This is a genomic window from Pseudomonas sp. NPDC087358, from assembly GCF_044900785.1.
In the GTDB taxonomy this organism is placed as follows: Bacteria; Pseudomonadota; Gammaproteobacteria; order Pseudomonadales; family Pseudomonadaceae; genus Aquipseudomonas.
Genome location: NZ_JBJDOA010000007.1, coordinates 1945 through 59615, shown reverse-complemented (window position 1 = coordinate 59615; position 57671 = coordinate 1945). Strand labels below are relative to the sequence as shown.

Genomic DNA, 57671 nt, shown 5'->3' with positions numbered 1-57671 from the left:
TGATGTCTTCCTGCTTGACCGAAAGCGGCAGGCCCGAAGCGATGCGAATCTGCTCGCGGACGATGTCGATACCGGTGATTTCTTCGGTGATGGTGTGCTCGACCTGAACCCGGGTGTTCATTTCCATGAAGTACACCTCGCCCTCGGCGAGCAGGAACTCCACGGTACCGGCGTTCTCGTAACCCACCGCCTTGGCCGCACGCACCGACAGGTCGCCGATGTAGGCGCGCTGTTCCGGGGTCAGCTGAGGGCTTGGCGCGATTTCGATGAGCTTCTGGTTGCGGCGCTGGATCGAACAGTCACGCTCGAACAGATGCACGACGTTGCCGAAGCTGTCACCGAGGATCTGCGCCTCGATGTGCTTGGGATTGACGATGCATTTTTCCAGGAACACTTCAGCCTTGCCGAACGCCTTGGTGGCCTCGGAAATGACCCGGGGAAACGCCTGCTCAAGCTCCTCGCGACTGTTGCAGCGACGGATGCCGCGCCCGCCACCGCCGGAAGTAGCCTTGAGCATCACCGGGTAACCGATACGCTCGCCTTCAACCAGGGCTTCAGCGATATCGGCCACGTTGCCTTCAGTGCCTGGCGTAACAGGCACGCCAGCCTTGATCATGCTGCGGCGCGCCTCGGTCTTGTCGCCCATGCGGCGGATCACTTCAGCGGACGGACCGATGAACTTGATCCCACGTTCGGCGCAGATGTCGGCCAGTTCGGCGTTTTCCGACAGAAAGCCATAGCCGGGGTGCAACGCATCGCAACCGGTCTCTACGGCCAGATTCACCAGTTTGCGTGGGTTCAGGTAACCCTCCAGCGGTTCGGAACCAATGCCATACGCTTCGTCCGCACGCTTTACATGGAGCGCATGGCGGTCCGCGTCGGAATAGATCGCCACCGAGCGGATGCCCATCTCGGCGCAAGCGCGCACGATACGGACAGCGATTTCTCCACGGTTGGCGATCAGGATTTTTTTTATCACTGGCATTTCCTCGACCGATGAGCAGACCGACCGGAGACCCGGCCGGAACGTCGCGACATTGCGTTACTGCATGTTGCTTCGCAGCGATGGGTCACCCTATGACGAATGATCAATTAACAAAAATGAGTAAAAATTGGGTTAAACATAAGTAAAACCTTATAGTCATGCCTTGGGCGATATTCGGAGCGCTAAAAAATTGCGTAAGTCATTGATGCGTATGACATTGCGTCAGTTGCGAATTTTCAATGAGGTCTGTGATCTACGGTCCTACAGCCGCGCGGCCGAGGAAATGTCCCTCACTCAACCGGCGGTCAGCTTGCAGATTCGTCAGTTGGAAGAGCTGATCGGGCAGCCGCTTTTCGAATATGTCGGCAAAAAGCTCTACCTGACCGAGGCAGCCGAAGCCTTGCAGCTGGCCAGCCGCGACATCTTCGGCCGGCTGGAAAACCTCGATATGCAGCTCTCCGACATGCAAGGCTCGCTGCAAGGGCAGCTGAAACTCGCCATCGAATCCAGCGCGAAGTACTTCGTTCCTCATCTGTTCGCCGCGTTTAAACGCCAATACCCCGAGGTCATGTTGAATCTGACGGTGGTCAATCGCGCCCAGGTGATTCGGCGACTGTCGGATAACCGCGACGATCTGGTGGTGATGTCGATGGTGCCGCAGGACATGGGGCTTGAGTTCCTGCCGTTCCTGAACAACCCGATTGTGGCGGTGGCGCGGCCAGACCATCCGTTGTGTCTGCTGCCTAACCCGACGCTCAAAGACCTGGAAGGCTCGACCCTGGTGGTTCGTGAGCCGGGATCGGGGACGCGCAAGGCTTGCGAGGAGTATTTCAAGGAGAAGCGCATCCACTTCGAGCACTCGCTGGAAGTGTCATCGGCCGAAGCGCAACGCGAATGCGTGGTCGCCGGTCTCGGCGTGGCGTTATTGACCCGGCACGCGCTGAGTCTGGAACTGGCCACCGGCATGCTCAAGGAGCTGCCCGTGGCCGAGTTGCCACTGTATCGCAGCTGGTGCGTGGTGCAGGCTCGGGATAAGCGCCTGTCGCCGGTGGCTCATGCCTTCCTGGCGTTCATCCGCACCGAGCGGGCCCAGATCAGCGAGTTGGTCGCGCGCTTTGACGGCCGCCTTGCGCAGCGCTAGCGCTCTGCCAGAAATTGGCTGACGCTGCGTCCAGATAGTCTGAGAGTTCCTGATTCAGGCGGCGTTCTTCGGAATAGCTTTCGATTGCCCGCCGAAACGTCATGCGACGCTGGTCTTCCTGCTGACGGCGGGTCTTGGCGCTGGAGGCGCTGTGCTGCTGCGAGTCATCGTAGTGCCGAGGCATGTCCTGTCTCCCATGGCGTGTGCGGGAGGTACAGAGTGGCCGTCAGGCGTGACGATCAAGCGGCGGTAGCGTTACAGGTTGGTGAAGGTTGCACAGACAGATCAACTGTAGGGGTAAGCTTGCTCGCGATTGCGGGGTGTCAATCAACGCATGCGGTGCAGAAAAATCGCCATCGCGAGCAAGCTCACTCCTACAGGGGTGAGATCAATCCTCAGCCGATTTGATCGACTTGGGCGACAGACGCAGACTGCGCAGGCTGCGTTTCACGCTCTTGAGGTGGTTGACCAGGCTCGGTCCGCGGGCCATCGCCACGCCCATCGCCAGCACGTCAATCACCACCAGATGCGCAATGCGCGAGGTCAGCGGAGTGTAGATCTCGGTGTCTTCATGGACGTCGATCGCCAGATTGACCGTGGACAGCTCGGCCAAAGGTGTCTGGCTTGGGCACAGCGTAATCAGGTTGGCGCCGCTTTCACGCACCAGGTTCGCAGTGATCAGCAGATCCTTGGAGCGCCCCGATTGCGAGATGCACACCGCCACATCGGTTGGTTTGAGGGTCACCGCCGACATCGCCTGCATGTGCGGATCGGAATACGACGCGGCAGTCAGCAACAGGCGGAAAAACTTGTGCTGCGCATCTGCGGCCACTGCGCCCGAAGCGCCAAAGCCGTAGAACTCCACCCGATGCGCCGCGGCCATGACCGTCACGGCAGCTTGCAAGGCATGAGGGTCGAGCTTTTCGCGCACTTCCATCAGCGTATGCAGCGTGGTGTCGAAAATCTTCAGGCTGTAGTCGGCGACCGAGTCGTCCTCGTGAATCGCGAACTGCCCGAAACTGGCACCAGCGGCCAGGCTCTGCGCCAGTTTGAGCTTGAGATCCTGAAACCCGGTGCAGCCGATGGCACGGCAGAAACGCACGATGGTGGGCTCGCTGATGCCAACGCTGTGGGCCAGATCGGCCATGGAGCTGTGCATCACGGCCGCCGGATCAAGCAGCACATGGTCGGCTACCTTGAGCTCTGACTTACGCAAGAGATGGCGGGACTGGGCGATGTGCTGCAACAGATTCAAAGGACAGGACTCAAGTGAAGGATGGGTCGGGCTGTAGCTTTCTTGTAGTTATACTACATGACCTGCAAGCCGCACAGCTAAACGAGCTTGCAGTTGGCAACCGACGACGCCTGAACGTCCGGTCGTGATGCAGTGTAGGACTTTTCACACATGACTCCAGGCAACGCCTTCACAATCGCGCAGGACATCGCCCATCGCACTTGCCTCCACCGGTCGACTGATCAAGTAGCCTTGTACCTCATCGCAGGCATGCGCTCTCAGGAACTCCAGTTGCTGGCAATTTTCGACCCCCTCGGCGACCACCTTCAATTCCAGGCTGTGCGCCATGGCGATGATCGCTCGGGTAATCGCCGCATCTTCGGTGCCTTCGTTCAAACCGCGAATGAAGGCCTGATCGATCTTCACGTAATCCACCGGAAACCGCTTGAGGTAACTCAATGAGGAATAACCGGTACCAAAATCGTCGATGGCCAGCTTTACGCCCAGCTCGCGCAATTGCTTGAAGGTGCTGATGATGTGCTCGACGCTGTCGAGCAACTGGCTTTCGGTCAGTTCAAGCTCCAGGTATTCCGGCATCAGGCCGGTCTCATCCAGGACCTGACGCACCAGACTGACCAGTTTGCCTTGGCGCAACTGGTGCACAGACAGGTTGACCGACACCCGAATCGGCAAGAGCCCGGCGCGTTGCCACTCCCGAGCCTGCTTGCAGGCGCGGCGCAGGACGAACTCGCCGATATCGGCAATCAGCCCGGTTTCTTCTGCCAGGCCGATGAACTCACCGGGCGGCACCATGCCGCGCACCGGATGCCGCCAACGCACAAGGGCTTCGGCCGAATTCAGTCGGCCGCTGGCCAGGTGCAGTTTCGGTTGATAGAACACCTCCAGCTGCCCTTCCTCAATCGCCCGGCGCAGTTGAATTTCCAGCTGCAAACGTTCCAGCGTCCGGGCTTGCAGGCTATCGGTGTAGAACTGGAAATTGTTACCCCCCAGATGCTTGGCATGCTGCATGGCCATATTCGCCTGGCTCACCAGCGCGGCGATATCCCTGGCCGAGTCCGGCAGCAAGGCGATGCCGATCGAAGCACTGACCACCAGATCGTGGCCTGAAACGCAAATGGGCGAACGCAGCTTGGCAAGCAATCGGGTAGTCACTCGCGCCAGCGTGGTCAGATTGCCGTAGCTGTCGAACAGCACCGCAAACTCATCGGCCGACAGCCGTGCGACCGTATCAGCCTCCGCCAGCTCGGTGCTCACACGACGCCCGACCTGACGCAGCAGCAGGTCGGCCACTTCATGCCCCAGGCTGTCGTTGAGCAGCTTGAAGCGATCCAGGTTGATGTGCAGCAATGCCAGGTTGCGACCACCCTGGCGCACTCGCTGATTGGCTTCGCGCAGCCGCTCGCTGAACAGCGACCGATTGGCCAGCCCGGTCAATTCATCATAGTGCGACAGGTAGCGGGTGCGCTCTTCGTACTGGCGCGCCAGTTCACGATTGAGCTGGTCGCTGGTGGCCTGTGCCTGCTGCAGATGCTCGATCAGCGCCTGATTCTGGAAACGTCGGGTCAGGCCCCGCTCGATGAGCCGGTTGACCTGCGCCGCCACCACGATCAATGCCAGCAGCAAGATCAGCCCGAGCCAGCCCCACCCGCGCAACGGCACATCGCCGCCCCAGAACAGATAAACGATCGGCGGCAGCAGGCAGGGCACGGTGAAGGTGAGGAAGGCTGGAATACTCGCTGCATACGCCACACTGGCGGACAACGTGGCAGCACCGATCAGGCCGAAGACCCAAGCCTGCTGGACAAAGCTTTGCACCGGCACTAGCACCAGAGCGGCGCTTGACAGGGTAAAGCCGCTGACGCAGGCGCCCGCCAGAAACATACGCTTCCACACCGGTTGCGCCTGTCGCTCAGGCGTCGCTGCACGAAATGCAGCCACCTGCAGTACCCGCAGACACACCAGCGCCGTCAGCCAGCCGACCCAGATGCCAACCATCACGTAACGCTCCGGGCTCCAGAGCAGCCAGGCGCAAAGCAAACCATTGAGCAACATGAACAGGGTCGGCAGCAGCGACCCCTGATAAAGAAGGCGTGTGCGCTCGACTGCAAGCTGGGTGGCGAACTGCTTGCGGATGACACGGCGTGTCGCCACAGAGTCTGCCGGGGCTTCGGAGCTGGAGGTCATGGCGGTTCTTATAATTAGTGAGCCTTGAACGTCAGCGGAGCATACACAAGCCGCCAGAGAGACCAAACAGTCAGAAATTAAATTTGCACGGACGGTCGTGGCCTTTGATTCTGCCCGAGGGCGACAGATGCCGATCACTTCTGCCCGCAGGGCGAAAGATGTTGATCGCTTCTGCCCCCAGGACGAAAGGTGTCGATCGCTTCTGCCCGCAGGGCGTGGGAGGCCGGCTTGCCGGCGATCTGGCGCGAAGCGTCAGCAAAACCTGTGAGCGCTGTGCACCTGACTCACCGCGCCGTCTGATTCTACTGCCGGTGCCCGGCAGATCGCTGGCAAGGTGGAGCGCCACCCCGGCGGCTCCCACGGCCTTCGGCCAGAATCAAAAGCATGCGTTGCAACAGATGTTGATCGCGTCTGCCCGCAGGGCGTGGGAGGCCGGCTTGCCGACGATCTGGCGCGAAGCGTCAGCTCATATTCACGACCGACCAGCGTTAGAGTTTGCCCACTATCCCCCGGCACCCTAGAATGCGCCGATGCGCGATGATCTCTCCCTTCTGCTTAATTCCCTCAACGATGCCCAACGCCAGGCCGTAGCCGCCTCCGTGGGTCGTCAGTTGGTTCTGGCCGGCGCTGGTTCCGGTAAAACCCGTGTGCTTGTGCACCGTATCGCCTGGCTGATCCAGGTCGAGAACGCCTCGCCACACTCGATCCTGTCGGTGACCTTCACCAACAAGGCCGCCGCCGAGATGCGCCACCGCATCGAGCAGTTGATGGGTATCAACCCGGCGGGCATGTGGGTCGGCACCTTCCACGGCCTGGCGCACCGCTTGCTGCGGGCGCACTGGCAGGAGGCGGGCCTCAACCAGAACTTCCAGATCCTCGACAGCGATGATCAGCAGCGCCTGGTCAAACGGGTGATCCGCGAGATGGGGCTCGATGAACAGAAGTGGCCAGCGCGTCAGGCCCAGTGGTTCATCAACGGACAGAAGGACGAAGGTCTTCGTCCCAAGCACATCCAGGCCTCAGGCGACATGTTCCTCGGCACCATGAAGGCGATCTACGAAGCCTACGAAGCCGCGTGCCAGCGGGCCAGCGTCATCGACTTCTCGGAGCTGCTGCTGCGAGCCCTGGACCTCTGGCGCGACAACAAAGGCCTGCTGGAGCACTATCAGCGTCGCTTCCGCCACGTGCTGGTGGACGAGTTCCAGGACACTAACGCCGTGCAGTACGCCTGGTTGCGTCTGTTGGCCAAAGGTGGCGACAGCCTGATGGTGGTGGGCGACGACGACCAGTCGATTTACGGCTGGCGCGGCGCCAAGATCGAAAACATCCATCAGTACTCCGATGACTTCCCGGATACCGAAACCATTCGCCTGGAGCAGAACTACCGCTCCACCGCCAGCATCCTCAAGGCGGCAAACGGCCTGATCGTCAACAACAGCGGGCGGCTGGGCAAAGAGCTGTGGACCGATGTCGGCGATGGCGAGCTGATCAGTCTGTACGCCGCCTTCAACGAGCACGACGAAGCGCGCTACGTGGTCGAAACCATCGAAAGCGCGATCAAGACCGGCATGTCGCGCAGTGACATCGCCATTCTCTATCGCTCCAACGCCCAGTCGCGGGTGCTGGAAGAAGCCTTGCTGCGCGAACGCATTCCGTACCGCATTTATGGCGGTCAGCGCTTTTTCGAACGCGCCGAAATCAAGAACGCCATGGCCTACCTGCGCCTGCTCGACGGCCGTGGCAACGACTCGGCACTGGAGCGGGTGATCAACGTGCCGCCGCGGGGCATCGGCGAAAAAACCGTCGAGGCGATCCGTGAGCATGCGCGTCACGCCGATGTTTCGATGTGGGAAGCCATGCGCCTGCTGGTCGCCAACAAAGGCCTGGCCGGTCGCGCCGCTGGCGCTCTGGGTGCCTTTATAGAGCTGATCGAAAATCTCTCGGCCAAAGTCATGGAGATGCCACTGCATCTGATGACGCAGACCGTGATCGAGCAATCGGGGCTGATCACCTACCACAAGGAAGAAAAAGGCGAGAAAGGCCAGGCTCGGGTAGAAAACCTTGAAGAACTGGTCAGCGCCGCCCGCGCCTTCGAAAACAGCGAAGACGAGGAAGACCTGACCCCGCTGGCTGCGTTTCTCGGTCATGCGTCACTGGAAGCGGGCGACACCCAAGCCGACGAGCACGAAGACAGCATCCAGCTGATGACGCTGCACAGCGCCAAGGGCCTGGAATTCCCGTATGTGTTCCTGGTCGGCATGGAAGAAGGGCTGTTTCCGCACAAGATGAGTCTGGAAGAGCCTGGCCGCCTGGAAGAAGAGCGGCGCCTGGCGTACGTCGGCATTACCCGTGCGATGCAGCATCTGGTGCTGACCTACGCTGAAACCCGACGCTTGTACGGTAGCGAGACCTACAACAAGGTTTCGCGCTTCGTACGCGAGGTTCCACCCAATCTGATTCAGGAAGTGCGTCTATCCAATAGCGTGACCCGGCCTTTCGGCGGGTCCAAGACCATGGCGCCGAGCCGCCTGTTCGACGGCGAGAGCATTCCGCAGAGCCAGTTTTCTCTGGGTCAGCACGTGCAACATGCGGTCTTCGGCGAGGGTGTGATCCTCAACTTTGAAGGCGCAGGCGCCCAGGCACGGGTGCAGGTGAACTTCGCTGAAGGGAGCAAATGGCTGATGCTGGGGTACGCGAAGCTGGAGCCGGTTTGATCAGGATTTGACACCGCACCAACCCTGTACGAGTGAGCTTGCTCGCGATCGGACCTCTCAGATATTGCAACGGTGATTGACACACTGCAATCGCGAGCAAGCTCACTCCTACAAGATCGCTACAGATGCAGCACTTGCATTCCCACATCCCACCCCCCATCTTTCCTACAGAACTTTCTTCACAAGCCTACAACCCAAGTAATACAGGCGCTCTGAAGATCCACGCAAAAGCCGGAAACATATGGTTGCTGGTCAGACACATTTGTCCTGTGCAACATGGCGCGCGTGCAATCCACAAACGGGAATTCCCAATATGCAACGTTTTCTAAGCATCGCTTTGGCGCTGGTCATCGGGCTCACCATGAGCCTGGACGCCAACGCCGCGCGCTTCGGTGGTGGCAAGAGCTTTGGCTCCGCGCCAAGTCACCAGGCGCGTCAGACAGCCCCTTCTGCCCCTGCTGCTGCCCCTAACGCCGCTGGCCGTCCTGCGCCTGCTGCAGGCGGTGCTTCGCGCTGGTTGGGTCCATTGGCTGGTATCGCTGCCGGTGGCCTGCTGGCCTCCATGTTCATGGGTGGCGGCTTCCAGGGCATGCAATTCTTCGACATCCTGATCATGGCGGTCATCGCTTTCGTGATCTTCCGCTTCATCGCGGCACGTCGACGCAAGCAGCAGCCACACATGGCACCCGCCGGCGCTCCGTTTCAGCGTGAGACCATCGAGCAGCCAGTACAGAGCAACTCGATGTTCGGTGGCTCGCCTGCTGCGACCGCACGGCCGGTGATCAACGCACCGGCCTGGTTCAACGAAGAGCGCTTCCTGGACGCCGCCCGCAACCATTTCCAGTCGCTGCAGCAGCACTGGGACGCGAACGAGATGGACAAGATCGCCGAGTTCGTGACCCCGCAAATGCTGCAGTTCCTGAAAAAGGAACGTGCGGATCTGGGCGAAGGCTTCCAGTCGACTTACATCGACAACCTGACCGTGCAACTGGACGGCCTGGATGATCGCGCCGACAAGACCATCGCGACCCTGACCTTCGCTGGTGTGTCGAAAACCTCGCGCTTCGATCAAGGCGAAATCTTCAGCGAAAGCTGGAACATGGAACGCGCCCCGGGCGAGAACCAGCCATGGCTGGTGGCAGGTATTCGCCAGAACGGCTGAACCTCTTCGCCGCTGCGTTGATCAAAACCCCGAACCTGTTTCGGGGTTTTGTTTTTTTGGTGTACCAACGTTAATTTGGCGATGTCTTTAAGCTACTGTATAACCCGCGCAAATTCGTTAGAGGATCCACGTCGTGGAAGAAGTCATCGAACAACTCCGTGAAGCCAATGAGCCCGTTCCCGTCCCGCTTGAACTGCCGGACGAAGATCAGCTTGTCGAAATCGAAGAGCAGCTGTTCATCAACATCCCATTCGTTTTCAAAGAGTTTCTGCTGACCGTCAGCGACGTGGTCTACGGGAGTCTGGAGCCGGTCACGGTCACCGATCCCGGTTCGCACACCTATATGCCTGAGGTGGCTGCTACCGCCTGGGACATCGGCGTGCCGCGTGAATTGATTCCGATTTGCCAGGATGGCGAAGATTATTACTGCGTCGAGGAAGACGGCACTGTCGTGCTGTGGTCCGGCGAAGAAGAAATCGTCACCGAAGAAAGCTGGGAATCGGTCTGGCACTGGGCGCGGGACGTCTGGCTCGAAAGCTGAAACCGCACCGCGCGCATGGGGCGGCCTTCGGTAATCAATGCTCCGAAGGCTCCTGATGATTGCCCAGCGTTTCCAGTAGCGCGATCTGCATGCGCGTGTGCACGCGTATGAACCAGCGCCAGAGCACCGCAGCCACCACCGCCGCGACCAGCACGATCAGCAGCAACCACTCGCGGGTCGGCAACATGCTTGCCGACAGCAGTGCGATCAGCAGGAAAATCACCACCAGTGCCAACAACGGGATCACTTCGGCGATCACCCTGCGCACGCGGGCGGTATGTCGCCCCGCCATTTGCGGCTTGACGCTCATCTCCGCGAGCAGCATCGACAGCGCCTTGAGCTTGCGATACGCCGCGATCAGGAACGGCAACGATAGCAGCAACGAGGCGCCCCAGATCCAGGCCTTTTGCTGACCGACCTCGCTGACCCAGTCGCTGAAATAATCGCCAATGCGTTCAGCAAAGTAAGCCCCAGCAAAAAAGATCGCGACCACCAGCGCCAGATTGACTCCCACCTGCAGCAGGATCCTGCGGATCATCGACGCCAGCAATGCGCCCTGCCCCTGTGGCTGAATGCTGCGCAGCCATTCCCCGTACATCCCGAAAACGCGGGCGATGCGCGTCGGGACAATGCCTGCAAGCGAATGAGAAAGCGGGTCGGCAGCACGAATCAGGTAGGGGGTCAGCAGCGTGGTGATCGCTGAAACGGCGACCGCCACCGGGTAGAGAAAGTCGCTGGTGACCTGCAAGGTCATGCCCAGCGCTGCGATGATGAAGGAAAACTCGCCAATCTGTGACAGCCCCATACCGACGCGCAGTGAGGTTTTCCCGTCATTGCCGGCGATAAATGCGCCCACCCCGCAGGACAGCATTTTCCCGAGCACCACCGCCACCGTGATCACCACGATCGGCCAGGCGTAATCGAGCAGGATCAGCGGGTCGATCATCAAACCGATGGCCACAAAAAAGATGGCGCTGAACATGTCGCGAATGGGCTCGATCAAGTGCTCGATCTTCATCAGCTGTCTGGACTCAGCCATGATCGCGCCGATCAGGAAAGCGCCGAGCACCATGCTGTATTCGAGTTTGACCACCAACAGGCAAAAGCCGAAACAGAGCCCCAGGACGGTGATCAGCAGCATCTCATTGCTTTCGAACTTCGCCACATACGCCAGTAGCCGGGGCACCAGCAAAATGCCGATCACCAGCGCAACGATCATGAACAGTGATAGCTTGCCAACGGTGGAAAAGACTTCGCCCGAGCTCACCGTACCGCTGACCGCGATGCCGGAAAGCAGCGCAATGATGCCAATGCCCAGAATGTCTTCGACGATCAGCACACCAAAGATCAGCTGAGCGAAGCGCTGATTCTTCATCTTCAGGTCATTGAGCGCCTTGACGATGATGGTAGTGGACGAAATGGCCAGGATCGCACCCAGAAACAGCGAATCCATGGTGCTCCAGCTGAAGAACTGACCGATTTCATAGCCGATCCAGATCATCAGCATGATTTCGAGGAAGGCGGCGATAAACGCTGTAGCGCCAACCTTGAACAGCTTGCGCAGGCTGAACTCCAGCCCCAGGCAGAACATCAGGAAGATTACGCCCAGTTCGGCGAGGATCTTGATCGTGTCTTCATCGTGGATAAGACCGAACGGCGGAGTGTGCGGGCCGATGATGAACCCGGCGACGATGTAACCGAGCACCACCGGCTGCTTGAGCCGGTGGAACAACACCGTAACCACCCCGGCCACCAGCATGATGACTGCCAGATCCTGAATGAAGCTGATGGCATGCATGGGCGCGGCTCCTTGTGACGACTAGTGAAGATGCGCGTTCTTGCCTGAAAGAAAGGGGGGGCCGCAGGGCGCAATGCCGCCAACAGCGTCGGAAAAATCTGACTTGAACGCGGGAATAACCCCATCCAGGGGCTTTCGCAGGTTAACACCACACAAAAGAGGATAAAGCCGGTGCAATATATGGAAACAGATGGGCCGCAGGCGTGACGGCGAGCCGGCTAACGGCGTCCCGATATTGTCGGTTTTGCTGACCCTTGTTTATTTGAGCACCGACACAAGGTGCAACCCTTGATTCAATCTGACCGTGAGCACGCTATGGAACCCGGAAACGCCCAGCTGTCGATGACTGTATTGATGACCCCGGACATGGCCAATTTTTCTGGCAACGTGCACGGTGGCACCCTTCTTAAATACCTCGACGAAGTCGCCTACGCCTGTGCAAGCCGTTACGCTGGTCGTTATGTCGTGACACTGTCGGTTGACCAGGTGATTTTTCGAGAGCCGATTCACGTCGGCGAGCTGGTGACCTTCCTGGCGTCGGTAAATTACACCGGCAATACATCCATGGAAGTGGGGATCAAGGTGGTGACCGAAAACATTCGCGAGCGCTCGGTCCGTCATACCAACAGCTGCTTCTTCACCATGGTGGCCGTGGACGATCAGCGCAAACCGGCCAGCGTGCCGCCGCTGACGCCGGAAACCAGCGAAGACAAACGTCGCTACGTGCAGGCCCAGCAACGCCGCCAGATTCGCCAGGAGCTGGAAAAGCGTTACCGTGAAATTCGCGAAGACGGGGTTTGATTCACGCCGCCTGACCGCAGATACGTGCAAAACCTGTAGAGCCGCAAAACTCGAGTGATTGCCCGCACATTCTGCGGGGCCAGATGAAAGCCTCTCACGGTGTTTGCAGCTGTGCCTTGGATTCTGGCCGCAGGCCGTAGGAGTCCAGCTTGCTGACGATCTGGCGCCAAGCGGCAGCAAGCCCGGACACCGCAGTCGCAGGATTGGCCGCTGGTGCACGGCGGATCGTTGGCAAGCCAGCCTCCCACGCCCTTCGGGCAGACGCCGTGATCGTTCAAACGCTTGGCGTGGCCATGATCAGTCGATATGGGATGTGCCCGGCCCGGATTCCAGCTTCAACCGGCTGATGCAATGGATCAACGTGCATCCATCGACCTGTGTCAGACGTCCAGCCGCACGGCCTCAAACCTCACCCTCGGATGCGCGATCCGGTCCTGGGCCCGCACCAGCTCAAGCTCATAACTGCCACAGGCCTGGGTTTCCAGGAGTACCTCATGCACCGCTGATGCCGCGAACTCGAAAGCACTGCGCAGCTCGTCCCCAAGCAGCACCCTGGACAGAAACAGTCCGGAGGTCAGGTCGCCCACGCCCACAGGCTGACGCGGGAAGGCCAGCAGCGGACGGCGCAAGTGCCAGCTTTGGTGTTCGGTCACCAACAGCATTTCGAAACCGTCGGCAGGCTTGCCCGGGTAATCCAGGTGTTTGACGATAATCGCCTTCGACCCTCTGGCCAGCAGCGCTCGGGCCATGGCCAGACAGTCAGGCAACGAGTTCGGCTTGCGCCCTGAAAAGCTGTCCAGCTCCAACTGGTTCGGGCACAGGAAGTCGGCCACGGCAGCCGCCTCGTCCAGCAGAAAGTCACTGACCTCCTGCGGCACGATGCAGCCCTTCTCCGGATGCCCCATCACCGGATCGCACAGATACAACGCGCGCGGATTGGCGCGCTTGATCTGCGCCACAGCCGTGAGAATCGCCCGGCCCTGCGCCGCACTGCCCAGGTAACCCGACAGCACCGCATCGCAATTGCCCAGCTCGCCAATGGCCGCAATGCCCTCGACCAACGCCGGAATCTGTTGCGGCGGCAGGACTTCGCCCGCCCAGTGTCCATACTGAGTGTGGTTGGAGAACTGAACGGTGTTCAGCGGCCAGACATTGATGCCGATACGCTGCATGGCGAACACGGCTGCACTGTTACCCGCGTGGCCGAAGACCACGTGAGACTGGATGGCGAGTAGATGAGGCGAACGTTTCATGACAGGTTCCTGAAGCCGGGAAAGCACAGTAGTAGCGAAGCCGGACGAAGTGAAGCGAAATTAAGCGGCCGGGCTATGGCTGTCGGTCACCGGACGCAGTTAAGCTGGACGTCTTCTGTCGGAGCTCAATTTTCATGCTGACCCTGGGCAATATTTTCGTCCTGATGCTGCTGGCGACCGCCGCCGCCTGGCTGTGGCACTCACACGGTCTGCGCGAACGGGCACTGGAGCGCGTCAAACAACACTGCGCCAAGCTCGATATCGAATTGCTCGATGGTAACGTAGCCTTGCGTCGCATCACTTTCAAACGCGACAACGAAGGGCGCAAGCGCCTGGCCCGTGTGTATAACTTCGAGTTCACCGTAACGGGCGAGCAGCGTCACCCCGGAACCATCACCCTGTTCGGCGCTCACACGGCGCAGATCGAACTGGCGCCCTACCCGTTCGAAATCAAGACTCCCAAGCCGAGCGCCGACATCATTCAGCTGAGCGAATGGCGTCAAGAGCACAACAAGTGGAAGCAATGATTGACCGTGGGTAGTTGACTCGCACCTGATGCTGCTGCCGCTGCTCCTGCTCCTGCCGCTCCTGCCATTGCTGATGCTGCCGTAGCAGTCCGGCTTGCCGGCGGCAGACCTTCTAGACGATGCAATCAGCCAGTTGTGCGCTCAGAAGGCCGGGGTCCTGAGGCTCGGAAAAGATCAACTCCACCCGCGAATCCTTGCGCCACTCACTGGCCAGCCAGGCAAACTCCCCGCCGTCCAGCGCATTGCCCGAAATCCAGCCCCTCTGGCTGTGGATAACCAGCTTCGCGCGTTGCCAGTCCAGGCTTTGCAGCCACTTGCGCATTTTCGAGGCGTCAAACACCCGCTCTGGATGCCAGCGCCAACCAATGCTCCAGCCCTGCGCCTGCGCCTGACTCAAGCAAATCGGTGTCATTGGGTCGGTCCAGACCGCTGGCAGCTGGGCAAGCGTTCTGGGCGTCACAAAGTTATCCACAGCGTCGATGGCGCGCGTCTCGACGCCCGGCAAGCGATCAAGGGGTAACGCAGCCAGCTCGGTCCAGTAGGTGAGATGGGAGGGCAACGCCTCGATGATGGTCTGCCGCGCAGCGGTATCCAGGCTGGCGGACTTGTTGAGTACCAGCAGGCCGGCCACGGGCAGCGCTTGCAGCTGTGCCTGGGGCAAAGCCCTGCCTGCGGCCAAAGCCAGCGCATCCAGCACCATGACGGCGGGTTGTACCGCCAGCACGCCCACCCAAGGCGCCTCACGTAATTGCGTCATCAGCTGCACCGGATGGCCAAGGCCGGACGGTTCGATGAACAGCCGATCAGGCTTTGCCTTGCGCAGCAAGCGACCCAGGCCGATCTGAAAAGGCGCGCCATTGACGCAGCAAAGGCAACCACCAGCCACTTCGCCAAGTGCGATACCATCCTCGGCCGTGCTCAGCAGCGCCGCATCCAGGCCGATCTGACCGAACTCGTTGATCAGAATCGCCCAGCGTTCATCCGCCGGTTTTTGCGCGAGCAGGTGTTTTATCAGGCTGGTCTTGCCTGCGCCCAAAGGGCCAGCAATGACATGGGTGGGAATGTTCTGCAGCATGTCCGGCCATTCTTGAACGTCGCTCCCGAAACGAGCGCAGACGGAGGTAATCGATGCGAGCAATCTGGCTGCCCGTGCGGCTGGCGTTGGTGCTGTTGACAGTGACATCGAGTCAGGTGCGGGCCGAGTCTTGCGTGGTTCACAGCCAGGCCGAACGACTTGACGTGAAAGTCTGTCAGGAGAACCTGACCATCCCTCCCGAGCTGTTCCATGACGGTTTCTGCAAGCCTCAGCTCAAGGACCAGAAAGTCGAGGCGACCTACGTGGAACAATGCCCGTCGGGGTCATTCGGTCAATGCAGCAACGCCCAGGTCGCCAATATGCCTTATCGGCAGAACATTCACTATTACGGCGTGGCCAGCGATGCGGCGTTCCTCAAGCCATTCTGCGAGCAACAGAGCAAGGGCGTGTGGAAAGCACAGTGACGCACGCGGCGGGAATGAGTTTGCTCTGCGGGAGTGAGCTTGCTCGCAATAGCATGCTGTACGAGACAGCATGTTGACTGACACTGCGCAATCGCCAGCAAACTCACTCCTGCAGGTCATTGCTTACTGGGCAAATCGATGATTGCCCTGGTTGGATCTAAGCGGCTTCGTCGTACCAGTCCCCAAACGGATCAGACATCAAGCGCCAACCCTGGGCACCAACAGCCATCTCCTCATCTGTCAGCAGGCAGCTGTCGAGGTCGGCGGTCAGCTGCACGAAGTCGATGTTCTGGCCGATGAACACCAGTTCCTGACGGCAGTCGCCGGTCTGCCCCAGCCAGTTGCGCAAGATCACTTGCTGGTTTTCTTCATCCTGCGGCCACTGTGCCTTCGGCACGAATCGCCACCAGCGCCCGGCGAAGCCATGTCGCATCAACCCCCCTGCCTGTGACCAGCTACCTGCATCCTGATGCTTGCTCGCCAGCCAGAAAAATCCCTTGGAGCGCAGCAGCCGCCCATTGGCCCATGGCTGGTGGATGAAGTCGAAAAAGCGTTGCGGATGAAACGGTCGACGCGCCCGATAAGCCGTCGAAGCGATGCCGTACTCCTGGGCTTCCGACACCTGCTCACCACGTAATTCCCGCAGCCAGCCCGGCGCCTGTGCGGCGCGCTCAAAGTCGAAACGGCCGGTATCGAGAATCTTGCCCAGCGCCACCGCGCCCATCACCATCGGCAGAATCTCGGCCTGAGTGTTGAGGCGCTTGAGAATAGCCATCAACTCCTGCCTGTCGCTGGCACTGATCAGGTCAATCTTGCTGATCAGAATGACGTCGGCGAATTCGACCTGTTCGATGAGCAAGTCAGTGATTGAGCGCTCGTCGTCCTCGCCCAGTGTTTCCCCGCGCGTATCCAGGCCCTCGGCTGCCTGGTAATCCTGGAGAAAATTGAGGCCGTCGACCACCGTCACCATAGTGTCGAGCCGCGCAATATCGGCCAGACTCTGTCCCGCCTCATCGCGAAAGGTGAAGGTTTCAGCCACCGGCAACGGTTCGGAAATGCCGGTGGATTCGATCAGCAAGTAATCAAAACGACCATCGCGGGCCAGACGGCTGACTTCTTCGAGCAGGTCCTCGCGCAAGGTGCAGCAAATACAGCCGTTACTCATTTCGACCAGCTTTTCTTCGGCACGATTGAGGCTGACATCGCGCTGCACTTCGCCGCCATCGATGTTGATTTCACTCATGTCATTGACGATGACAGCCACCCGCAGGTTTTCGCGGTTGCGCAGGATATGGTTGAGCAACGTGCTTTTGCCGGCACCGAGAAAGCCGGACAGAACGGTAACGGGAAGGCGTTTCATGAGGGACTCGTCAGCTAGCAGGGCAAGAGAAGTGATACGTTATATTGTAACTATTACCCTCGTGCCAGCTTTTTTATCAAGTTGCTTCGGTGATCAGGGGTCGGATAACGATCTTCCATAGGATGTGCCTGTACGGGCCAACCGCCCTTCCCTCAGGAGTGAGCTTGCTCGCGATCCCCTCACAACTGCGATGAATTCGTCGACAGACACCCGCAATCGCGAGCGAGCTCACTCCTACAGCAATTCAGGTGGTATCAGACGACCTGCTCTGCCGCCTTCTGCTCTTGCCGCCAGGCAATGAAGGACCCTGCCGGAGGATTGCGCTCGAAGTACTGTTTCATCCCGTCGAACAAACCGTCGGCGACAGCCTGCTGATGACGCGCGGTCACCAGGCGCTGGCTATCGCGGCTGTTGGAAATGAAGCCGGTCTCTACGAGGATCGAGGGCACGTCGGGTGATTTCAATACGGCGAAGCCGGCCTGTTCCACGCGCTTCTGATGCAGCGTGGTCACCCCTTCCAGACTGCCCAGTACCGTGTGACCCAGTTGCAGGCTGGCGGCGATAGTGGCGTTCATCGACATGTCCAGAATCACGCCGGCGAGCATCGGATCCTTGTCCTTGAGATTGAGCAAGCTGGTGGCGCCGATCAGGTCGGCGCCGTTTTCACGCTGCGCCATGAAGCGCGCGGTTGCCGACGTTGCGCCGTTTTCCGAGAGGGCAAATACCGACGCACCGGAAGCTGTCAGCCGTGGCGCAGCATCGGCGTGCACCGAGATAAACATATCGGCGTTGCACTTGCGCGCGATGTCGACACGCTTGCGCAGCGGCACGAAGAAGTCGTCGTTACGCACCAGACGCACGTCGAAGCCCTTCTCGCGCTTCAACCGCTTGGCCAGCAACTGGGCAATGGACAGCACCACGTCCTTTTCACGCTCGCCTTTGGAGCCGATCGCGCCAGGGTCTTTGCCGCCGTGGCCGGCATCGACCACCACCATGATGTCGCGCTTGGGGTGATTCTTGTCGATGACAGGCGCAGGCGGCTCTTTTATCAAGGGCGCCGCGGCAGCCGCCAGTTGCACCGGCGCGTGCATGACGCTTTCGTTGCCCAGATCCAGCACCAGCCGGTTGCCCTGCGCCCCTTCAGGCCCCAGGAGGAAACTGTTGAGCTGCACAGGCGAAGCCAGATCCAGAACGATGCGAGTGTCGCCTTGGCCAAAGTGCCCGGAACGGATCGCCTTGATCGGGGTGTTTTCCAGCGCCAGCCCAGTGAGGTTACCCTCCAGCCGTGCGCCGCTGACATCAATGATGATGCGTTCCGGGGCGCTCAGGGTGAAGGTCTTGTACTGCACCGGGCCGCTGAGGTCGAACACCAGACGAAGCTTGTTATCGGAACGCCATAGCCGCGCATTGCGGATCTGCGTGGCGTTTACGGAGAAGGGAAGCGCGAAGGCGGCGCTGGCCAAAAGCATATTGAGCAGCATTTGACGTCGGTGCATGACACGTTCCGATAAAAGTGAGCATCCGGGCTCTGATAGACATGACATTCTTAGTAACAATATAACATGCCGATCCGAGACCAAAGATGAAGCTTTTTACAGAATTGCCGAGCAATTAGCGCGGTAAAACAGTGGGTAAGGGCCAAAATCTCATGTGAAACAAGAACATGTTCCACGTGGAACATCAGCCGCGTTTTAGTCCACAGATAAAAACGCCCCAAATCAACGGGGCGCTCAGAGAAACGGCAGATCAGGTCCTCGGTTTAACTGTTCCACACTGCTGGCCCAGCCATACAGCGCGGGTGTCCATGCTGCCGTTCTGTTGTTGGCCAGTGGCGTTGAAGGTACCGATGACGTGGGTATTGAACTCTCTATCGCTGAGAAACTGAGCAGTGCCAGTGCCTTGCGCACGAGGGCAGCTGAATTTGAATTTCCAGGTCGCGCCACTGCGGTCGGTAATCTGTTGTGTGCAGCCTGACTTGGGATCGGTCAGCGGGATCTGTTCATTCTTGACCTGATCCGCAGTGAGGCAGACCCGAACGCCCTTGCCACCCAAGGTAATGCCCTGTTTTTCCAGCATTTGTTCCATCGCCGCTCGTTGCTGTGGCGCCATCATCTGCAGCTGGGCGAGCATGACTTGCATATCTGGCATCTGCTGTCCATCGACCAGCATGTTGCTCGATGTCAGTTCCCATAACCCGGGTTGCAGCACTTGCGCTTGAGCGAAGGGCGCAGCCAGACAAACCATCAACGCCAATACGCGCTTTTTCATGAACCTGACTTCCTTTGATGCCCGAAGGCAGTTTTATAGCAGCCGTCTCAGACTGCTCGACAATGACGCTTAGACGATCAATCGGGTAACCAGTTGCACGCCGAATAAAATAGCGACAATCCCCGCGCACTGTGGTCTGTTAGACACCAATATGCCTTAAGCTCAAGGTTGCGCATGGATTACCACAGCCCGTATTTCTTTGGCTATTTGCTTGGCTTTACCCACCTGCTGGGCATCGTAGCAGCGATTCATGCGTTGCTGACGGTCCGCACCGCACAAGGCTCCATCGCCTGGGCGATGCCGTTGATTTTCATCCCTTACATCACACTTATCCCCTACCTGGTCTTTGGGCGCAGCAGCTTCGATGCGTACATCAAGGCCAGACGCCAGGCCAATACCGAGATGCGCAACGCCATCGTCGACTTCAACTGGAAGCCGTGGATCGAAGAGGCTGTCGCGGCCCGCCGCTCGGATGCGTACGAATCACTACGGGCCATGCCCAAACTGGGTCGCATGCCGTGCCTGGCCAACAACGAGGTGAAATTGCTGATCAACGGCGAAGCGACATTCGCTGCGATCTTTGACGCCATACGGGCAGCAAAGCGGATCGTGTTCGTGCAGTTTTTCATCATTCACGACGACGACCTCGGACGCCGGCTGCAGTCGCTGTTGCTGGAGAAAGCCGCCGAGGGCGTGGAAATCTTCGTGCTGTATGACCGTATCGGCAGTCACTCGCTTCCGGCCAGCTACGTCAACAAGCTGCGGGCTGGCGGTGTGCAGATCAAAGCGTTCGCCACACGCGGCGGCTGGCTGAACCGCTTTCAAGTCAACTTCCGTAATCACCGCAAGATCGTTGTAGTGGACGGCGCCACAGGGTTCGTCGGCGGCCATAACGTGGGCGACGAATACCTGGGTCTAAAACCGCCGCTGGCGCCTTGGCGAGATACTCACGTGGCTATCGTCGGGCCAGTGGTGGCGTGTCTGCAGGAATCGTTTGCCGAGGACTGGTTCTGGGCGACCCGCGAGCTCCCGCCGCTGATCCTGCCTGACAGCTATCCGGAAGACGGCGTGCTGTGTCAGTTCCTGGCCACGGGGCCGGCAGACGCTCAGGAAACCTGTTCGCTGTTCTTTGTCGAAGCGATTCACGCGGCGACAGAGCGCGTCTGGATCACCACCCCTTACTTCATCCCGGATGAAGCGGTATCGGCAGCACTGCGCCTGGCGGTGCTGCGCGGCGTCGACGTGCGCCTGCTGCTGCCTTCACGCCCCGACCACTACACGGTATACGCAGCGTCGAGCCTGTTTGCCTTCGAGGCCGTGCGCGCCGGGGTGCGGATGTTCCGCTACCAGCCGGGCTTCATGCATCAGAAGGTAGTGTTAGTGGATAACGAGATTTCAGCGATCGGCAGCGCCAACCTGGATAACCGCTCGTTCCGCTTGAATTTCGAGTTGATGCTGCTGACCGTGGACGAAGACTTTGCCCGGCAAGTGGAGCAGATGCTAATCGATGATTTCGCTCAGGCTCAGGAGATCTCCATCGAAGACAGCAAGGAGACCCATCACTTGCAGCAGCTGGGAATGCGCGTGGCGCGATTGATATCTCCGATTTTGTGACGCTTACAGTCCGGAGGTCTGAGCTTGCTCGCGATGGCGGTATGTCGGTCACCGGATGCATCGGCTGTCAGTGCGCTATCGCGAGCAAGCTCACTCCTACAGCGTACGGGTGCGCGTACCGGTGAACGGTCTTGTAGCAGTCCGGCTGGCGGCGGTGGTGATTTCAAGGACACCACTGCCGGCAAGCCCTCCTGCTACAGAAGGCCTTATCACCGATAGAGATCATCGCGGGTCAGCGGCAAGTCATGGCTGCCATCGACATGGGGCTTCACCGCCAGGATCTGATGCAGGTTGATCCAGCCCTTGGAGAACGCGTAAGCGCAGCCCGCCAGGTACAGACGGAAAATCCGCAGCGCCTGCTCCGGGACCATCGCCGCAGCCACCTCCAGCTTTTCTTCCAGGCGCTCGCTCCAGTGTTCCAGGGTCTTGGCGTAGTGCAGGCGCAAGCTCTCCACGTCGACCACCTCAAGTCCTGCTTCGCTGATGAATCCGGTGATCATCGACAGGTGGGGCAGCTCGCCGTTGGGGAACACGTAACGGTCAATGAAATCGCCGGCACCGCGTCCAACCGGACGGCCGTCGGTGTGCTTGGCGGTGATGCCATGGTTCATCACCAGCCCCCCCTCCTTCACCGCCTCGAACAGGCACTTGGCGTACAAGTCCAGGTTGGCGTGGCCGACGTGCTCGAACATACCGACGCTGACCACCTTATCGAAACGCCCATCCTTGGGCAGGTCGCGATAATCAAGCAATTGCAGCTCGACCCGGTCTTCTAGGCCCTCGGCTTTTACGCGTTCCTGCGCCAGCGCCAACTGCTCGCGGCTCAGGGTGATGCCCAACACTTTCACGCCATATTCTCGAGCAGCAAAGCGCGACAGGCCACCCCAGCCGCAGCCGACATCCAGCAGATATTCGCCGGGCTGGAGGCGCAGCTTGCGGCACAGGTGATGAAATTTGTCCCGCTGCGCCTGTTCCAGCGTCTCGTTGCCGGTCTTGAAATAGGCGCAGGAATAGACCATCTCCTGATCCAGCCATAGCTGGTAGAAGGCGTTGGAGAGATCGTAATGATAAGAGATCGACGCGGCGTCGGTGGCCTTGTCGTGTTCCGTGCGCGTGGGGAAATTGTCGTCATCGTCTTCGACCAAGGCCTTGGTCAGCTCATCGCAGACCCGGACCACTTCACTGATCGAGCCCTCAACTTCCAGTCTGCCTTCAACAAACGCGCTGCCTAGAAAGTCCAGGCTAGGGTGCGTGAAGTCGGATACCAGCGAGGGGTCTTTGACGACGATCGTAACCCTGGGGTCAACGCCCAGATCGACTTCGTTGCCATCCCAGAGCTTGAGTCGAAGCGGTAGATGAAGATTCTGTAACGCCGGTGGAAGTTGCGCGAGCATTTAGAAAACCCCCTGATCCAGAAACACGGAAAAGGGTAGTCCAAAACCGGTTCCTGGGTAGGAGCCGTCAGGCTATCGGCTTATGTGAATTACGACGACGAACCAACTGCCGGGTACTTCCATGACCCCCTGTGTTCGAGCCAACTTGCAGCCTGCGATGGAGCACCCCGTTCATGACTGGCTTATAATTTGTAACAGAGTTCTTCAAAGCTCAAGCGAATTTTTATACTTAGCGAAGCCTCTAGCTCGGCGCTTTCAACGAAAGCGCCGAATATGAAGGCCTACGAGGCATTGTGAAACCGTGCAATGGGCTCATGAAAGCGCAACAAACGGCCTGCATTGCCCAAAACCAGCAAGGTGCTCAGGTTATGCAACACGGCAGCGATCATCGCCCCTGCCGCTCCGAGTACCCCGAAAGCTGCCATAGCCACAATCGCCAGTGTCCACCCCAGGCCGATGATCACATTGACCTGTAACGTGTGTCGGCACTGGCGGCTCAGGCGTACGCAAGTGCCCAGGCGGCGCAGGTCGCTGCCGATCAGCACGATGTCAGCGGAAGCCAATGCGATGTCTGCCCCGCCGGCACCCATCGCAACACCGACCACGCCGGCTTTCAAGGCCAGGGAGTCATTGATGCCATCGCCCACCACCATCGGCCGGAAGCCGTTCTTGATCTCTTCCATGACACGATTGAGCTTGTCCTCAGGCAAGGCCTGGGCGTGGATGTCACTGATGCCGACTTCATGTCCAAGGCTGTCGGCGACGCTCTGACGGTCGCCTGTCAGCAACAACTGACGGCCCATCCCCAGATCGCGCAGCTCGCTCAGTGCCTGACGGGCTTCGGGTTTCAGACTGTCGGCCAGCAACAGCCAGGCGAGGAACACACCGTTCACCGCCAGCCCGGCAATCGGGCCGTCATGGTTGGGTACCGGCGAGGTGGTGATGCCCAGTTGAGCGAACAGCTCGGGGCGACCCAGCGCGGCCTCACCCCGTGCAGTCTGGGCGACGACGCCCAGGCCTTGCCGTTCACGAATGTCTTCGAGCGCCAGCAAGTGATCCTTCTCAACCAACCCGGCCAACGCACGGCTGACCGGATGACTGCTGGCTGCCCCCAGGCTCGCGGCCAGCGGGATGACCTCTTCGCCAGCACCCTCCTGGGCCTGGACCGATTGCAGCCGCAAGCTGCCGTAAGTCAGGGTGCCGGTCTTATCGACCACCAGCGAGGTGAGATCAGCCAGTTCCTCGAGGAACGCTGAGCTTCGAATCAAGATGCCGTGGCGAGCCGCAACGGCGATTCCGGCAATCGCAGTTGCCGGCGCAGACAGCACCAGCGCGCATGGGCAAGCGGCTACCAGCACCGCCAGCATGGCTTGTGCGTTATTGGTGATAAACCAGGTGACGGCTGCGATGAGCAACACCAGCACCATGTAGCTGCCGGCATAACGCTCCAGCAGTCGCGTGATCGGGGGCTTGGAGCGTTCGGCGTTTTGCATCAGGGCGATGACTTTGCCCAGCGTCGACTCATTGCCGATACGCGTCACCTCAATGCGCAGCAGGCCGTCCAGATTGATCGCGCCCCCGAACACTTCCATGCCCGCCCGCGCCTCAAGCGGGACCGACTCACCGGTGATCGGCGCGGTATCCAGGCTCGCCTGCCCGGATACCACCAGGCCATCGGCAGGCACACGGTCGCCGGCACGCACTTCAACGCGGTCACCGGCCACCAGCGTGCCGTTGTCTACTTCGCGAATCGAACCGTCGGCGGTGATCAGACGCGCGTGGCTGCGCGTCAGCCGACCCAACGCCTGTATCGCTTCCTGAGAGCCGATGACGCTGCGCTCCTCCAGCACATGTCCGAAGATCATGATGATCGGCAGCAACGCGGCGGTCATCAGATCGCCCGTCGCCCAGGCGCCGAGCATGGCCAGCGCGATCAGCTGATCGGTGATGCCGTGCAGGCTCGGATAGCGCAAGCTGTGCCAACCGGCGCTGACCACCGGGATCGCCACCAGAAGGGAAGCGGCACCCAACAACAACTGGCTGACGCCCACTTGCTCAGGTGCGAAAAAACGCCAGACCAGACCCAGCGCCAGCAATCCCAGCGCCAGCATCGCCAGGGTCAACTGGCGGGCGGCGCTGCGCTGTTCGCCGCTGGTCAGCATGCTGCCAGGTTCAGGGGCATCGGCATGCGGCTGCGGATGGGCGTGGGTATGACTGTGTGCGGCTTCGCCACTCATTTGTCGGCTCCCTGAATGATCAGGCGTGAATCGTCATGGGGATCGACCGTGGTCACAGAACCGGCCTGTTTGAGAATGGCCGGTACGCGCTCGCGGTAGATGCGCAGCAACAGACCAGGGTCGCTCTTGTTCTGAATCGACTGCGCCAGACCGGTGACCGCGGCGGTGTCGGTCTGGGCCTTGGCGAGGCGCTCAGAGGCCTGCGCGTGGGCAACCTGCAGCGTGCGGTCGGCGCCCTGATTGGCGGTCTGGTTGAGCTTCTCAGCGTCAGTGCGGGCGTTGGCGACCGCCTGATCCGCTTGTTGACTGGCGGTCAAGACTGCGTTGAACGCGTTTACCGCAGCGGCCGGAAGACTGGACTGTACGTCCACCCGCACCACTTCCACACCCACGCCCACGCCCGTCTTGCTCAAGTCCTCGAGGCGCACATTGATGCCCTGCACCAGGTCGCCGCGCAGGCGCTCGCGACGCTCGGCGGACTGGCTGTCCGAGCCGACAAGTTCGGGACGTGCCACCAGAATCGTGTCCAGATCCCGCGCCGCAGTAAGGCTGACAGCGCTGCGATTGACTAGCCGGTCCAGCGCTGGCAGTACATGCTCGCCTTGCAGCACGAACTCACGCGGATCGGTCACCTTGTAGTACGCCGTCACATCGAGCTGTACCACGCCGGCATCGCCCGTCAGCAAATAGCCCGAGCCGGCAAGGGCATCGCTCATGGGCGTGGCGAAGCTGGTGACCTTGTCCGCGGCCATCGCGGTCGGTGAGCGCAGCAGGGTTTCCACATGCCGCTCGATCACCCGGTCAGCCGATGGCAGCAACACGACCTGTTCGAAGGGCTGCGGCCAGGCCAGCAGCAAACCGGCGTTCTGCACCCGATCAAGCTCGCCGAAGCGAAACACCACAGCGCGGTTCTGCGGATCGATCTGCCGCACATTGGAAATCGCCCAGGCAAGTGCTGCGAGCAAGGTCACCACGTACAACCCCAGAAAGGCCAGGCGACTGGCTTGCAGCCAGGGGCTGTTCACCACCGGGCGCTCAATCTGCACCGAGTCCTGCTCGCTCATGGCTGCGTTCCAGGCTTGCCGTCCGGCTTTGCATCGAGCGAGGGCGGCCCATCCACCAGCACCCGGAACGGCGCGGCGTCGGTGCGCAGGATCAGCTTGGTGGTCGGGCCCACCACAGTGCCCAGTGTGTCCAGCGAGCGCAGCAAGTTGTACAGCTGCGGCGAGCTGGCGTAGGCGCGGCCGTAAATCTGCGCCGCCTCGACCCGGGATTGCGCCTCGATGTCGGCGGCTTTGACCGTAGCGTCCGCCTCGACGATGCGCGCATCGCGCTCGGCGGCGGAACGGATCTGCGCCGCTTCACGCTTGCCGATGGCCGTGCGCTCGGTGGCGATGGTTTCACGCTCGGCGCGCATGCGGTCGACGGTGGCGTTGAGGGTCACCGATGGCAGGGTCAGACGCTCCACCCCTACCTGCAAAACACGTACGCCGTAGGTGGTCAGCAGCTGTTTGTCGATTTGCAGGCGCAGCTGGTTTTCGAAGTCGGCGATGCGCACCTGATTGGCGTCGGTGTTGATCAGGCTCGACAGGTCGAAACTCGCCGCCGTGGTTTCCAGGGCCGAGCCGACAAAGGTGCGGATCTGCCGCGCCGCTTCATCGGGCTGGTTCTGCACGGCGCGCATGAAGCGTTTGACGTTGTCTGGATCGCCCTGCACCTGCCAGGCGACATAGGCCTGAACGATGATGCGCAGACCGTCGCGGGTGCCGACATCCTGCAAGCCGCTTGAAGTGGTACGCAGGCGCAGGTCCACCGGAATAGCCGCCTCGAAAGGCGCCGGCCAGCGCCAGCTCAGGCCGGGGTCGAGCAGCACGCGTGCCGGGTTGCCGAAGCGCGTGACGACCGTTGCTTCACCGGAGCGCACCTGAACCAGGCTGGCAGCGGCAACCGCAAAGGCGATCAGCACCGCCGCCAGCGAGGCACGACGCCAGGGGAAGCCTACCGGGCCGGACGCCTCGCCGTGGTGGTGACCATGATGGCCACCATGACCGTGGCCGCCGTGGTCGTGACCTGCATGGTCATGATGATCGTGGGAATGAAACAGACTCAAGGGAAGACTCCTTATTCAGCCGACTTGGGCGACGTTGCGGGGTCGGCCGGGAGGGTAAAAGAACGCAGATCGATGGTGGGCGCGCTGGTGCCGCCCAGACGGTGGTCGAGCACCAGCAATCGGGCGTGGGTCAGGCCCTGGGTCAGCTGGCTCAAGTACTGCTCGAGCACAAACGCCTGACCGGCCTTGGCGTAACCCTGCTGTTCGGCGTTGAACCGCAGGTCAGCGCCTTGTGCCGTGGCCATCACTTCACGTGAGCTGGCGGCCGCCTGATCGTGTGCCACGCTGGCATGCAACTGCGCCAGGTTGGCTTGATCGGCAGCGGCGCCGCGCTCGCGGGAAATCAGCGCCTGAGCGCTGATTTGCGCAGCCTGCACCGCGTGATAGGCGTTAGCCGCGCCCGCTGGCGGGTGAATCGATTCCACCACCGTGGCGAGAATTTCCACGCCGCTGTCGAGCCTTTTCAGATCCCGCTGCACGGCATCGCCGATGTCTGCCGACAGCTCGGTCCGTTGCTCACCCAACAATTCGTCAAGCGTGCGCGAGGCAAAATCGTGCACCAGCACGCGGCTGGCGGTGCTGCGAATCAGCGTAGGAATGTCGGCGCTGTTATAGGTCGCGGCCATGGCCGCCTGATCGCTCAAGCCGATGCGATAGACGAAACGCACGTCCATGTTGACGATCTGGAAACTCTGCTTGTCGCCTGCACCGCTGGCGATGACCTGTGACTTGTCATTGATATGGGTAGCGTCCCAGAGCCGATTGGCCACCGCTGGCGGCGGCCCTTCGGCGGGAGCCGGGGTTTGCTCGGCGCTCGCGCCTTCCGAAACGCTGGTGGCCAATTCGTGGACCACGCCGTTCTCGACGGCCAGCACTGTACCGAACGGCCAGGGCAAGCCAGCGTGAAGGCCTGGCCCCAAGACCTCGACCGGCTTGCCGAAACGCTCGTAGATGCCTCGCCCTTGCATTGGAATTTCGTGCACACCACTGAGCGCCCAGCCAAGCACCACGATCACCGCCAATACCGGCAGGAAGGCCCGACGCATGTAGGTGAATGCCCAGATCTGCCGCAGATCGATGCCGAAGCGGTTGTGCAATTCATTTTGCAGCGCCATCAGCGGCCGTGGTGGCCAGCGCAGCAGACCGGCAGCGAAACTGTAGGCGACCAGGCGCGGCTCGAGGCGCTCGTTGCGTGGACTGAAGATCGACAGCAGCGCACGAACCAATAGCTCGAGCGCCACCAGCCCCGGCAGCAGACCGATCAACACGGCCAGTCGAGCGGGCCAGACGCGATCGACGGAGGAAAAGAACAGGCACAACGCAGCAATCAGCAAGGTGCCGATCGCCACGCGAACCAGCTGTGCCAGCGGTTCGGCCTCAGGCCAACTGGCTTCGGACTCATTGCTCAACTGACGTTCCAGCACCAGCAAGCCGAAGCCGATCAGCAGCAACAGGCCACCGACTACGCTGCCGACCAGGCCAGGGTTGCTGCCGACCAGGGTCAGGTTCCAGACCATCGAAATGCTGATCAGCGACAGCAATGCCCAGCCGGCAAGCCAGAACACCGGCGCACCAATCTGGCCAACCATGGAGGTCCCGGCGCCACCGATGCGTCCGAGCAGGCGGTCATACCAGCCCTGTTCTTCTGCCAGCGATTCATCAACTGCCAGCGCCGCAGCCTCGTCAGGCGCGATGATGCGCGCGCGCCACTGCGCAACGACTTGCGCCGATTGCAGCGCCGAGGCCAGCACCAGCAAACTGACGGCGCTGTTGGTCAGCACCGCCGTCCACAGGGAGTTGGGAGAAAACAGGTCCACGAACAGTGAAACCACCAGCCCGAGCGCACCCATGGCGCCCAGCAGGTAGGTCAATCGCGACAGGCGACGGGCCTGGAAGCTCGCGCGCTGAAACCTGGGCAGACTCGCAGGCGCTGCCCCTTCGACATCCAGATCAACCCGCATCGATACTCCAGAACCTGCTGAACGCTGTAGTCATCACCCTTCCTGTGTGCTTTATGGACCTGTCTTTGAACATCGTGCCCTTCATACGCTGTAGCACTTTTTACAGGGCGTTACGATATAACAAAAGTCGTGAAAGTTTTGTCTGGTTATCGCTGGCAATCGTGACGAATTCTTCACTCATGCAGCCAGCAGACAGGTTAGCGCCTCAGGCCTGGAATGGGAGTTGGAGTTGGAGTTGGAGTCCGATTTCCTAGAAGGGAGCTTTTCTGTAGCAGCCCGAGTTGCAAGCGGTGGTGGCCTGTCATCGCTGCCGCCGGCAAGCCGGACTGCCAGCGGGGTGCGCCTCGGTCACGCGCTGCGGTGCCATCGTTCATGCACTATGCTGCCAGAAAGTTATCCACAGGAAGCTGGCCTGCGATCATGCTGACCACACTCAAGACCTGGCTGCAAAAACGGCTGCATCCCCTGGCTCAGATCCTGTTCGATGATGGCGTGCGGGCCATCCATGTGACCTCCTGTGCGGGCCTGATTTCCGTCGCTGTCGGCGGGCTGGTCGGCGCATTTGCCTTTCATGGCTGGATGTTCCTGCTGATTCCGCTCTGGTTGCTGCTCCGCCTGGCGTTCAATGCAATCGAAGCCTTGTTGGTGAGCGATTTTGGTCAGCATTCGCCGATGGGCGCCTGCGCTCATGAACTCAGTCGCGTGGTCGCTCAGACTGCCCTGTTCCTGCCGTTTTCGGTTATTCCCAAAGTCAGTTTGCTGTTGGTGCTGCTGGTCACGCTGCTCGCCATTCTGAGCGAGTTCGCAGGCGTGCTGGGCCCATTGATCAAAGCCTCTCGGCGCCGCGACGGGCCCTTGAGGAGCGATGCGGTGATGCTGTGTTTCGCGATTTTCGGCGCTGTCATCGGTTCCGGTTACCTGCCCGTGGCACCGATCAACATCACCTTGGCGGTAATGGCGATCTTGCTCATGACAACGATTGCCAACCGAATACGCGGCGCCGTCGCGGAGGTCACCAAGCCTTCGCCCGCACCCTCATCCGGGGTTTACACACAGGACTGAGCGAACACTTTTCAACAGCCTGATTACACCCTGCGAACAGCTTATCCACAGGCTTTCCAATAACCCGTCTGCTAATAAGCAAGCCCCAGACGCTTGACCTCAAATCCGCTGATAATGGATATTACGACCATAATTTAAGCAATCACGCTTCTCTCAGGCCTTTTCCATAGAGAGGGCTACGCTTCCCTCCATTGTCGATTTCCCTTCAGGAGTGCGCTCATGAGTAACTACGACGTTGTCATCATCGGTGGCGGGCCAGGCGGCTACAACGCGGCCATTCATGCCGGCCAAAAGGGTTTGAAGGTTGCCTGTGTCGAAGGTCGCGAAACGCTGGGCGGCACCTGCCTGAACGTCGGTTGCATCCCGTCCAAGTCGTTGCTGCATGCTTCGGAGTTGTATGAAGCGGCGGCCGGCGAGGAATTCAAGAAGCTGGGGATCCAAGTCACGCCGACCTTGGATCTGGCGCAGATGATGGCGCAGAAAGCAGAAAGCGTGACGGGCCTGACCAAAGGCATCGAGTTCCTGTTTCGCAAATACAAGGCTGAGTGGATCAAGGGCTGGGGGCGTATCGCGGGCCCCGGAAAAGTCATCGTCACCGACGCCAGCGGTGCAGAAACCGAGCTGACGGCCAAAGACATCATCATTGCCACCGGCTCCGAGCCGACGCCGCTGCCAGGGGTGACCATCGACAATAACCGCATCCTCGACTCCACCGGCGCGTTATCGCTTGGCGAGGTGCCCAAGCATCTGGTGGTGATCGGCGCCGGGGTTATCGGGCTGGAACTGGGATCGGTGTGGCGACGTCTGGGCGCCAAGGTGACGGTGGTGGAGTTTCTCGATCACGTGGCCCATGGCTCGGACCTGGAAACCGGCAAGACCCTGCACCGCTCGCTGTCGCGGCAGGGTATGAATTTCAAGCTCAGCTCGAAGGTGACGTCGGCCGTCGCCAGCGAAACGGGTGTGAACCTTACCGTCGAGCCCGCTGCCGGCGGTGAAGCTGAATCGATTGAAGCCGACTACGTGCTGGTGTCGATCGGCCGCCGCCCCGTGACCAAAGGCCTGGGCCTGGAAACCGTAGGGCTGGAAGTCGACAAGCGTGGCGTGCTGGCCAACAAGGGCCACCGCACCGCCGTAGACGGCATCTGGGTGATTGGCGACGTGACCTCAGGCCCGATGCTGGCGCACAAGGCTGAAGACGAAGCAGCCGTGTGTGTGGAGCGCATTGTCGGCAAGAAAGGCGAGCTGAACTACAACCTGATCCCCAATGTGATTTACACCTGGCCGGAGTTGGCCAGCGTGGGCAAGACCGAGGAGCAGCTCAAGGAGGAAGGTCGGGCGTACAAGGTGGGCAAATTCCCGTTCAGCGCCAACAGTCGCGCCAAGGTCAATCATGAAACCGATGGCTTCGCCAAGGTACTGGCTGATGAGAAGACCGATGAAATCCTCGGCGTGCATCTAATCGGCCCAAGCGTCAGCGAGATGATTGCCGAGTACTGCGTGGCGATGGAATTCGCCGCGTCGGCAGAAGACATAGCCCTGACCTGCCACCCTCACCCGACCCGCTCCGAAGCATTGCGCCAGGCGGCGATGGCGGTTGGTGGGCATACCACGCAAGCGTAAGCGGTTGCAGGCCATGGGAGATTCTATGGTTTCAAACAAGCTCCTCAAGCAGTTTTGGACTATTGCGCCGCCTGCTTTTGATTCTGGCCAGAGGCCGTGGGAGCTTGGCTTGCCAGCGATCTGCCGGGCACCGGCAGTAGAATCAGACGGCTCGGTAGGTCAGGCGCATAGCGTTCACAGGGTTTGCTGGCGCTTCGCGCCAGATCGTCGGCAAGGTGGAGCGCCACCCCGGCGGACTCCCACGCCCTTCGGGCAGAAGCGATCGACCTCTGAGGGGCTGCGGGCAGAAATGATCGGCATCTGTTGCGCCGCCCGCTTTTGATTCTGGCCAGAGGCCGCAGGCCGGCTTGCTGGCGGATGCGTCAGCCCAGACGCGCCTCATCCGACGCATTCGCCAGCAAGCCGGCTCCTACGGTGGGTTCGGCGGTCGATCGGAAACCTGCGCGTGTGGTCCGGCACATACCCCCAGGATTACAACTGGCAACGGTTTGGAGCCTTGTATGTAGTGCCCTGATACGTTTTTTTATCTTTTTTGCGAACAAGATGCCGAGTTTGTTATCTGTTTGTTGGTAATTTGCGTTCGGCAAGGATTGGAAAAGCGCACTTCTTCGTGCAGGAAGGCACAGCATTTCTTCAGAGGCTTCACCCTTATGAATCGCAGGAATCTCCTGAAAGCTTCCATGGCATTGGCAGCCTATAGCGCGCTGCCTGCCTCCGGTCTTTATGCGGCACGTGCCCTGGCGGCCGCCGCTGATGGCGAAATCGAGCATTTCGATTTCAAGACCTTGCAAGACAGCGCCAGACAGATGGCCAGCAAGCCCTACGTCAGCACCAAGCAGAACCTGCCGCCCACGCTGGCGAACATGACGCCTCAGCAGTTCAATGCGATCAAATACGACGCCGGTCATTCCCTGTGGAACGACGTCAAGGGCCAGCTGGACGTGCATTTCTTCCATGTCGGCGCAGGCTTCAAGACGCCGGTGCGCATGTACAGCGTCGACCCCGCGAGCCAGGAGGCGCGGGAGGTGCATTTCCGCCCCGAGCTGTTCAACTACGAGGCCAGCCGCATCGACCAGACCCAGCTCAAGGGCGATCTGGGATTTGCCGGATTCAAGCTGTTCAAGGCCCCGGAGATCGCGATCAACGACATCCTCTCGTTCCTCGGCGCCAGCTACTTCCGCGCGATTGACAGCAACAAGCAGTACGGCCTGTCGGCGCGGGGCCTGGCCATCGACACCTACGCCCACCGCCCCGAAGAATTCCCCGACTTCACTCAGTTCTGGTTCGAGAAGCCGACCAAGGACGCCACCCGCTTTGTGGTCTACGCCCTGCTCGACTCGCCGAGTGCAACCGGCGCCTACCGTTTCGACATCGACTGCCAGGCCGATCGCGTGGTGATGGACATCGACGCGCACATCAATGCCCGCGCCGACATCGAACAGATGGGCATCGCGACCATGACCAGCATGTTCAGTTGCGGCACCCACGAGCGCCGCATGTGCGACACCCTGCACCCGGAAATCCACGACTCCGATCGCCTGGCCATGTGGCGCGGCAACGGCGAGTGGATCTGCCGACCCCTGAACAACCCGGCGAAGATCCAGTTCAACGCCTTCGCTGACAAGGACCCGAAAGGCTTTGGTCTGGTGCAGACCGACCACGATTTCAAGACCTATCAGGATACGGTCGATTGGTACCATCGCAGACCGAGCCTCTGGGTCGAGCCAACCACCGCCTGGGGCGAAGGCTCGATCGATCTGCTGGAACTGCCTACCACGGGCGAGACGCTGGACAACATCGTCGCGTTCTGGAATCCCAAGGTGCCGATCAAGGCCGGCATGTCGATGAATTTCGGCTACAAACTCTACTGGAGCCCCCTGCCGCCGGTCAGCACGCCGTTGGCACAGGTCCACGCGACCCGCTCCGGCATGGGCGGATTCATCGAGGGTTGGGCGCCGGGCGAGCATTACCCTGAGGTCTGGGCACGCCGCTTTGCGGTGGATTTCAATGGCGGCGGGCTTGACCGCCTGCCAGAGGGCTCGGCCATCGAGCCTGTGGTGACGGTCTCCAACGGCAAGATTCAGGATTTCAACGTGCTGGTGCTGCCCGACATCAAGGGCTTTCGCGTGACGTTCGACTGGTACCCGAGCAGCGATTCGGTGGACCCGGTGGAGATGCGCATGTTCATCAAGACCGGCGACCGGACATTGAGCGAAACCTGGCTGTATCAGTATTTCCCGCCTGCCCCCGACAAGCGGCGGTATACCTGAGGCACAGGGCAAACCCCCTGAAAACTCATCCGTAACAGTCCGGCATGCCAGCGTTCGCGACCTTGAAAAAAGGCGCCGTTGGCAGTCGGGCTGTTCACAGGGTATTGAAGAACTCGTTCGCGATTGAGTGCCATGTGTAACAAAAATGAGCCATAGAAAACGTCTTTTTCTCGTTGTTTCGGTCCATGTTTATTAGCGTCAACTTTCCAACTACTAATAAATTCAACAAGTTACAAAACACGATTTTAAGAGCCTCGCTTATCTGTCCGAAATTTTGACTATTTGATTGACAGCCCCAGCAACTGCGGCTGATATATCCCCTGTCACGCCGTTGAGATGGGCTCTCGGGCGATCCTCTTCCCGCTAACAATCCGTTTCTGCCACGCCTGCCGATCACTTCAATTCCGGCGCTCCCGAGGGGCTGTACCATGATGTCGACTTCCCCCGTTTACGTTGAAAAACCGTCGATTATGTCCTTCGACAAATCCACGGCCATTGTCCTCGTCGCAATCAGCCTGATCCTGGTCGAGACCTTTTCCGGCGCTTTGCGCTTTTATCTCGACAAGGCCGGGATATCGGTTCTGTTGTATGGGCCCAAAGTCGCCTGCCTGCTGTTCTTCGCCCTCGAATTGCGCAACTTCAAGGCCGGCCCCGGCGTCTGGTTGAGCTTCGTCGCCCTGCTGCTCTCAGCGGGCTGGGCCACGCTCAACGGGGCGGGCGCGGGCAATTTCGGCTTTGCGCTGTATGGCATCAGCCCGCTGTTGTTCGGGATCGCGTGCGGCGACCAGGTCATGCGCCACCAACGCCTGTTCATGTGGGCGATAGGTTTTGCGTTGATCGCATCCTTGGCGGGCATTGCGCTGGACCGCTATACCAATCTGCCCTGGAAAGGCTACAGCTACAGCATTGGCGGTACCGAGCTGAGCGCCAATACGACCTGGGCGGCCGAAGACGCCGACCGACCGGCCGGGTTCGCCCGGATATCCAGCGCGCTGGCGATCATCATTTCGATTTTCAGTCTTTACCTGATGGCTACGCTTCGCTCACGGCTGTTGGCCTTGGGCATCTGCGCCATTGGCCTGGCGGGTGTGGTGCTGACCACCAGCAAGGCACCGGTGCTGGCTTTCGTCGGCGGCGCGGGCCTGCTGATGGTCATGCGCTTTCGCTGGACCACACGTAGCGCCATCGTCGCGGCGGTCGTGCTCGGCATGTCGCTGCCGTTCGTGGCCATGATTGTCGATTTCGATCCCAACAAGGTCACGATGGCTGGCTCTCTTTCGTCCATCTACGACCGTCTGATCAACACCTGGCCCAACGTGATCCGGGAACTGGTGGACCAGAACCGCGCCTATACCGGTGCAGGCTTTGGCCTGGTCGGCAGCGCTGTCGCAGCGTTCCCGGTGGCCGGCGGCGATATTTTCATGGTCTCCGACAGCACCGTGGTTTATCTGTGGGCCACCTTCGGCCTGGCCGGATTGTTTCTCTACACCTTGCACATCCCGCTGTTCTTCATCCTTGCAGACACCACCACGCGGTATGGCCATGCCATGCTCGCCACCGCTTTCTGCATCTGCATCGTCAGCTGGACCACCGATACGCTGGAGGTAACCCTGGCCAACCTGTTTCTCGGCATGGCCGTCGGGCACGCGCTGGCAGCGAGGTCGAAAGTCAGCAAGGCGCTCCCAAAGCCACGTGAACTGCCGCGATGGAACGGTCTGCCGGGTTTGAGCTGAGGGAAGCGGACACATGACTGCGTGGAGTCGCCCGCTGTTGCTGGTCAGCCTGTTCATCGCCAACATTGCGACCGCAGAGCCGTTCATCGTCGGCGTTGCGACTCATTCGATGAACAACCTGGGACAGCCATTGCGCAGCCTGGAACTGGCCAGCGGCGCAGGCGTGACGTCTGTGCGCGACGACGCCTTTTGGTCCACCGCCGAGCCGTCACCTGGGGAGCTGCAGATCATCCCGCAATGGCGGTCCTGGTTGAGCAAAGCCAATGCGCTGAATATGGCGCCCATGGTGATACTCGGCTATGGCACGTCCTTCAACGGCAATGCAAAGCCGCGCAACCCCGAGATCAAAATTCCCTACCTGAGATACGTCGATTACATCACTCGGCAGTTGGGCAACCCGGTGCAGTACTACGAAGTCTGGAACGAGTGGGACATCGGCGGCCCGACCGACGCACGCCTGAGCAGTGATTACGTCGCGCTGGTGAAAGATGCCGCGCCCATCATCCGCAAGAACAATCCAAAGGCCTTGGTGCTTGCTGGTGCGGTGACGTCAGGGGGAATACAGGGCGGTTTTGTTGATCGCATGTTGGCGGCGGGGGTACTCAAGTATGCCGACGCGATCTCGCTGCACCCCTACGTGCATTGCGCAGGTCCCGACCATGACACGCCGGAAAGCTGGATCAACTGGATGCGCGATCTGGACCGCGGCATCAGCGGCAAGGCCGGCAAGCCAGTGCCTCTGTACCTGACCGAAATGAGCTGGCCAAGCCACCAGGGTAATTGCGGAATCGATGTCGAGCATCAATCAGCGTACCTGGCCCGCGCGTATTTCCTGGCCCGCACCGTGCCGAACATCAAGGGCATGTGGTGGTACGACCTGATCAACGATGGCGACGCACGCGATGATCAGGAGCATAACTTCGGACTGCTCAATGTTGATCTGAGCCCCAAGCCAGCCTATGCGACCCTCAAGGCGATCAGTCCTTATCTGCGCGACTTCAGCTACGACGCCAGCCATAGCGTGCAGGCCGACGACGTCTACACGCTGGCCTTCAGCGACGGTCGCGAACGGGTGCTGGTGGCCTGGGCAACAGCAGGCCCGCGCGAGGTCCGGATCGATGCCACGGCAATGAATAACGCACTTTTGCGCGTGCTCGATACTCAAGTCCCGGCGACGGGGATGATCGACAGCGACGCCCACTGGGTCTGCACACAAGCGCAATGCTCGGCAACGGTCACCCTCAGCGAATTCCCGAAAATCATTCGCCTGAGCCCAGGTGATTGAACAGTGTCGTATCGCATCGGCGCGGTTTGCCACAACGCCAGTCGGACGCGGCGGTGAGGCAGTTGATCTCGCGGTGTCTGGACGTGCGCATTCGCCGGCAAGCCGTGCGCCTGGAGGAGGCTCTGCAGCTACAGGCAGCCTCGCATCATGCGGTTACATCAAATCGGCCTTTACCCTACATCTGTCGGATTGAGCTCAAGCCCATCGGCCCGGATAATCCCGCCCCGAGCCTAAGAACTCAACAAACCGTCACCCGTCACGATAGACCGCGGTACTTTGCGCCTGCGACAACGTCAGTTTTCGCAGGCGCGATACACTTCTGCACGTCTGTCATGTCGGGAGTCGGCTAATACAAGACCCTTCGGGGGAATATGCCGGCACTTGTTTGTGGTGTTCTTAGCTCCCGACGCCCTACTCCAAGGCCATCAAGGACAGACGCCACATGGAACCGCCCTACGAACCCGTCGTCTTCACCCGCCACAACCTCAAACTCCACGCCCTGATCCTTGAGCGCCAGGCCTGGTTCTGCGCCCGCGACCTGGGGCATTTCCTGGGCATGTTCTTTGAGCAACGCATCACCCGCAAACTCGCGCCCGACCAGCGCCGCCACATCCAGCTGCGCTACTACGGCGAGATCAAGGAGGTGCTGATGGTCAGCGAATCCGCTGCCTATGCCCTGCTCGTCCACCATGGCCACGTCACCCACGATGCCATCCGCAAATGGCTGACGTATCAGGTTTTGCCGATGCTGCATGATCGAAGCGTCCCGGCCTTGAACAACGCGCCCGCGCCCGGACTCCTGCAATGGCAACACGGCACGCTGAGCGTGTTGCACTGGCAGAACGAGGCGTGGATTCGCTTGAGGGATATGCCCTGTTTGCTGCAGCCGCGTCACGACACGAGTTGCTGACGCAAGATCAAACAAGCATGGCCATGGCGGTAAACGTCCCCCCGGCTATCAGCACCCCCGACTTCAACCGACCACCGTCATACCCAGCATCTCCCGAGCAATGCGGTCGGCATCCACAAACGCACGCGAGTAGCTCCCCGCCGAAGGCACGTAGTGGTTGTAATAAGTAGCGCCCTCGACCATCGGCCCGGTTATCCACAGATTCGGTTGAGCTTTGCCGTGACCATCGACGTAAATACCGTCCCCCTCCTCCGTCAGGCTGTGGATAATTCCCGCCTCGCGCAATTGCCGAATGATTTTCGGCTGTGACATCCGCTGAGTGTCGCAGGAATGCGCACAAACGACGGCGTTCAGAAGAACTTCATACCCCTCACCAAGCCGGATCGACACCAAACCCTCCGCCGGCTTGTGCATAACTTTCGAGTGATGCACCCATTGCAAAATGCCTGCGTCGGCCAGCGCCAGAAGCTCCTGGTGCCGCTCTTTTTGCGGGCCAGCGACCATTCGGTTAACCAAGGGTGCGTATTCGCTGAAAAACACCTGATGAGACTCAGGCGTCAGGCCTTTGTTATCCACAACCCGGCGCAATTGCTCACGGCAACTTCTCCACACCTCCAGCGCGGCCTTGATGGGGCTCGCGTCCAACCCGGCGGCACTCTCATCGAGATCCGCCTGGATCACTGCACGAACCCAGTGGGAATAGTCGTCCACAGGCGACTGACCATGCCGTGGATCAAACAGACCCTGGTCCAGCATTGGCACGCCAAAACGCTGTGCCAGTTCAAGAGCCTTCGCTTCGACATGCCCCAGCAGAAAGGCCGTCGCCAGTTCCGATTTGACTCGCGGGGAAGACTCTCCACTGTTCCCGGCGATCATGCCGAAGTATTCCGCGAGCATCTGGGCCTTGAGCAACGGCAACACCTGCTTTTCGAAGTCCAGACCCTGCGGATGGGCGCCACGTAGATCGGCAACTGCCGACAGGGTGAAGATGAGCGGCGAACCGCCGGTGCGATGAGGCGCGATGTCGGGACGGGTGCGGTAGGGCAAGCCGCTGCGCGAAAACATGAACACCCGCGGCTCTTGACCCGAAGCGCGATAGTGCAGTCCTTGCGCTGTTTGCTCGAAGCTACCACCTCTGCCGACCGTCAGAGCCGCGACCACGTCCATCGCCGACAGCCCCATCCCTTCGATACCCACCAACTCTGTGGACAACACGGAATCGATATCCTGGGGCTGTGCATAAGCCTGTAGGCGTCGGGTTCTGCGGATCTGTTTGTCCACAGCCGCAGGCGCCTGGGCATGGCCAATGGTAACCAGCAGCCAATCGACCGGATGCCGTTTACCGTCGCCTGTGGACAATACAAAACCGCCGAGATCCGTGTGCTCTATGTTATCCACAACCTTGGCGTGATGAATGATCCGCGCCTGTTCAGGCAGGGTCTTGATGATCTCTTCGTAGGTCCACGCCAGATATTCACCCAGCCATTTGCGCGGAAGAAACTCGTTGGGCCGGACCGCCCGCTCCGAGGTTTTGAAGCGCAGGCACCACTCATAGAAAGTCGGCCCATGGCGACCGCTGAAACCGCCAAGCGCCGCCTGATCGGGGAACATGGATATCTGCGACGCCACGGTATTGAGCATCAGGTAATCCGCTTGCTCCACCGAATGCAGGCCGGGGCCGGGCCGGTGGGGATCGAATACATTGATTTCTATCCGCCGCTCGCCTTTGGCGGCCAGCGCACATAGTCGCTCAAGCACGGTCAGTCCGCGTGAACCGCAGCCGACGATGCCGATCTTGATGGCAGGCTGCGCGCCATTGGCGGCAGACAAGTCGTCGATGGAAAACTTATCCACATGCAAGGCAGCGCTCAGTTCCATCTCAGGGTTTCTCCAAAGAATGAATCAATGGCGACGGCTCGGCCATCGGCCAGCGCGGTGTCGACAATGAACTTGCTCAGCGCCAGGTCGAGCACGCCCAGCCCGAACGGCGAGAAGATTGAAGGCTTGCCCGGATCCAGCTGGAATTCACCACGGATCAACCCCGCCAACGTGCCATTCATGAAGGCGCGATTACCGCTGAGTTGTTCCGCCAGATGCGCGGAGGTGTTGGCCTTCATGCAATGTTCGATGTCATCGCACAGGTTGTTGGCTTCGAGCAGCAACTGAGGGGCGATATCGCGCAGCGAGATATTCAGCACCACCTGGCCCGCGCGCAAAGCCATGGGCGGCTTGACGTAGGGCTCACCTGCGGTGGTGGCGAAGATCACCAGATCGGCTGCCAAGGCCTGCTCAAGCGATGCCGACGAGGCTGTGCATAAGTCGATGTGCTCGACATAGGCGATCAACGCCCGCGTCGATGGCTCGTCGAAATCATGTACGAGTGCCTGGTCGATGTCCCAGCCTTCCACCGCCAACATACGCGCGATGTTTCGCGCGATGACCCCTGCGCCAATAAACCCTACAGATGCCGCTTTTCGCGTCTGACCATTGAGCCAGTAGGCGCCCGACACCGCAGAGGCCGCCGTTCTGACCGCGCTGATCTGGGCGCCTTCGAGACATGCGTAGGGGTAGCCGGTTTCCCGGTCGTTGAGAATCACCACCGCAGACGCCCGTGGCTTCTGGTGGGCGACGTTGCCGGGGAAGCTGGAGATCCACTTGATCCCGGCCACCCCGCCCTCGCCTTCAAGTGATGCGGGCAGCGCGATGATCCGGTTGGCCGGCTGCTGCGGGAAACGCAGAAAATAGCTGTCCGGATTCAGCGTCTGGCCGTCGTGATGCTGCAGGTAGACGTGCTCGACGCGGCCGACCATGGTGTGTGCCTGGTGGTCGAGGATGTCCTTGATCACCGCCCCCGGGATCACATGAAAATCAGACATTCAGTGCCTCCCCTTCGAAGGTATGGACGTAGTTTTTCAGGTAGCGGCTGATCGGTTGCGAGTTCAGCGCCGAGAGTTCGGCCCGGCCAAACTTCTGCATCACCCACTCATCGTTGTAGAGCGTCTCCAGATAACGTTCACCGGCGTCGGGGGAGATGGCGACCACCACCGCATCCTTGGGAATACCCAGCGAAGGGGCGGCAAGTCCGGCGACCACGGTGCCCGTCGAGCCCCCCGCCAGCACCCCGTTGGACTTGGCCAGCCAGCGGCACATGGCAATGGTGGCGCGCTCGTCCACCACTTGTTGTTTGTACAGATGGTGGGCTCTGAAGATCGGCGGCATCTGACTGGAGCCAAGGCCCGGGATGAAGCGCTTGCCGGGGGCCTGGCCGAAGGTAACCGAGCCTGCGCTGTCCACAGCGATGATCTTGGTGCGCGGTGAATGCTTGCGGAAATACTGCACGCAGCCCATCAAGGTACCGGTGGTGCCAGCGCCTACCACCAGGTAATCCAGGGCCGGAAAGGCGATATGAATCGAGCGTGCCGTTGTCTGTTCGTGGGTGCGCGCGTTGGCCGGGTTGCTGTACTGGTTGAGCCACAGGTAGCGAGGATCACGGGCCACGGTGTCGCGAATGTAGCGAATACGGGTTCCCAGGTAGCCGTCGTTGTCGTCGCGCTCGGTGACGATGACGATCTGCGCCCCAAAGGCTTCCATCATCTTGATGTTGTGCAGGTTGGTGTTGGGATCGACCACGCAGCAGAATTTGTACCCGCGCTCGGCGCATATCATGGCCAGCGCCACGCCCAGATTGCCCGACGAGGACTCGATCAGCACGGTGTCCTTGTGGATAAGTCGTTTTTCGGCATAGGAATCGATCAAGCCAATGGCGGTCTTCATCTTGATCGAGCCGGCCGGATTACATGATTCGAGCTTCAGATGTAGATTCTCGAAGCCCAGCCCCTTGAGGCGAACGAAGTTCGAATCGCCGACGATATGCGAGATGAAATTCATGGCCGTGCCTCGACGCGTGCCGACTTGGCCATCGTCGGATGGGCGATGACAGCGGCCAGTTGCCGGGGCTGGGTCGACAGCAGTGCCTCCGTCAGTTGCTGGGCTCTGAGGGCGACCATGGAAAACGACTGGGCGTCGCTGATGCCGTGGGTTTTCTCCGACGTGCCATTGGCGAGGATCTGCAGCCCTTCGCTGTTCTGCAGCCCCACTCGATAGTGGCGATCCACCGCCAGACTGCCGTCCTCATCGCGCAGCAGCCAGGGTTGCAGCAACGTCAGCAACGGCGGTACCGCCAGCTGCTCGTAACCGGTGCCCAGGACGATGCCGTCGACATACAGCGTGGTCTCAAGACCGGTGTTGCTGTCGCGCAGCACGACCGAATAGGCATCGCCGACTTTTTCCACCGACACCACGCTTGACCACGTGTGCAGGTTCAAACGCTGGTGACCGCTGACCTCTCCTTCGTACATGAATGAGTACAAGGCCTGGCTCTCATCGGCGTCGATGCCTGCGTAGTTGGTCGAACGGATTTCGTCGAACACCTTGCTGCGACGCGCTGGCTCCAGTTGATGGAAATAATCCACCTGCTCGGGCAGGAATGCCATGTTGGGAAACTGCCCCAGCTGGCCGACACGGAAGCCCACACCACGATGAACCGAGTGCACTTGGGTAGTCGGTGCCGCGCCCAACAGATGGGCCACGGCCTCACCGGCGCTTTGTCCGGAGCCCAGCACCAACCAGCGTTGAGCGATCGGGCCACCGCCCAGATGGATGTTCTTCAGGTATTGCGAGGTGTGGAACACTCGCCCGCCGAGGTGAGGACTGAATGCTTCGGGGATTCGTGGCAGGCTGCCATGGGAAAGCACCAATCGACGAGTGCGATAAGTCCCCTGAGCAGTGACAACATCCACCGCGCGCAAGACGCCTTTTTCCGCAACTGGCAGGACATCAAGCACGCCTTCATCGTAGGCCACGTAATCCTTGAGCTGCGCGGCGACCCAGGCAATGTAGTCCGACCATTCCACACGGCTGGCGGGACGTCCCAACAGACCGAATTTGTACAGCCGCCCCTTTTCCTTCAGGTACATGGCAAAGGAGAACCGGCTGCGCGGGTTTCGCGGCGTGACCAGATCCCGGAACACGTGATGGTTGATGTCGGTGCCTGCCAGCAGAAACGCGCCATGCCAGGTCGAGTCGCGGCCCTTCTCGAAAAAACGCACGCGTTGAAACGGCTTCTTGCCGTTGTCTTCGGCCTCGTCTTCCAGCGCACAGGCCAGCGCGATACCGGCGGGACCGAAGCCGACCGACACGACGTCCAGCTCCTGACGCAAACCCTCGATTTCAAACTGATTCATGGTGGTCCTTCCTGAAAGGTTTAAAGACTTGGCGAGCGCGGTGGGCTCGTTTCAACACAACAGATGTCTTTCGTGGGCACGATCATCGGCGTAGACCCATAGCGAAACCCGGGCGTGATCGTTTTCCCCGTTGCTGAACCGAATGGAGCCGGCGGGCGTGGAGAACTGGTCGAAGCGCAGTGCCTGCAGCAGACTTCGGCTCTGGCGAGCGGCCAGATCCACCAGCGAAAACGCTGCCAGTGTCTCGATGGCGTAGACCGGCGCCGGTTCGCCATAGATGCGCTGATAGGCGAGGTCCGCTGACTGGGCTTCGGCCAGATCACTGGCCACCGGAAAGCTGACGACATACACCGTACCGGTCTGCTCCAGCCCACTGACCAACGCTGGCGATGCGGCGTCATCGGTGAAGATCAGCGGTAATCCACAGCCGGCAGCGCGGTTTTCCACAAGGAACTGGCGGCTGGCTTTGAGTCGTCCACAGAACACCAACCCATCGGCCTGACCCGCCTCCTGAACAATCTTCACTGTGGATAACCTGGCTGCCTGTTGCAGTTCATGCAGCTGCTGCTGGCCATGGAGGCTAGGGTCGGCGAACAGCGCCAGCTGGAGCAGACCCTGCTTTTCGGCAAACTCCAGCAGACGCTTGGCCAGCATCCGGTCCGATGCGCAGACCCGAAATGTAGTGCTGCCCTCTTCGGTCAACGCCGCACAGGTCGACGCCGGCAAAATCAGCGGAATACCAGCCTGTGCATAACTTTGCACGACCGCCGCCGCCGACTCCGACGCGAAATGACCAATCACCACATCCACCCGCGCCTCGATGAAACGCCGAGCCGCCGCGCGGCCGCCCTCGGCATTGGCGCCGTCATCGCAGTACAGATGTTGCGCACGGCGGACATGGCCAAATAGGTGACTGGACAGATACACGCCGCGTAAAAAGCTTCGCGCATGCAGGGTGGTACCGACATCCAGGGCCGCACAGATACCCAGGCGCATCATGACAACGCCACTTCGGCGAACCGCGATGGGCAGAAGGCAGCCATGATCGAGCGGTGTTCAGCGTCCATCTGGGTTCCGCCCATCAGGCCACCCAGCTCGAACGCCAGCAGCTCGGCGACACTCGGCGCCATCTTGAAGCCGATGCCGCAGAATCCGGTTGCCAGGTAAATATGGCTCTTGGCACTGGATCGGCCAATCAGCGGGCGACCGTCGTCGGTGTAGGCATCCCAGGCGACTTGCGTGACCACCGGCAGGCTGTGGTGCTTGTCGTAACCGAGCCTGGCCACGCGCTCGATCACGTCCTGCTCGTTGTCCATCACAGACAGGTTCAGTTGGTGGGCGTGTTCGGCGCGCTGGCGACGTTGTCCGCCGACCTGGATCAGGCTGCGCCCCAACGGCAAGAGGTAGGTATTGAGGTGGTGAGCAATGATCGGCATGCTCGGCGCTTGATCACAGCCCAGGCGAGTGAACGGAATGGTGCGCGCATGCACTGCGCCGTGAGGCCTTGCCAACGGTCCGCTGGCGCCGCAGGCATCCACCACCCACGTGGCCTGAAGGCACAGTTTGCCCGCGTGCACCTGCACCAGACCCTCGAGTTCGACACAGCGGTCGACTGCCAGATGATCGAGATAGGTTGCCTTCTCACTGACGTACCGACACAGGTTCGATAGCGTGACCCGCGCATCGACCACCCCGCCGTTACGCTCGATAAGCAGACACTCGTCAGGGCAGAACGCTGTAAAGCGACCGTTATCCAGTGCACTCACCGAGGCGTGCAACTCGATGTTCTGGCTGCCTTCGCTGCCCACTGCGTCAAGGTACATGCCGCATACTTCGGAGCTTGCTATGTAGGCGACACCGGTGCGATTGAGCGCCTGTTCGAACAGCGCATGGACGATACCGGTGCTGCCGTGATGCGCCCCGCGACGGGTCAATGGGCGCAGGGCCGGGTCCAGTTCCAGCCCGCGAACGATGCCTCCGGTGTCCCGTGTAGCCCCCTGACCGCCGGCGATGCCCTTTTCCATGAGGGCGACATCCAGGCCGCTTTCGACCAGCGCGGCGGCGATAGAAGCGCCCATGACCCCGGCGCCGATCACGATCACATCGAATGACGTTTTCATCAGCGCGCCTCCCCGATCAAATCTCGTACTCGACGGCGCTGACATACACCAGCTGCTGGAATACTTCGTTTTCGGTGAAACGGCAGTAGCGCAGGATCTGTTTGGCGAGCTCCGGAAACACTGGCGCGCCGATAGCACCGATCAGCGCCATGTAAGGCAGGATTCGCTTGCCGAGCAGCTGGCGATCGCGTGCCGCATTGATCACGTCTGACAACAATACCGCCAGGCCCTTCATGGTGAAGTGGTCCACCGAGGTCACTTCGAACCAGCGCGCAACGAGGATCTTGATCGCCGCAGCATCGGCCGAGGTGACTTTCAGACTGTCGCCGCCGACTCGCTCGCGCTCGGCCTGCGCCGCCAGCTTGACCAGGACTTCGTTGAAGGTTTGTTCACGCCAGGCGGCAAACTTCTCCACGTCGAAATCATCGGTGTCCTGCTCCGGGGCGATCAGCGCCAGATAGAACCGTGCGCTATCGGTGCAGGCGTCCGCCACCAGATCCCGCGCCCAGATCGCATAGTTGCGGCTGGTCGAGAGGTTCTTGCCGTTCAGGGTCAGGAACTGATTGGTGTAGAAGGTTTGACGCATGCGGTAGCCGTGCATGGTCTGCAGCAGCGACGGGTACACCATCATGTGGCTGAAAGCGCAGTCGTAACCGAGGAAATGCACCAGCCGGCCCTTGCCGGAACGGCAGTATTCGTCGTATTCCCAGGGTGCGTGCTTGTACTCGTTGAGGTATTCGCGAAACGCCCCCAGGTAACCCGACAGCCCCATTACCCAGGTGTGGATGCGCCGGCTGCCATCAGGCTTGAGGTCCAGGCCGCCGTCATGCGGGCGGGTGATACCCCAATCCACCGGGCCGATCTGAAACTCCTCATTGAGGAACCGGCGAATGAACGGGCGCAGCGGCGTGTGCTCGAAACTGCTCTTGAGGTGACTGCGAAAGTTGGACAGCGCCAGAAACTCGCGCTCCACCGGGCGCCAGATCATCTGTGCAGAACAAAGCTTGCAGCGGAAGTTAGCCATCTTCGAGGCATTGGGCGTGTGGGCGCACTCTTCGCACTGGCTGGCATCGGAGTCCGAACCGCAGTGATCGCAGTTGCCGCGACCGAATGCTTCATAACCCCACTTGTCGCAGTGCTCGCAATAGGGTTCCTGGCTGACTTTTTTATAGACGGCGCCCGCCTTCATGGCGAACTCGTAGGTTTCTTCTACGGCTTTCTTGAAGTAGTTATTGCGATAGGGGCGCATCCAGAAATCAACTTCGATGCCCATCTTCTTCAAGGTGTCGTTGATCTTGTCGGTGTTTTCCAGCGCCAGTTCCTGCGGCGAACGATCCAGCTCAATGCCACGACGCAGCATGTACGACTGATAGTCGTCGGAGTAGGAAACCAGCGTGCAGTCATGACCGCGTTGGCGCTGCGCGCGGGTATAGATATCAGCGGCCAGAAACGGACCCGCCATGTGGCCAATGTGCAAATCGCCATTGGGCGTGGGCGGAGTGATGGTGACAAGTAACTTGCCCATCACGAAACCCTCTGATCGGAGACATCGTGCAGCGTCGCCTTTTGCAACGCGAATTCATTCATTTCCAGGGCTTGCCGGGCATCTTCATCGAGAAAACGGTTGGCTGAATCACGATCCCACCAGACCACATAAAAGTGAAAGTCTTCATCGGTGTCGTTGAGCACATAATGATCGGTGTGTTTGGGGATGGCAGCGATGTCGCCCAGGGTGAAGGGATAAGTCTGATCACCGACCACCAGTTTGGCGGTGCCCTTTATGCCAATGAAGAACTCCTGATCGATCTGGGTATGCGACAGCGACTTGGTGTGCGGGCGAACTACGCACCAACCGCCACCGATGGGTGTTGGATAACCGGCCCAGGGCAAGAGCCTGGCGCCGTCCAGATCATATTCATGGACCAGTTTGTCCCACGCCATGGGGCGAAAAATTTGAAAGTCTGTCATGAAGTTCTCCCTCAACCCTGGGCATCCCTGCCCGTTGTATGCCCGCGTCAGTCAGTGCTGAAAAACGCCTTGGAATTGAGGATTAAACTGAAGAAATTCACAGACAGGAGCAAACGAGAAATACGCAACCGCCGGTTAAGTTTGACTTAACCCAAGTTTGCTTAATGATGATGTTTATCAGTCGGTTAGCGCTATTTATCGGCAGTTGCACATCGACATCAAAGGCTGAAGTAGGACTTAACTGTCGGACCAGCTGCGAATAAACACTGCGAAAGGCGGACCTTGTAGGAGTGAGCTTGCTCGCGATAGCGGGTTAGCGCCCGCTACACGGTGGCCCAGGCGGACTGCACCGCGAGCAAGCTCACTGCGACGGGGAATCCAGTGCAGTCAACGGGTGGTGAATTCGCGCTGGCTGGCAATGGCCTGGGAGACCAGCCAGTCGCGAAACTGCCGACTGGATTTGGGCAGGATCGCGGTCTCGTCATAGACCAGGTAGTAGGCGATCGGCGTGTCGATGGTCGCGCGAAACGGCACCATCAGGCGTCCGTTGGCGAGTTCTTCACGAATCAGCGAGCGACGCACCAGCGCGATGCCCATGCCAGCCAGCGCAGCCTCGATTACGCCGTTGGAATCCACGAACACCGAGCCTTTGTGCACCGCTGCCTCGGCGTCCTCGATGCCCACGGCCCTGAGCCACAATGCCCAGTCTTCCCGGTGTTCGTCGTGCAGCAGGTTATAGCTCTTGAGATCGATGGGCGAAGACAGGTAGCGCGAGTCCGGTAACAGGCCAGGGCTGCAAACGGGCTGCAGGCGGTCGTTGATCAGCATCTCGACCTCCAGGCCCGGGTAGCGGCCCAGGCCGTGGCGTACGGCAAAATCCACACCGTCACCGAGCAGATCGACCAGCCGGTTGGTGGTACTGATCAGCACCTCGATGCCGGGGCACATTGCCTGAAAATCCGGGAGCCGCGGCAAGAGCCATTGCATGGCGAAACCACTGGTGCAACTGACGGTGATGGTGTTGGGGCCGTTGTCGCTCATCAGACGCTGAGTGGCGTCGCTGATCTGGCCCAGCGCAGGGCGGATCGCTCGCAGGTAGATCTTGCCTTCGGGCGTGAGCTCCAGTCGCTTGGTGTTGCGAATGAACAACGTGACGCCGACGGCCTTTTCCAGCTTGGCGATCTGCTGGCTGATCGCTGCAGGGGTGACGAAAAGCTCGCCCGCCGCGCTCTTCATGCTGGCGTGACGCCCCGTCGCTTCAAAGCACAGCAAGGCGTACAGGGGCGGGAATTTCATGCCGGTCCTCAGTTAAGAAAATCTAATGTGCTTAAGAAAAGCTCGCTTGAGCACCGCTCCAGACACTGCTCAAATCATCACACCGCGACTCGACGAGCGTCAATCAACAAGTTTGCAGCCGTTTTGTTGAGTGCATCCGACCACCTAAGGAAGTGCCATGAGGCCCAGCGATTTTGTCCGACTTCTTCTCTTGGCCGCGATCTGGGGTGCAAGTTTTCTGTTCATGCGCGTGGCCGCACCGGTATTGGGTGCATTGCCCACGGCATTCTTTCGCGTGCTGTTGGGGGCCATTGGTTTATGGGTCATTCTGGCCGTGTTCAAAACGCGCCATGATTTCCAGGGCAAGCTCAGGGCAACGATGGTGCTGGGCGTCATCAACTCCGGCATCCCGTTCTTGATGTACAGCATGGCCGCAATGCTACTGCCCGCCGGCTACTCGGCCATCCTCAACGCCACCACGCCATTGATGGGCGTGCTCATCGGCTCGATGTTTTTCAGCGACACCCTGACCCCCAAAAAGGCCGCCGGCGTACTGATCGGGCTGCTGGGGATAACCTTGCTGACGACCACCGGACCGGTCACGTTCACCAGCACCGTGGTGATGGGTGCGCTGGCCTGCCTGGTGGCGACCAGTTGCTACGGCGCAGCCGGGTTTCTGACCCGCCAGTGGATTGCCGACCAGGGTGGGCTGGATGCAAAGCTTGTCGCATTCGGCAGCCAGATCGGTGCCACCTTGTTCATCGCGCCATTCTTCGGGATTTCGGCGATTGTCAGCCCGCCTCCAAGCTGGGGCGATTCCACGGTCTGGCTCTGCCTGGCGGCCGTGGGTTTCATCTGCACGGCGTGCGCCTACATCCTGTACTTCCGCCTGATCGCCGACATCGGCCCGGTACGGTCACTGACCGTGACCTTCCTCATCCCGCCGTTCGGCGTACTGTGGGGCGTACTGTTCCTGGGCGAGAGCCTGTCGGCCGGTCATCTCTACGGTGGCGGCCTGATCTGCCTGGCAGTCTGGTTTGTGCTCAGCAAGAGCAGGCCCAAGCGCGCAGCCGATACGCAGGACAACCCTGCGACGACCTGATTCATAAAGTTATCCACAGCTGAACCTGAGACGCGGTTGTCTGGTGGCGTTGACCAGACGGGGCCCTGCTGTGTCCGAAAACCGTCTCTCACACAATCAAGACAAGCGTTGGGCATACCGATATGGCAGCACCCACAGAACCCATGACCCTTCAGCTGATTGGCTGCGACTTCTGGCCGGAGTATGCAAGATGAGCAGAGCGATCCCGTTGATTGCCCTTCGCACCTTTGTCGAGGTGTGCAAGGTGGGCAGTATGAAACGTGCCGCAGATCACCTGTGCGTGTCCCCGGCCGCGGTCAGCCAGCAGATCAAGGGGCTTGAGGATCAGATCGGCAAGCGCCTGTTCGAACGGGACGCCAAGGGCATTCAGCTCACCGCCAGCGGCCGTAGCCTGTTCGAAGAGCTGTCCGATACCTTTGATGTCATCGAGAAAGCGTGGTCGGGTGCCGCCCTGAGACAGCCTCGGCAAACTCGCCTGGTCATCGGTACCACCTCGACCATCGCCAGCTCCTGGCTGATTCCCGCCCTGGGCGACTTCAAGGAACGCTGCCCGACCATCGAGATTTCTATCCAGATCTGCAATGGTTTGTCTGACCTCAAGCATGGCCATGTGGATATCTCGATCCAGCGGGAAATGGCCAGCAGCCCGGACAATCATGCGACCCGCTTGTGGTCTTCCTACCTGATACCGGTGTGCAGCCCGAACCTGCTGGCCAAACAGCGCACCATCGAAAGCCCGCAGGATTGCCTGACCTACCCCTTGTTGCAGGATACGGAGCGCAACTACTGGAAGGTGTGGATGAATGCCTTCGGCATGAGTAATCGAAAAATGATTCAGGGCTCCAGTTACGGCGACGAGTCCCTGTTGATAAGTGCCGCTTGCGCAGGTCAAGGCATAGCCCTGGTGAACAGCGTGTTTGCTTGCGAGGCCCTGCGATCCAAGCGCCTGGTGCAGGTCACCAATGCCACCTCCGAGCTCAAATTCGACTACTTCGTGTATTGCGCCAAGGAGCGACATGAAGAATGGGCAATCGTCGAGTTCATGAAATGGGCGGTGCTGCAGGCGGGCAAAACGGCCAAGGGTCATGTTCGGCAACTGGATGCAGAAACCAGGGTGGCCTGACGCTCGCGGGACATCCGTCTCGAACCTGCAACCGCCGGTCGCCGAAGCTGCTGGTTTTATGGCGCCGCCGCGCCAGCACCTTGCCGGGGACGTATCAACAATTGCGATGACCTGTTATCGGAGGCCAGCCCCTATAGTCGGACCATTCATGGAAGTATTGAACTGGATGGCCGCGCTATGGAAACCCAAACCCTGATCTCCCTCTCGGCAAAGCGACAACTTTCGGATCGCCGACTGACGGGGCTGCTGTTCCTGGCCCCGGTGTTCTTGCTGATGCTGTCGGTCATCGCGCTCAATGGCGGAGCGTTTTTCTACACCCTCGATGACCCCTACATCCACCTGACGCTGGCGCGCCAGATATTCAACGGGCATTACGGCATCAACGCCGGCGAGTTCTCGGCCCCCTCCTCCAGCATCATATGGCCGTTGATCCTTGCCCCGTTCAGCATCCTGGGCGAGGCGATGTACAAAGCGCCCCTGGTACTCAACCTGATCTTCTCCTTCCTCACGTTCCGCCTGTTGCTGCAAATGCTCCAGGGCGTCAGCGTGTGGCCCAAGGTTTTCATACTCGGCGGCTGGCTGTTGGCGACCAACTTCTACGGCCTGATCTTCAATGGCATGGAACACTGCCTGCAGGTATTGCTGGCGGTATACATTGCGCGTGCGGTACTGGACAAAGAGTTTCACGGGCTGGCGGTCAAACCACTGGTGTACGGCGCAATCATCCTGCTGCCGCTGGTGCGTTACGAAGGCCTGGCCATTTCAGCGCCGGTGCTGCTGTACCTGCTGATGAAGGGTGAAGGCCTTCGCACCGTGTTGTGCGGCGCCGTGATCGTCGCGCTGGTCGCCGGGTTCTCGCTGTTTCTGGAGCATATCGGCATGGGCTGGCTGCCCTCATCGGTGATCGCCAAGTCCGACACCTCGGGACTCAAGTCGATCATCCTCAATGCCATCAGCCAGTTTGAAAAGTACGGCTGGGTGATCGTGCTGATGCTGGTCATGTGTGCATTTTTCATCCAGCGCCGGGCACTGGTCATCCTGCTGGTAAGCGTGACGACGCTGCATGTGCTGTTGGGCAAAAACGGTTGGTACGGACGTTATGAGGTGTACTGGCTGAGCTTTCTCGGGGTGTTTTTCTTTCATTGGGCCTTGAGCAACCTGAGCGGGCGCTCGGCGGCGGTGGTTTTCGGTCTGTTGCCGCTGGCGTTCGCACCATTGGTGTACACCACCCTGAGCACACCACTGGCGGCGCGGGCTATCCACAACCAGCAGTATGCAATGGCAATGATCGCCAGGGACCTGGATGAACCGGTGGCGGTCAACGACCTGGGCCTGGTGGCGCTGAACAGCCACCGCTATGTGCTCGATCTGTGGGGTCTGGGCAGCCTTGAAGCACTGAAGCTGCGCAAGTCCGAGACCGGTCCGCAATGGATTCAGACGCTGATGAGCAAAAAGGACGTGCATTACGCCTTTGTCTACGACGACTGGTTTCCACAGCACCCGGCGAACTGGACCAAAGTCGCGGACCTGCAGCTGACCGTGCCGAAGATTGCGGCAGCCTTCGACACCGTCGCCTTCTATGCCACCGATGCTGCGTCAGCGCAAAAACTGCGCAACACCATGAAGACCTACCAGGCCGCTCATCCCGAGGCGAAGTTCAGCGTTGCGTATCAGGGGGAATGAATGGGGTGCGGGGTGCGGGGTGCGGTCAGGAACGCAGCTGGCGCGTGGGCGTCAGCTGCACTGTCTGTGGATAACTTATTCCACAGTCACTGATTTCGCCAAGTTGCGTGGCTGGTCCACGTCGGTGCCCTTGAGCACGGCGACGTAGTACGACAGGAGCTGCAGCGGGATGGTGTAGAGGATCGGCGCCAGCGCATCGATGATGTGTGGCATCGAGATGACATGCGTACCGACCCCGTTGTTCAAACCGGCCTGTTCATCCGCGAAGACGATCAGCTCGCCGCCTCGGGCGCGGACTTCCTGCAGGTTGGATTTGAGCTTTTCCAGCAACTCGTTGTTGGGCGCTACAGTCACCACTGGCATGTCGCTGTCGACCAGCGCCAACGGCCCGTGCTTGAGTTCACCGGCCGGATAGGCCTCGGCGTGGATGTAGGAAATCTCCTTGAGCTTCAAGGCACCTTCCATTGCTACCGGGAATTGCGCTCCGCGGCCCAGGAACAGGGTGTGGTTCTTCTCGGCAAACAGCTCGGCGATTTTTTCCACCGTGCCGTCCATAGCCAACGCTTCGCCCAATCGGGTGGGCAAGCGGCGCAGTTCTTCCACCAGCTCAGCCTCGACACCTTCTTGCAGCGTACCTTTCACCTGGCCCAATGACAGGGTCAGCAGCATCAGCGCGACCAACTGCGTGGTGAAGGCCTTGGTCGATGCCACGCCGATTTCCGGCCCGGCCTGGGTCAGCAGGGTCAGATCCGATTCACGTACCAGCGAGCTGATGCTGACGTTGCAGATAGCCAGACTGGCGAGGAAACCCAGTTCCTTGGCGTTGCGCAATGCCGCCAGGGTGTCGGCGGTCTCACCGGACTGGGAAATCGAGACGAACAGGGTGTCGGGCTGCACCACGACCTTGCGGTAGCGGAATTCGCTGGCGACTTCGACCTGACACGGAATGCCGGCCAGCCCCTCCAGCCAGTAACGCGCGACCATGCCCGCGTGATAGCTGGTGCCGCAGGCGACGATCTGCACATTGCGCACTTTGGCGAACAGCTCGGCAGCCTGGGGACCGAACGCCTGAACCAGTACCTGCTGCTGACCCAGACGACCTTCCAGGGTGCGCTGCACGACTTTCGGTTGCTCGTGGATTTCCTTGAGCATGAAGTGGCGGTACTCGCCTTTGTCGGCCGCTTCCGCGCCTTCGCGGTATTGCACGACTTCGCGTTCGACCGGCAGGCCGGCGGCGGTCCAGATCTGTACGCTGTCACGACGGATTTCGGCGATGTCACCTTCTTCCAGATACACGAAGCGGTCGGTGACCTGACGCAGGGCCAATTGGTCCGATGCCAGGAAATTCTCGCCCAGACCCAGGCCCACTACCAACGGACTGCCACTGCGGGCAGCGATCAGGCGGTCCGGCTGTTTGGCGCTGATGACCGCCAGACCATAAGCACCATGCAGCTCCTTGACCGTGGCTTTCAGGGCGGCGGTCAGGTCTGGGAGGTCCTGCAGCTTGTGGTGCAGCAGATGGACAATGACCTCGGTGTCCGTGTCCGAGGTGAACACATAGCCCAAGCCCTTGAGGCGCTCACGCAGAGGTTCATGGTTTTCAATGATGCCGTTGTGGACAACCGCCAGCTCGTCGTTGGAGAAATGCGGGTGTGCATTGCGCTCGACCGGCGCGCCGTGGGTGGCCCAACGGGTGTGCGCAATGCCCAGACGGCCCACCAGAGGCTCGCCAGCCAGCGATTGCTCCAGCTCGTTGACCTTGCCAACGCGACGGCGTCGCTCCAGTACCCCGGCGTTGCTGAACAGGGCCACACCGGCACTGTCGTAGCCGCGGTACTCAAGACGCTTGAGGCCCTCAAGCAGGATGGCAGTGACATTACGTTCAGCGACGGCGCCAACGATTCCACACATGGTCTTCTCCTAGGAAACAGCGGCGCAGATCAACGTCACGCCGCGAGCCTGAATTTGTTCGCGTGCCTCCTGAGGCAGGCGATCATCGGTAATTAGGGTATGGACACTGCTCCATGGCAGCTCCAGGTTGGGAATCTTGCGACCGACCTTGTCGGCTTCGACCATCACGATCACTTCGCGGGCCACTTCGGCCATGACCCGGCTCAAGCCCAGCAATTCGTTGAAGGTCGTGGTGCCACGGGCCAGATCGATGCCGTCGGCGCCAATGAACAACTGATCGAAATCGTAGGAACGTAGCACCTGCTCGGCAACCTGGCCTTGAAAAGACTCGGAGTGAGGGTCCCAGGTGCCGCCGGTCATCAGCAGAATCGGCTCATGCTCAAGCTCGCCCAGCGCGTTCGCCACGTGCAGGGAGTTGGTCATCACCACCAACCCAGGCTGCAGGCCGAGCTGCGGAATCATCGCGGCGGTGGTACTGCCACTGTCTATGATGATGCGCGCGTGTTCACGAATCCGCATGACGGCCGCACGTGCAATGGCTTGCTTGTAGCGGGAAACAGGCTGGCCCGGTTCGCCGATCAGTTCCTGGGGCATCAGTACCGCGCCGCCGTAACGGCGCAACAGCAAGCCGTTACTTTCAAGCGCCGCAAGGTCCTTGCGCACGGTAACTTCCGACGTTTCGAAACGCTTGGCCAATTCGTCGACACTCACCTCGCCCTGCTCATGCAGCAGCGCGAGAATATTGTGGCGACGTTGAGGTGTATTACGTTTCGACATGACGGCCTTAAGTTTCGTTTCGAAAGATAACGAACGCAATAGAAACCTATCGAAAGGTTTTCGTCAAGAGGGCAACATTGGATTTGAAAGAAGTCTGAAAAAGAACGGCGCCGGTTTGGGGATAACCGGCAGCGTGGCATAGGGGGGCTGAATCAGGCCTGAACACCTCAGGCAGTGTTCAGACCGATCCAGGCTGTGGATAACTTCAGCTTTTCTTGATTTTGACCGGCCGCTTCCAGCCGTCGATATTGCGCTGACGGGCCCGGGCTACCGCAAGTTGCTCAGCTGCGACGTCCTGGTTGATGGTAGAGCCGGCTGCGGTGGTAGCCCCCGCAGAGATATTCACAGGGGCCACCAACGAATTGTTGGAGCCGATAAACACATCTTCGCCCAGCACTGTCAGGTGCTTGTTCGCCCCATCGTAGTTGCAGGTGATGGTCCCGGCGCCGATGTTGGTTCGTGCGCCAATGACCGCGTCCCCGAGATAGCTCAGATGACCTGCCTTGGCGCCCTCACCCAAATTGGCATTCTTGAGCTCAACGAAGTTACCCACATGGGCACCCGCGCCCAGCACGCTTCCCGGTCGCAGGCGAGCGAATGGGCCGGCGTCGGCCGCCTCACCGACAATGGCGCCTTCCAGATGGCTGTTGGCCTTGATGATCGCGCCCTTGCGCAGGGTAGAGTCCTTGATGACGCAGTTGGGACCGATACAGACATCGTCTTCGATGATCACTCGGCCTTCCAGGATGACGTTGATGTCGATGGTGACATCCCGCCCAACCGTCACCTCACCACGCACGTCGAAGCGCGATGGGTCGCGCAAGGTCACGCCCGAAGCCATCAGGCGACGCGCTTCGCGCAGCTGGTAATGGCGTTCAAGCTCAGCCAGTTGCTTGCGATCGTTGGCGCCCTGCACTTCCATGGCATCGTCGGGTTGCGCCGTCGCCACGACCAGGCCATCGGCCACAGCCATCGCGATCACGTCGGTGAGATAATACTCGCCTTGTGCATTATGGTTTGACAGGCGCCCCAGCCAGTCGGCCAGTTGTTTGCCGGGCACCGCCAGAATGCCGGTGTTTCCTTCCTTGATGGTTTTCTGCGCATCGGTGGCATCCTTGTGTTCCACGATGGCGGTGACCCGATCCTGCGCATCACGAACAATACGACCGTAGCCGGTGGGGTCATCCAGGGTGACGGTGAGCAGACCCAGTTGCCGATCATTGACCAATAGAAGCAAACGCTGCAGCGTCTGCACCTCAATCAACGGCACGTCCCCGTAGAGGATCAGCACGGTGTCTGCGCTCAACTGCGGCAATGCCTGGGCTACGGCGTGACCGGTGCCCAACTGTTTGTCCTGCAGCACAAAGTCAAGATCGTCGGCAGCCAGCTGTTCCCGGACGCGGTCGGCACCATGGCCGATGACGACGTGAATACCCTGCGGAGAAAGCAGGCGCGCGCTGTGGATAACGTGCCCAAGCATGGAGTTGCCAGCGACCGGATGCAGGACCTTTGGCAGAGCCGAACGCATGCGAGTGCCTTGGCCTGCAGCAAGAATGACGATATCGAGAGACATGGAAGGATTCCAGGCGAGCTAGCCGCAGAAGAGACTGGGCTGTGGTTCAGGAAAAAAGCCGAAAAAAGAAAAAGGGTAGCCGAGGCTACCCTTTTACTCAATCACACATGAAGGTCGCTGGCGTTAGCCGCCGAACTTCTTGCGAATCTGTTGCACGGTGCGCAGCTGGGCTGCGGCCTCCGCCAGACGTGCAGCTGCAGATCCGTAATCGAACTCTGCGCCACGTTCATGCAGTGCTTTCTCAGCAGCCTTGACGGCTTCCTGAGCAGAGGCTTCGTCCAGGTCGGCAGCGCGTTGCACGGTATCGGCAAGCACTTTGACCATGTTCGGTTGAACCTCAAGGAAACCACCGGAGATGTAGAACACCTCGGCTTCTCCACCCTGCTTGATCAGACGGATCGGGCCCGGCTTCAGATCAGTGATCAGCGGCGCGTGACCTGGAGCGATACCGATATCGCCCAGGTTACCGTGTGCAATCACCATCTCGACCAGACCGGAGAAAATCTCTCCTTCCGCGCTGACGATATCGCAATGGACTGTCATAGCCATTTGCCTGCCTCAACCTGATGAGCGCCCGTTGCCGGGCGCCTGGATTACAGTTTCTTGGCTTTCTCGATCGCTTCTTCGATGCCGCCTACCATGTAGAACGCTTGTTCTGGCAGGTGGTCGTACTCACCGGAAAGGATGCCTTTGAAGCCAGCAATGGTGTCCTTCAGGGAAACGTATTTACCCGATGCACCGGTGAAGACTTCTGCCACGAAGAACGGCTGCGACAGGAAGCGCTGAATCTTACGAGCGCGGGATACCAACTGCTTGTCGGTTTCCGACAGCTCGTCCATACCCAGGATCGCGATGATGTCTTTCAGCTCTTTGTAGCGCTGCAGGACGTACTGGACGCCGCGAGCGGTGTCGTAGTGATCCTGGCCAATGACGTTCGGGTCCAGCTGGCGCGAAGTCGAATCCAGTGGGTCTACCGCCGGGTAGATACCCAGGGAAGCGATGTCACGGGACAGAACGACGGTGGCGTCCAAGTGGGCGAAGGTGGTCGCTGGCGACGGGTCGGTCAAGTCATCCGCCGGTACGTATACCGCCTGGATCGAAGTGATCGAACCTTCCTTGGTCGAAGTGATGCGCTCTTGCAGCACGCCCATCTCTTCAGCCAGAGTCGGCTGGTAACCTACTGCAGAAGGCATACGGCCCAGCAGTGCGGA

General features: G+C 60.1%; 43 protein-coding genes and 2 pseudogenes (1 of these 45 running past the window's edge). 17 read left to right on the top strand and 28 right to left on the bottom strand.

The annotated features are described in order from the left end of the window. On the bottom strand, window positions 1–979 hold the 5' portion of the coding sequence (locus ACI2KS_RS17385) for an acetyl-CoA carboxylase biotin carboxylase subunit (protein ID WP_404622230.1). 437 nt of this gene lie to the left of the window's left edge; the window shows 979 of its 1416 coding nt (coding positions 1–979); it begins with the start codon at window positions 977–979; its stop codon lies beyond the left edge, outside the window. A 196-nt stretch (window positions 980–1175) separates the two neighbouring features. Here ACI2KS_RS17385 and ACI2KS_RS17380 point away from each other — a divergent pair, with 196 nt between their 5' ends. After that, the gene (locus ACI2KS_RS17380; protein WP_404622229.1) at window positions 1176–2126 is read left to right on the top strand and encodes a LysR family transcriptional regulator; all 951 of its coding nucleotides are present in this window, start codon (window positions 1176–1178) and stop codon (window positions 2124–2126) included. Here the strand turns inward: ACI2KS_RS17380 and ACI2KS_RS17375 are convergent. From ACI2KS_RS17375 to ACI2KS_RS17365, 3 genes are all read right to left on the bottom strand, one after another. Beyond that, window positions 2080–2310: a PA3496 family putative envelope integrity protein gene (locus tag ACI2KS_RS17375; protein ID WP_404622228.1), complete on the bottom strand. Its 231-nt coding sequence runs from the start codon at window positions 2308–2310 to the stop codon at window positions 2080–2082. The two genes, ACI2KS_RS17380 and ACI2KS_RS17375, sit on opposite strands and share 47 nt — an antisense overlap. Before the next feature lie 204 nt (window positions 2311–2514). Beyond that, window positions 2515–3381 (bottom strand): transcriptional regulator HexR, encoded by an 867-nt coding sequence (gene hexR, locus ACI2KS_RS17370; RefSeq protein WP_074754821.1) that lies wholly within the window; start codon window positions 3379–3381, stop codon window positions 2515–2517. Between the two features lie 144 nt (window positions 3382–3525). Further along, window positions 3526–5376: a putative bifunctional diguanylate cyclase/phosphodiesterase gene (locus ACI2KS_RS17365; protein WP_404622498.1), complete on the bottom strand. Its 1851-nt coding sequence runs from the start codon at window positions 5374–5376 to the stop codon at window positions 3526–3528. Between the two features lie 719 nt (window positions 5377–6095). Here ACI2KS_RS17365 and uvrD point away from each other — a divergent pair. The 3 genes from uvrD to ACI2KS_RS17350 all read left to right on the top strand — a co-directional run bounded on the left by uvrD (window position 6096) and on the right by ACI2KS_RS17350 (window position 9982). Continuing rightward, a complete protein-coding gene (gene uvrD / locus ACI2KS_RS17360; protein ID WP_404622227.1) occupies window positions 6096–8279 on the top strand; it encodes a DNA helicase II in 2184 nt (727 codons plus the stop codon). 313 nt (window positions 8280–8592) lie between these two features. Beyond that, window positions 8593–9441 carry a Tim44 domain-containing protein gene (locus ACI2KS_RS17355; protein WP_404622226.1) on the top strand — a complete coding sequence of 283 codons (849 nt, stop codon included), beginning with the start codon at window positions 8593–8595 and terminating at the stop codon, window positions 9439–9441. A gap of 133 nt (window positions 9442–9574) precedes the next feature. Continuing rightward, window positions 9575–9982 (top strand): SMI1/KNR4 family protein, encoded by a 408-nt coding sequence (locus tag ACI2KS_RS17350; protein WP_404622225.1) that lies wholly within the window; start codon window positions 9575–9577, stop codon window positions 9980–9982. 34 nt (window positions 9983–10016) lie between these two features. Here ACI2KS_RS17350 and ACI2KS_RS17345 read toward each other — a convergent pair whose 3' ends face one another. Then, complete coding sequence (locus tag ACI2KS_RS17345; RefSeq protein WP_404622224.1) at window positions 10017–11780, bottom strand: cation:proton antiporter; 1764 nt, start codon at window positions 11778–11780, stop codon at window positions 10017–10019. Window positions 11781–12095: 315 nt separating this feature from the next. Here ACI2KS_RS17345 and ACI2KS_RS17340 point away from each other — a divergent pair, with 315 nt between their 5' ends. Continuing rightward, window positions 12096–12581 carry an acyl-CoA thioesterase gene (locus ACI2KS_RS17340; RefSeq protein WP_404622223.1) on the top strand — a complete coding sequence of 162 codons (486 nt, stop codon included), beginning with the start codon at window positions 12096–12098 and terminating at the stop codon, window positions 12579–12581. A 380-nt stretch (window positions 12582–12961) separates the two neighbouring features. Here the strand turns inward: ACI2KS_RS17340 and pdxY are convergent, their stop codons facing one another. Next, window positions 12962–13834 carry a pyridoxal kinase PdxY gene (gene pdxY / locus ACI2KS_RS17335; RefSeq protein ID WP_404622222.1) on the bottom strand — a complete coding sequence of 291 codons (873 nt, stop codon included), beginning with the start codon at window positions 13832–13834 and terminating at the stop codon, window positions 12962–12964. Window positions 13835–13968: 134 nt separating this feature from the next. On the opposite strand from pdxY, the gene ACI2KS_RS17330 reads away from it, so the two are divergent. Further along, complete coding sequence (locus ACI2KS_RS17330; protein ID WP_404622221.1) at window positions 13969–14361, top strand: DUF3301 domain-containing protein; 393 nt, start codon at window positions 13969–13971, stop codon at window positions 14359–14361. A 112-nt stretch (window positions 14362–14473) separates the two neighbouring features. Here the strand turns inward: ACI2KS_RS17330 and ACI2KS_RS17325 are convergent, their stop codons facing one another. Next, complete coding sequence (locus ACI2KS_RS17325) at window positions 14474–15436, bottom strand: CobW family GTP-binding protein (protein ID WP_404622220.1); 963 nt, start codon at window positions 15434–15436, stop codon at window positions 14474–14476. Between the two features lie 53 nt (window positions 15437–15489). On the opposite strand from ACI2KS_RS17325, the gene ACI2KS_RS17320 reads away from it, so the two are divergent. Next, on the top strand, window positions 15490–15861 hold the full coding sequence (locus ACI2KS_RS17320; protein ID WP_404622219.1) for an NADH:ubiquinone oxidoreductase: 372 nt from the start codon (window positions 15490–15492) through the stop codon (window positions 15859–15861). 157 nt (window positions 15862–16018) lie between these two features. Here the strand turns inward: ACI2KS_RS17320 and zigA are convergent, their stop codons facing one another. From zigA to ACI2KS_RS17305, 3 genes are all read right to left on the bottom strand, one after another. Then, window positions 16019–17221 carry a zinc metallochaperone GTPase ZigA gene (gene zigA, locus ACI2KS_RS17315; protein ID WP_404622218.1) on the bottom strand — a complete coding sequence of 401 codons (1203 nt, stop codon included), beginning with the start codon at window positions 17219–17221 and terminating at the stop codon, window positions 16019–16021. Window positions 17222–17475: 254 nt separating this feature from the next. After that, the gene (locus ACI2KS_RS17310) at window positions 17476–18717 is read right to left on the bottom strand and encodes an N-acetylmuramoyl-L-alanine amidase (RefSeq protein ID WP_404622217.1); all 1242 of its coding nucleotides are present in this window, start codon (window positions 18715–18717) and stop codon (window positions 17476–17478) included. A gap of 250 nt (window positions 18718–18967) precedes the next feature. Continuing rightward, window positions 18968–19489, bottom strand: a complete 522-nt coding sequence (locus ACI2KS_RS17305) for a DUF3617 domain-containing protein (RefSeq protein WP_404622216.1) — start codon at window positions 19487–19489, stop codon at window positions 18968–18970. A 174-nt stretch (window positions 19490–19663) separates the two neighbouring features. Here ACI2KS_RS17305 and cls point away from each other — a divergent pair, with 174 nt between their 5' ends. Continuing rightward, complete coding sequence (gene cls, locus ACI2KS_RS17300; RefSeq protein WP_404622215.1) at window positions 19664–21103, top strand: cardiolipin synthase; 1440 nt, start codon at window positions 19664–19666, stop codon at window positions 21101–21103. Between the two features lie 209 nt (window positions 21104–21312). Here the strand turns inward: cls and cfaB are convergent, their stop codons facing one another. The 5 genes from cfaB to hflK form a co-directional block, all read right to left on the bottom strand. Next, on the bottom strand, window positions 21313–22497 hold the full coding sequence (gene cfaB / locus ACI2KS_RS17295) for a C17 cyclopropane fatty acid synthase CfaB (protein ID WP_404622214.1): 1185 nt from the start codon (window positions 22495–22497) through the stop codon (window positions 21313–21315). A gap of 281 nt (window positions 22498–22778) precedes the next feature. Continuing rightward, entirely contained in the window at window positions 22779–24659 is a 1881-nt protein-coding gene (locus ACI2KS_RS17290; protein WP_404622497.1) for a cation-translocating P-type ATPase, read from the bottom strand. Window positions 24660–24730: 71 nt separating this feature from the next. Next, window positions 24731–25798: an SPFH domain-containing protein gene (locus tag ACI2KS_RS17285; RefSeq protein WP_404622213.1), complete on the bottom strand. Its 1068-nt coding sequence runs from the start codon at window positions 25796–25798 to the stop codon at window positions 24731–24733. Continuing rightward, a complete protein-coding gene (hflC, locus tag ACI2KS_RS17280) occupies window positions 25795–26844 on the bottom strand; it encodes a protease modulator HflC (RefSeq protein WP_404622212.1) in 1050 nt (349 codons plus the stop codon). The genes ACI2KS_RS17285 and hflC overlap by 4 nt, the downstream gene beginning before the upstream one ends. Before the next feature lie 11 nt (window positions 26845–26855). Further along, window positions 26856–28805: a protease modulator HflK gene (hflK, locus tag ACI2KS_RS17275; protein ID WP_404622211.1), complete on the bottom strand. Its 1950-nt coding sequence runs from the start codon at window positions 28803–28805 to the stop codon at window positions 26856–26858. Window positions 28806–29225: 420 nt separating this feature from the next. Between hflK and ACI2KS_RS17270 the strand changes: the two genes are divergently transcribed. The 6 genes from ACI2KS_RS17270 to ACI2KS_RS17245 all read left to right on the top strand — a co-directional run bounded on the left by ACI2KS_RS17270 (window position 29226) and on the right by ACI2KS_RS17245 (window position 37685). Then, complete coding sequence (locus ACI2KS_RS17270; protein WP_404622210.1) at window positions 29226–29867, top strand: CDP-alcohol phosphatidyltransferase family protein; 642 nt, start codon at window positions 29226–29228, stop codon at window positions 29865–29867. Window positions 29868–30086: 219 nt separating this feature from the next. Further along, window positions 30087–31487: a dihydrolipoyl dehydrogenase gene (gene lpdA / locus ACI2KS_RS17265; RefSeq protein ID WP_404622209.1), complete on the top strand. Its 1401-nt coding sequence runs from the start codon at window positions 30087–30089 to the stop codon at window positions 31485–31487. A gap of 650 nt (window positions 31488–32137) precedes the next feature. Further along, window positions 32138–33757, top strand: a complete 1620-nt coding sequence (locus ACI2KS_RS17260; protein WP_404622208.1) for a glucan biosynthesis protein D — start codon at window positions 32138–32140, stop codon at window positions 33755–33757. A 428-nt stretch (window positions 33758–34185) separates the two neighbouring features. Continuing rightward, the gene (locus tag ACI2KS_RS17255) at window positions 34186–35490 is read left to right on the top strand and encodes a hypothetical protein (RefSeq protein ID WP_404622207.1); all 1305 of its coding nucleotides are present in this window, start codon (window positions 34186–34188) and stop codon (window positions 35488–35490) included. A gap of 13 nt (window positions 35491–35503) precedes the next feature. Then, on the top strand, window positions 35504–36775 hold the full coding sequence (locus ACI2KS_RS17250) for a hypothetical protein (protein WP_404622206.1): 1272 nt from the start codon (window positions 35504–35506) through the stop codon (window positions 36773–36775). Window positions 36776–37217: 442 nt separating this feature from the next. Then, window positions 37218–37685, top strand: a complete 468-nt coding sequence (locus tag ACI2KS_RS17245) for a Bro-N domain-containing protein (protein ID WP_404622205.1) — start codon at window positions 37218–37220, stop codon at window positions 37683–37685. A gap of 63 nt (window positions 37686–37748) precedes the next feature. On the opposite strand, the gene ACI2KS_RS17240 is transcribed toward ACI2KS_RS17245, so the two are convergent. From ACI2KS_RS17240 to gcvA, 8 genes and pseudogenes are all read right to left on the bottom strand, one after another. Continuing rightward, window positions 37749–39563, bottom strand: a complete 1815-nt coding sequence (locus tag ACI2KS_RS17240) for an FAD/NAD(P)-binding protein (protein ID WP_404622204.1) — start codon at window positions 39561–39563, stop codon at window positions 37749–37751. After that, window positions 39554–41573: pseudogene (gene sbnA, locus ACI2KS_RS17235) on the bottom strand (2,3-diaminopropionate biosynthesis protein SbnA). The gene ACI2KS_RS17240 and the pseudogene sbnA overlap by 10 nt, the downstream one beginning before the upstream one ends. Then, complete coding sequence (locus ACI2KS_RS17230; protein WP_404622203.1) at window positions 41570–42928, bottom strand: SidA/IucD/PvdA family monooxygenase; 1359 nt, start codon at window positions 42926–42928, stop codon at window positions 41570–41572. Before ACI2KS_RS17230 ends, sbnA begins: the two are co-directional and overlap by 4 nt. 51 nt (window positions 42929–42979) lie before the next feature. Beyond that, on the bottom strand, window positions 42980–43927 hold the full coding sequence (locus tag ACI2KS_RS17225) for an ABC transporter substrate-binding protein (RefSeq protein WP_404622202.1): 948 nt from the start codon (window positions 43925–43927) through the stop codon (window positions 42980–42982). Then, window positions 43924–45048 carry an NAD(P)/FAD-dependent oxidoreductase gene (locus ACI2KS_RS17220; protein WP_404622201.1) on the bottom strand — a complete coding sequence of 375 codons (1125 nt, stop codon included), beginning with the start codon at window positions 45046–45048 and terminating at the stop codon, window positions 43924–43926. Before ACI2KS_RS17220 ends, ACI2KS_RS17225 begins: the two co-directional genes overlap by 4 nt. Before the next feature lie 16 nt (window positions 45049–45064). After that, window positions 45065–46573, bottom strand: coding sequence for a methionine--tRNA ligase (locus tag ACI2KS_RS17215; RefSeq protein WP_404622200.1), 1509 nt, complete (start codon window positions 46571–46573; stop codon window positions 45065–45067). Further along, window positions 46573–47016, bottom strand: a complete 444-nt coding sequence (locus tag ACI2KS_RS17210; protein ID WP_404622199.1) for a cupin domain-containing protein — start codon at window positions 47014–47016, stop codon at window positions 46573–46575. Before ACI2KS_RS17210 ends, ACI2KS_RS17215 begins: the two co-directional genes overlap by 1 nt. Before the next feature lie 387 nt (window positions 47017–47403). Continuing rightward, on the bottom strand, window positions 47404–48312 hold the full coding sequence (gene gcvA, locus ACI2KS_RS17205; RefSeq protein WP_404622198.1) for a transcriptional regulator GcvA: 909 nt from the start codon (window positions 48310–48312) through the stop codon (window positions 47404–47406). 157 nt (window positions 48313–48469) lie between these two features. On the opposite strand from gcvA, the gene ACI2KS_RS17200 reads away from it, so the two are divergent. The 3 genes from ACI2KS_RS17200 to ACI2KS_RS17190 all read left to right on the top strand — a co-directional run bounded on the left by ACI2KS_RS17200 (window position 48470) and on the right by ACI2KS_RS17190 (window position 52199). After that, a complete protein-coding gene (locus ACI2KS_RS17200) occupies window positions 48470–49393 on the top strand; it encodes a DMT family transporter (protein WP_404622197.1) in 924 nt (307 codons plus the stop codon). A gap of 190 nt (window positions 49394–49583) precedes the next feature. Next, window positions 49584–50516, top strand: a complete 933-nt coding sequence (locus ACI2KS_RS17195; protein WP_404622196.1) for a LysR substrate-binding domain-containing protein — start codon at window positions 49584–49586, stop codon at window positions 50514–50516. 177 nt (window positions 50517–50693) lie between these two features. Then, window positions 50694–52199: a hypothetical protein gene (locus ACI2KS_RS17190; protein ID WP_404622195.1), complete on the top strand. Its 1506-nt coding sequence runs from the start codon at window positions 50694–50696 to the stop codon at window positions 52197–52199. 75 nt (window positions 52200–52274) lie between these two features. Here the strand turns inward: ACI2KS_RS17190 and glmS are convergent, their stop codons facing one another. The 5 genes and pseudogenes from glmS to ACI2KS_RS17165 form a co-directional block, all read right to left on the bottom strand. Further along, a complete protein-coding gene (gene glmS, locus ACI2KS_RS17185; protein ID WP_404622194.1) occupies window positions 52275–54110 on the bottom strand; it encodes a glutamine--fructose-6-phosphate transaminase (isomerizing) in 1836 nt (611 codons plus the stop codon). A 9-nt stretch (window positions 54111–54119) separates the two neighbouring features. Next, window positions 54120–54887: a DeoR/GlpR family DNA-binding transcription regulator gene (locus ACI2KS_RS17180; RefSeq protein ID WP_404622193.1), complete on the bottom strand. Its 768-nt coding sequence runs from the start codon at window positions 54885–54887 to the stop codon at window positions 54120–54122. 205 nt (window positions 54888–55092) lie between these two features. Continuing rightward, window positions 55093–56460, bottom strand: a complete 1368-nt coding sequence (gene glmU / locus ACI2KS_RS17175; RefSeq protein WP_404622192.1) for a bifunctional UDP-N-acetylglucosamine diphosphorylase/glucosamine-1-phosphate N-acetyltransferase GlmU — start codon at window positions 56458–56460, stop codon at window positions 55093–55095. A gap of 123 nt (window positions 56461–56583) precedes the next feature. Continuing rightward, window positions 56584–57009 carry a F0F1 ATP synthase subunit epsilon gene (locus tag ACI2KS_RS17170; RefSeq protein ID WP_274132100.1) on the bottom strand — a complete coding sequence of 142 codons (426 nt, stop codon included), beginning with the start codon at window positions 57007–57009 and terminating at the stop codon, window positions 56584–56586. 44 nt (window positions 57010–57053) lie between these two features. Further along, window positions 57054–57671 (bottom strand): annotated as a pseudogene (locus tag ACI2KS_RS17165) (F0F1 ATP synthase subunit beta); the annotation flags it as partial.

What these genes read in the sequence shown, in the direction of transcription:
- pdxY (WP_404622222.1), bottom strand. Translation starts at nt 13,834, where the DNA reads ATGAAACGTTCGCCTCATCTACTCGCCATCCAGTCTCACGTGGTCTTC.
- ACI2KS_RS17340 (WP_404622223.1), top strand. Translation starts at nt 12,096, where the DNA reads ATGGAACCCGGAAACGCCCAGCTGTCGATGACTGTATTGATGACCCCG.
- zigA (WP_404622218.1), bottom strand. Translation starts at nt 17,221, where the DNA reads ATGAAACGCCTTCCCGTTACCGTTCTGTCCGGCTTTCTCGGTGCCGGC.
- ACI2KS_RS17320 (WP_404622219.1), top strand. Translation starts at nt 15,490, where the DNA reads ATGCGAGCAATCTGGCTGCCCGTGCGGCTGGCGTTGGTGCTGTTGACA.
- ACI2KS_RS17230 (WP_404622203.1), bottom strand. Translation starts at nt 42,928, where the DNA reads ATGAATCAGTTTGAAATCGAGGGTTTGCGTCAGGAGCTGGACGTCGTG.
- gcvA (WP_404622198.1), bottom strand. Translation starts at nt 48,312, where the DNA reads ATGAAATTCCCGCCCCTGTACGCCTTGCTGTGCTTTGAAGCGACGGGG.
- ACI2KS_RS17285 (WP_404622213.1), bottom strand. Translation starts at nt 25,798, where the DNA reads ATGAGCGAGCAGGACTCGGTGCAGATTGAGCGCCCGGTGGTGAACAGC.
- ACI2KS_RS17310 (WP_404622217.1), bottom strand. Translation starts at nt 18,717, where the DNA reads ATGCACCGACGTCAAATGCTGCTCAATATGCTTTTGGCCAGCGCCGCC.
- ACI2KS_RS17170 (WP_274132100.1), bottom strand. Translation starts at nt 57,009, where the DNA reads ATGGCTATGACAGTCCATTGCGATATCGTCAGCGCGGAAGGAGAGATT.
- ACI2KS_RS17200 (WP_404622197.1), top strand. Translation starts at nt 48,470, where the DNA reads ATGAGGCCCAGCGATTTTGTCCGACTTCTTCTCTTGGCCGCGATCTGG.
- ACI2KS_RS17355 (WP_404622226.1), top strand. Translation starts at nt 8,593, where the DNA reads ATGCAACGTTTTCTAAGCATCGCTTTGGCGCTGGTCATCGGGCTCACC.
- cfaB (WP_404622214.1), bottom strand. Translation starts at nt 22,497, where the DNA reads ATGCTCGCGCAACTTCCACCGGCGTTACAGAATCTTCATCTACCGCTT.
- ACI2KS_RS17270 (WP_404622210.1), top strand. Translation starts at nt 29,226, where the DNA reads ATGCTGACCACACTCAAGACCTGGCTGCAAAAACGGCTGCATCCCCTG.
- ACI2KS_RS17245 (WP_404622205.1), top strand. Translation starts at nt 37,218, where the DNA reads ATGGAACCGCCCTACGAACCCGTCGTCTTCACCCGCCACAACCTCAAA.
- ACI2KS_RS17290 (WP_404622497.1), bottom strand. Translation starts at nt 24,659, where the DNA reads ATGCTGACCAGCGGCGAACAGCGCAGCGCCGCCCGCCAGTTGACCCTG.
- ACI2KS_RS17190 (WP_404622195.1), top strand. Translation starts at nt 50,694, where the DNA reads ATGGAAACCCAAACCCTGATCTCCCTCTCGGCAAAGCGACAACTTTCG.
- lpdA (WP_404622209.1), top strand. Translation starts at nt 30,087, where the DNA reads ATGAGTAACTACGACGTTGTCATCATCGGTGGCGGGCCAGGCGGCTAC.
- ACI2KS_RS17375 (WP_404622228.1), bottom strand. Translation starts at nt 2,310, where the DNA reads ATGCCTCGGCACTACGATGACTCGCAGCAGCACAGCGCCTCCAGCGCC.
- glmS (WP_404622194.1), bottom strand. Translation starts at nt 54,110, where the DNA reads ATGTGTGGAATCGTTGGCGCCGTCGCTGAACGTAATGTCACTGCCATC.
- cls (WP_404622215.1), top strand. Translation starts at nt 19,664, where the DNA reads ATGGATTACCACAGCCCGTATTTCTTTGGCTATTTGCTTGGCTTTACC.
- ACI2KS_RS17240 (WP_404622204.1), bottom strand. Translation starts at nt 39,563, where the DNA reads ATGGAACTGAGCGCTGCCTTGCATGTGGATAAGTTTTCCATCGACGAC.
- ACI2KS_RS17345 (WP_404622224.1), bottom strand. Translation starts at nt 11,780, where the DNA reads ATGCATGCCATCAGCTTCATTCAGGATCTGGCAGTCATCATGCTGGTG.
- ACI2KS_RS17210 (WP_404622199.1), bottom strand. Translation starts at nt 47,016, where the DNA reads ATGACAGACTTTCAAATTTTTCGCCCCATGGCGTGGGACAAACTGGTC.
- ACI2KS_RS17220 (WP_404622201.1), bottom strand. Translation starts at nt 45,048, where the DNA reads ATGAAAACGTCATTCGATGTGATCGTGATCGGCGCCGGGGTCATGGGC.
- ACI2KS_RS17260 (WP_404622208.1), top strand. Translation starts at nt 32,138, where the DNA reads ATGAATCGCAGGAATCTCCTGAAAGCTTCCATGGCATTGGCAGCCTAT.
- ACI2KS_RS17215 (WP_404622200.1), bottom strand. Translation starts at nt 46,573, where the DNA reads ATGGGCAAGTTACTTGTCACCATCACTCCGCCCACGCCCAATGGCGAT.
- ACI2KS_RS17180 (WP_404622193.1), bottom strand. Translation starts at nt 54,887, where the DNA reads ATGTCGAAACGTAATACACCTCAACGTCGCCACAATATTCTCGCGCTG.
- ACI2KS_RS17305 (WP_404622216.1), bottom strand. Translation starts at nt 19,489, where the DNA reads ATGAAAAAGCGCGTATTGGCGTTGATGGTTTGTCTGGCTGCGCCCTTC.
- ACI2KS_RS17195 (WP_404622196.1), top strand. Translation starts at nt 49,584, where the DNA reads ATGAGCAGAGCGATCCCGTTGATTGCCCTTCGCACCTTTGTCGAGGTG.
- ACI2KS_RS17330 (WP_404622221.1), top strand. Translation starts at nt 13,969, where the DNA reads ATGCTGACCCTGGGCAATATTTTCGTCCTGATGCTGCTGGCGACCGCC.
- hflK (WP_404622211.1), bottom strand. Translation starts at nt 28,805, where the DNA reads ATGCGGGTTGATCTGGATGTCGAAGGGGCAGCGCCTGCGAGTCTGCCC.
- ACI2KS_RS17325 (WP_404622220.1), bottom strand. Translation starts at nt 15,436, where the DNA reads ATGCTGCAGAACATTCCCACCCATGTCATTGCTGGCCCTTTGGGCGCA.
- ACI2KS_RS17250 (WP_404622206.1), top strand. Translation starts at nt 35,504, where the DNA reads ATGACTGCGTGGAGTCGCCCGCTGTTGCTGGTCAGCCTGTTCATCGCC.
- uvrD (WP_404622227.1), top strand. Translation starts at nt 6,096, where the DNA reads ATGCGCGATGATCTCTCCCTTCTGCTTAATTCCCTCAACGATGCCCAA.
- ACI2KS_RS17365 (WP_404622498.1), bottom strand. Translation starts at nt 5,376, where the DNA reads ATGGTTGGCATCTGGGTCGGCTGGCTGACGGCGCTGGTGTGTCTGCGG.
- ACI2KS_RS17255 (WP_404622207.1), top strand. Translation starts at nt 34,186, where the DNA reads ATGATGTCGACTTCCCCCGTTTACGTTGAAAAACCGTCGATTATGTCC.
- glmU (WP_404622192.1), bottom strand. Translation starts at nt 56,460, where the DNA reads ATGTCTCTCGATATCGTCATTCTTGCTGCAGGCCAAGGCACTCGCATG.
- ACI2KS_RS17225 (WP_404622202.1), bottom strand. Translation starts at nt 43,927, where the DNA reads ATGATGCGCCTGGGTATCTGTGCGGCCCTGGATGTCGGTACCACCCTG.